The 57,671-nt window shown below is 40.2% G+C and carries 40 protein-coding genes and 1 tRNA gene (1 of these 41 only partly in view); 23 read left to right on the forward strand and 18 right to left on the reverse strand.

The annotated features are described in order from the left end of the window. A protein-coding gene (locus AC27JP_RS11990) for a sigma-54-dependent transcriptional regulator (RefSeq protein ID WP_487115366.1) crosses the window boundary here: on the reverse strand, nt 1–700 show its beginning. The gene continues 782 nt to the left of window position 1, outside the view; 700 of the gene's 1,482 nt are visible here — the first part of the coding sequence; its start codon is at nt 698–700; its stop codon lies off the left edge, out of view. 196 nt (nt 701–896) lie between these two features. Between AC27JP_RS11990 and AC27JP_RS11995 the strand changes: the two genes are divergently transcribed. From AC27JP_RS11995 to AC27JP_RS12005, 3 genes are read left to right on the forward strand one after another with little or no spacing between them, the layout of a single operon-like run. Next, the gene (locus tag AC27JP_RS11995; protein WP_487115368.1) at nt 897–2,234 is read left to right on the forward strand and encodes an efflux RND transporter periplasmic adaptor subunit; all 1,338 of its coding nucleotides are present in this window, start codon (nt 897–899) and stop codon (nt 2,232–2,234) included. 54 nt (nt 2,235–2,288) lie between these two features. Beyond that, entirely contained in the window at nt 2,289–2,969 is a 681-nt protein-coding gene (locus AC27JP_RS12000; RefSeq protein WP_487115370.1) for an ABC transporter ATP-binding protein, read from the forward strand. Between the two features lie 32 nt (nt 2,970–3,001). Next, a complete protein-coding gene (locus tag AC27JP_RS12005; RefSeq protein ID WP_487115372.1) occupies nt 3,002–5,518 on the forward strand; it encodes an ABC transporter permease in 2,517 nt (838 codons plus the stop codon). 84 nt (nt 5,519–5,602) lie between these two features. On the opposite strand, the gene AC27JP_RS12010 is transcribed toward AC27JP_RS12005, so the two are convergent. Next, nucleotides 5,603–6,952, reverse strand: coding sequence for a Na+/H+ antiporter NhaC family protein (locus AC27JP_RS12010; protein WP_487115374.1), 1,350 nt, complete (start codon nt 6,950–6,952; stop codon nt 5,603–5,605). 339 nt (nt 6,953–7,291) lie between these two features. On the opposite strand from AC27JP_RS12010, the gene AC27JP_RS12015 reads away from it, so the two are divergent. The 9 genes from AC27JP_RS12015 (at nt 7,292) to greA (ending at nt 17,215) form a co-directional block, all read left to right on the forward strand. Further along, nucleotides 7,292–7,732 carry a disulfide bond formation protein B gene (locus AC27JP_RS12015; protein WP_487115376.1) on the forward strand — a complete coding sequence of 147 codons (441 nt, stop codon included), beginning with the start codon at nt 7,292–7,294 and terminating at the stop codon, nt 7,730–7,732. Between the two features lie 7 nt (nt 7,733–7,739). Further along, entirely contained in the window at nt 7,740–8,390 is a 651-nt protein-coding gene (locus AC27JP_RS12020; RefSeq protein ID WP_487115378.1) for a DsbA family protein, read from the forward strand. Between the two features lie 423 nt (nt 8,391–8,813). After that, nucleotides 8,814–9,806 carry a ketopantoate reductase family protein gene (locus AC27JP_RS12025; protein WP_487115380.1) on the forward strand — a complete coding sequence of 331 codons (993 nt, stop codon included), beginning with the start codon at nt 8,814–8,816 and terminating at the stop codon, nt 9,804–9,806. Between the two features lie 151 nt (nt 9,807–9,957). Further along, entirely contained in the window at nt 9,958–10,581 is a 624-nt protein-coding gene (bamJ, locus tag AC27JP_RS12030) for a BamJ family beta-barrel-assembly machinery protein (RefSeq protein WP_487115382.1), read from the forward strand. Nucleotides 10,582–10,669: 88 nt separating this feature from the next. Further along, the gene (locus tag AC27JP_RS12035) at nt 10,670–11,092 is read left to right on the forward strand and encodes a hypothetical protein (protein ID WP_487115384.1); all 423 of its coding nucleotides are present in this window, start codon (nt 10,670–10,672) and stop codon (nt 11,090–11,092) included. Between the two features lie 12 nt (nt 11,093–11,104). Beyond that, nucleotides 11,105–11,911, forward strand: a complete 807-nt coding sequence (dapB, locus tag AC27JP_RS12040; RefSeq protein WP_487115386.1) for a 4-hydroxy-tetrahydrodipicolinate reductase — start codon at nt 11,105–11,107, stop codon at nt 11,909–11,911. Between the two features lie 299 nt (nt 11,912–12,210). Further along, on the forward strand, nt 12,211–13,344 hold the full coding sequence (carA, locus tag AC27JP_RS12045; protein WP_487115388.1) for a glutamine-hydrolyzing carbamoyl-phosphate synthase small subunit: 1,134 nt from the start codon (nt 12,211–12,213) through the stop codon (nt 13,342–13,344). A gap of 29 nt (nt 13,345–13,373) precedes the next feature. After that, the gene (carB, locus tag AC27JP_RS12050) at nt 13,374–16,592 is read left to right on the forward strand and encodes a carbamoyl-phosphate synthase large subunit (RefSeq protein ID WP_487115390.1); all 3,219 of its coding nucleotides are present in this window, start codon (nt 13,374–13,376) and stop codon (nt 16,590–16,592) included. Between the two features lie 146 nt (nt 16,593–16,738). Next, complete coding sequence (gene greA, locus AC27JP_RS12055; RefSeq protein WP_487115392.1) at nt 16,739–17,215, forward strand: transcription elongation factor GreA; 477 nt, start codon at nt 16,739–16,741, stop codon at nt 17,213–17,215. A 65-nt stretch (nt 17,216–17,280) separates the two neighbouring features. Here greA and AC27JP_RS12060 read toward each other — a convergent pair whose 3' ends face one another. Continuing rightward, the gene (locus tag AC27JP_RS12060) at nt 17,281–17,625 is read right to left on the reverse strand and encodes a rhodanese-like domain-containing protein (RefSeq protein ID WP_487115394.1); all 345 of its coding nucleotides are present in this window, start codon (nt 17,623–17,625) and stop codon (nt 17,281–17,283) included. 167 nt (nt 17,626–17,792) lie between these two features. After that, nucleotides 17,793–18,089 carry a ribosome assembly RNA-binding protein YhbY gene (gene yhbY / locus AC27JP_RS12065; protein ID WP_487115396.1) on the reverse strand — a complete coding sequence of 99 codons (297 nt, stop codon included), beginning with the start codon at nt 18,087–18,089 and terminating at the stop codon, nt 17,793–17,795. Between the two features lie 214 nt (nt 18,090–18,303). On the opposite strand from yhbY, the gene rlmE reads away from it, so the two are divergent. From rlmE to AC27JP_RS12100, 7 genes are all read left to right on the forward strand, one after another. Continuing rightward, nucleotides 18,304–18,933 (forward strand): 23S rRNA (uridine(2552)-2'-O)-methyltransferase RlmE, encoded by a 630-nt coding sequence (rlmE, locus tag AC27JP_RS12070; RefSeq protein ID WP_487115398.1) that lies wholly within the window; start codon nt 18,304–18,306, stop codon nt 18,931–18,933. Nucleotides 18,934–18,991: 58 nt separating this feature from the next. Beyond that, the gene (gene ftsH, locus AC27JP_RS12075) at nt 18,992–20,953 is read left to right on the forward strand and encodes an ATP-dependent zinc metalloprotease FtsH (protein WP_487115400.1); all 1,962 of its coding nucleotides are present in this window, start codon (nt 18,992–18,994) and stop codon (nt 20,951–20,953) included. 227 nt (nt 20,954–21,180) lie between these two features. Next, nucleotides 21,181–21,960, forward strand: coding sequence for a dihydropteroate synthase (folP, locus tag AC27JP_RS12080; RefSeq protein ID WP_487115968.1), 780 nt, complete (start codon nt 21,181–21,183; stop codon nt 21,958–21,960). Between the two features lie 68 nt (nt 21,961–22,028). Further along, nucleotides 22,029–23,366, forward strand: a complete 1,338-nt coding sequence (glmM, locus tag AC27JP_RS12085) for a phosphoglucosamine mutase (RefSeq protein ID WP_487115402.1) — start codon at nt 22,029–22,031, stop codon at nt 23,364–23,366. A 127-nt stretch (nt 23,367–23,493) separates the two neighbouring features. Next, a complete protein-coding gene (gene tpiA, locus AC27JP_RS12090) occupies nt 23,494–24,261 on the forward strand; it encodes a triose-phosphate isomerase (protein WP_487115404.1) in 768 nt (255 codons plus the stop codon). Between the two features lie 4 nt (nt 24,262–24,265). After that, nucleotides 24,266–24,661 (forward strand): preprotein translocase subunit SecG, encoded by a 396-nt coding sequence (gene secG, locus AC27JP_RS12095; RefSeq protein WP_487115406.1) that lies wholly within the window; start codon nt 24,266–24,268, stop codon nt 24,659–24,661. Between the two features lie 12 nt (nt 24,662–24,673). Beyond that, nucleotides 24,674–24,758: transfer RNA gene (locus AC27JP_RS12100), tRNA-Leu, on the forward strand. A gap of 320 nt (nt 24,759–25,078) precedes the next feature. On the opposite strand, the gene AC27JP_RS12105 is transcribed toward AC27JP_RS12100, so the two are convergent. From AC27JP_RS12105 to AC27JP_RS12135, 7 genes are all read right to left on the reverse strand, one after another. After that, the gene (locus AC27JP_RS12105; protein ID WP_487115408.1) at nt 25,079–25,966 is read right to left on the reverse strand and encodes a thioredoxin fold domain-containing protein; all 888 of its coding nucleotides are present in this window, start codon (nt 25,964–25,966) and stop codon (nt 25,079–25,081) included. Then, nucleotides 25,966–26,379, reverse strand: coding sequence for a hypothetical protein (locus tag AC27JP_RS12110; protein ID WP_487115410.1), 414 nt, complete (start codon nt 26,377–26,379; stop codon nt 25,966–25,968). Before AC27JP_RS12110 ends, AC27JP_RS12105 begins: the two co-directional genes overlap by 1 nt. 77 nt (nt 26,380–26,456) lie before the next feature. Further along, entirely contained in the window at nt 26,457–36,848 is a 10,392-nt protein-coding gene (locus AC27JP_RS12115) for an Ig-like domain-containing protein (RefSeq protein ID WP_487115412.1), read from the reverse strand. Between the two features lie 18 nt (nt 36,849–36,866). Next, entirely contained in the window at nt 36,867–37,328 is a 462-nt protein-coding gene (locus AC27JP_RS12120) for a DUF3592 domain-containing protein (RefSeq protein WP_487115414.1), read from the reverse strand. Nucleotides 37,329–37,371: 43 nt separating this feature from the next. Continuing rightward, entirely contained in the window at nt 37,372–38,553 is a 1,182-nt protein-coding gene (locus AC27JP_RS12125; RefSeq protein WP_487115416.1) for a hypothetical protein, read from the reverse strand. Between the two features lie 78 nt (nt 38,554–38,631). Further along, nucleotides 38,632–42,108: a carboxypeptidase-like regulatory domain-containing protein gene (locus AC27JP_RS12130; protein WP_487115418.1), complete on the reverse strand. Its 3,477-nt coding sequence runs from the start codon at nt 42,106–42,108 to the stop codon at nt 38,632–38,634. 100 nt (nt 42,109–42,208) lie between these two features. Further along, nucleotides 42,209–42,868 carry a PEP-CTERM sorting domain-containing protein gene (locus AC27JP_RS12135; RefSeq protein WP_487115420.1) on the reverse strand — a complete coding sequence of 220 codons (660 nt, stop codon included), beginning with the start codon at nt 42,866–42,868 and terminating at the stop codon, nt 42,209–42,211. A 619-nt stretch (nt 42,869–43,487) separates the two neighbouring features. Between AC27JP_RS12135 and AC27JP_RS12140 the strand changes: the two genes are divergently transcribed. Then, a complete protein-coding gene (locus AC27JP_RS12140) occupies nt 43,488–47,246 on the forward strand; it encodes a CRTAC1 family protein (RefSeq protein ID WP_487115422.1) in 3,759 nt (1,252 codons plus the stop codon). Continuing rightward, nucleotides 47,243–49,261 carry a multiheme c-type cytochrome gene (locus AC27JP_RS12145; protein WP_487115424.1) on the forward strand — a complete coding sequence of 673 codons (2,019 nt, stop codon included), beginning with the start codon at nt 47,243–47,245 and terminating at the stop codon, nt 49,259–49,261. Before AC27JP_RS12140 ends, AC27JP_RS12145 begins: the two co-directional genes overlap by 4 nt. Nucleotides 49,262–49,409: 148 nt before the next feature. Here the strand turns inward: AC27JP_RS12145 and AC27JP_RS12150 are convergent, their stop codons facing one another. From AC27JP_RS12150 to AC27JP_RS12165, 4 genes are all read right to left on the reverse strand, one after another. Next, nucleotides 49,410–49,751: a YdbL family probable chaperone protein gene (locus AC27JP_RS12150; RefSeq protein ID WP_487115425.1), complete on the reverse strand. Its 342-nt coding sequence runs from the start codon at nt 49,749–49,751 to the stop codon at nt 49,410–49,412. A gap of 9 nt (nt 49,752–49,760) precedes the next feature. Next, complete coding sequence (locus AC27JP_RS12155; protein WP_487115427.1) at nt 49,761–49,943, reverse strand: YnbE family lipoprotein; 183 nt, start codon at nt 49,941–49,943, stop codon at nt 49,761–49,763. A gap of 9 nt (nt 49,944–49,952) precedes the next feature. Continuing rightward, nucleotides 49,953–52,643 carry an intermembrane phospholipid transport YdbH family protein gene (locus AC27JP_RS12160; protein WP_487115429.1) on the reverse strand — a complete coding sequence of 897 codons (2,691 nt, stop codon included), beginning with the start codon at nt 52,641–52,643 and terminating at the stop codon, nt 49,953–49,955. Between the two features lie 80 nt (nt 52,644–52,723). Next, nucleotides 52,724–53,872, reverse strand: a complete 1,149-nt coding sequence (locus AC27JP_RS12165) for a c-type cytochrome (protein WP_487115430.1) — start codon at nt 53,870–53,872, stop codon at nt 52,724–52,726. A 204-nt stretch (nt 53,873–54,076) separates the two neighbouring features. On the opposite strand from AC27JP_RS12165, the gene AC27JP_RS12170 reads away from it, so the two are divergent. Both AC27JP_RS12170 and AC27JP_RS12175 read left to right on the forward strand, forming a co-directional pair. Further along, a complete protein-coding gene (locus AC27JP_RS12170) occupies nt 54,077–54,754 on the forward strand; it encodes an alpha/beta hydrolase (protein ID WP_487115432.1) in 678 nt (225 codons plus the stop codon). A 23-nt stretch (nt 54,755–54,777) separates the two neighbouring features. Further along, complete coding sequence (locus tag AC27JP_RS12175; protein ID WP_487115434.1) at nt 54,778–54,951, forward strand: hypothetical protein; 174 nt, start codon at nt 54,778–54,780, stop codon at nt 54,949–54,951. Between the two features lie 94 nt (nt 54,952–55,045). Here the strand turns inward: AC27JP_RS12175 and AC27JP_RS12180 are convergent, their stop codons facing one another. From AC27JP_RS12180 to AC27JP_RS12190, 3 genes are all read right to left on the reverse strand, one after another. Continuing rightward, on the reverse strand, nt 55,046–55,639 hold the full coding sequence (locus AC27JP_RS12180; protein WP_487115436.1) for a DUF938 domain-containing protein: 594 nt from the start codon (nt 55,637–55,639) through the stop codon (nt 55,046–55,048). A gap of 31 nt (nt 55,640–55,670) precedes the next feature. Beyond that, the gene (locus AC27JP_RS12185; RefSeq protein ID WP_487115438.1) at nt 55,671–56,831 is read right to left on the reverse strand and encodes a GNAT family N-acetyltransferase; all 1,161 of its coding nucleotides are present in this window, start codon (nt 56,829–56,831) and stop codon (nt 55,671–55,673) included. Between the two features lie 179 nt (nt 56,832–57,010). Then, entirely contained in the window at nt 57,011–57,670 is a 660-nt protein-coding gene (locus AC27JP_RS12190) for a PEP-CTERM sorting domain-containing protein (RefSeq protein ID WP_487115440.1), read from the reverse strand. Nucleotide 57,671: the final 1 nt, after the last annotated feature.

Below are 57,671 nucleotides of genomic sequence, written 5' to 3' on the forward strand. Positions count from 1 at the left end.
ATAGCTCACTCTCAAACAAGGTTTCGGATAATGCTCCGAGATCAACCGACATAAAAACCTGGTTTGCCCGTAAGCTTTGTTGATGAATTTCTCTTGCGACTAGTTCTTTGCCAGTGCCATTTTCACCTAAAATCAATACATTGGCATCGGTTGGAGCCGAGCGAGAGATCAGAGAATGAACCGCTTGCATAGAGGTGGAATGACCAATAAGACTCTGTTGATGATCTAAGTTATTTACCTGCACCAAAGCGTCATTTTTAGCTTGTAATGTTTTTGCATGTGTTTGTGATTGTGCCAACTTAACCGCGGTTGTTACCGTGGCAATAACCTTTTCATTGTGCCACGGCTTAGCAATAAAGTCGGTTGCGCCAAGCTTCATCGCGTCAACTGCGATATCAACACCGCCATGTGCGGTGATCATAATAATGATGCTTTGTGGGGCAATTTTGCGAATTTTCTGTAACCAATAAAAACCTTGAGCACCAGAGCTTTCACCTGGGCCAAAATTCATATCAAGCAGAACGACATCAAAATGCTGTTTTTCAAAAAAGGTTGGAATATGCTCAGGCTGATTACAGGTGCTGACATCGCTAAATTTGCGTTTTAATAATAATTTACCGGCCACCAAAATGTCGTTGTCGTCATCAACAATCAATATTTTTCCTGGTGTTTTCATTGCCGTCGAACCTGTACTCGTCACTTGTTATTACCTTACTAAGCAAAGTTTAAATATTTAAAAGTGTTCAATAACGTACAGTAAGTGTTCATAAACGTACAGTTCTTTAAGGTGCAAATTATGAAAATGAATATAAAGCCTTAAATAACAATGGGTTAATTGTTGGAATGATTATTGTAATAAGTTTTGATAATTGAATAAGTAGATACAGGATAACGTAATGCCAAGTCAGTCGAAGTATACACAAGTGAGTCAAATGACTGAAGAAAGTAAAAAAGCAACTGCAGCACCGGTTAGTTCGATCGTTTCAGGTGCAGGCATGGATCGAGAAATAGCTCATTCGGCAAAATCAACACGTAAATGGTTGTTGATGGTCGTTATTGGAATTTTGTTGTTGGTGACAATGTACTTTATCACTGAGAAATCATCAGGTAATAGCCTAGTGGTTGAACAAAATCGTATTGCGATTTCGACAGTAACTTCCGGCATTTTTGAAGACTTTATTCCGTTACGAGGCCGAGTAACCCCGGCTAAAACGGTATTTTTAGATGCTGTTGAAGGTGGGCGAATAGAGCGAATTTTAGTGGAAGACGGTACCAATCTAACCGCGGGAGACTTAATTGTTGAACTGTCTAACACCTCATTGCAATTGAGTGTCTTAGGTAATGAAACTCGTGTTGCTGAACAGCTTAATAATATGCGTTCAATAGAGCTAAGCCTTGAACAAAATAAGTTACAACATAAGCGCAATATTGTTGATATAGAACACGAAATTAAGTTGCTGACTCGACAAGTTGCGCGCCAAAAGGCCTTGGTTGCAAGTGGCGCAATAAGTCAATCTTTAGCGGATGATACTTCTGATACCTTAACTTGGTATAAAAATCGATTACAACTGACCAAAGAAAGCCAAGCTTCAGACGCGCGTATGCAAGGGGAGCAACTAAGTTACCTGAAAGCAACGGCTACCCGCTTGGAAAGTAACTTAGACATATCACGACAAAACCTTGAAAAGCTTAATGTGCAAGCGCCGGTAGCAGGAAAATTATCGGGCTTTAATGTTGAAGTGGGGCAAAGTATCGCCAGAGGAGAAAGGTTAGGACAAATAGATACCCCAGATGATTTTAAGTTAACCGCCTTTATTGATGAGTTCTATTTAGGCCGAGTCGATATTGGTCAAAGTGCCCGCTATAAAGATTATCAATTGCGTATCGCTAAAATATACCCACAAGTTCAAAACGGGCAATTTGAAGTCGATTTTGCCTTTATTGAGCAACAACCCAGTGGTATTCGTCGTGGCCAAACTATCCAAATTAAGTTGACCTTAGGTGATGCCAGTGAGGCACTGTTAATTCCTAATGGTGCGTTTTTTCAAGATACCGGTGGGAGTTGGATCTTTGTTGTTACCGAAAGCGGCAGTGAAGCGGTTAAGCGTACGGTGCGTTTAGGACGAAGAAATAGCCGTTATATCGAAGTCATTGAAGGTCTTGAAGTTGGCGAGCAAGTCGTTACTAGCCCTTATAGCAGTTATCAAGACATGCAACGTCTTAAGTTTAACTAGCCATAATCCTTAATACTAATTAAAAAATACTGAATATCAGAAGGAAATAATCATATGTTGAAATTGCACAATTTAACCAGAGTTTATCAATCAGATAATATTGAAACATTGGCATTAAATAACGTTAATATTGAAATTGCGAAAGGTGAGTTTGTTGCCATTATGGGACCTTCAGGCTGCGGTAAATCTACCTTATTGAATACCATCGGCATGCTAGATAGCCCAAGCAGTGGTGACTATATTTTCGCGGATGAAAATGTCGCTGGTTATTCTGAAAAACAATTGTCGGTCATTCGTAAAAAGAATATTGGTTTTATTTTTCAAAACTTCAATTTAATTGATGAATTAACCGTTCAAGAAAACATTGAATTAGCACTTATTTATCACAAAATACCGGCAGCAGAAAGAAAGCAGCGTGTGGAAAAAGTGATGGATAAGGTTGGTATTGCTCACCGTGCGAAACATTTACCCAATCAATTATCTGGTGGCCAACAGCAACGCGTTGCCGTTGCTCGGGCAGTGGTCGGTGATCAAAAAATGATTTTAGCTGATGAACCAACTGGTAATTTAGATAGTGCGCATGGCCAAGAGGTGATGGAAATGTTGCAGCAATTAAATGCCGAGGGAACAACCATAGTGATGGTGACTCATAGCCCTGCACATGCCGATTATGCTCGACGTACCATACATTTATTTGATGGCCATGTTGTTAATGAAAATGTCCGTGCAGCTTGATCTGTCTCTGATTTTATAACAAGGATATTCTAATGTTTCGTAATTATTTGATCACCGCATGGCGCAATATTATCAAAAATGGCATTTTCTCAGTGATTAATATTTTTGGTCTCGCTGTTGGTTTAATGAGCTGTATTTTGATCATGCTATTTGTTCGTCAAGAAACTGGCTTCGATAGTTGGTTAAAAGATAGTGACCGTTTGGTGCGTATGCATACCTCTTACACTTCGCCTAATCGAGCGGTCTTTGAAACCGTGCGCTCTGCCGGAAGCATGATGCCAGCGATTCGAGATTATGCCAAAAACGAAGTAGAAGCTGGCGTACGCTTTATTCAGTTCGGTATTACTGTACGCAAAGATGAAGATGCTTTTGCCGAACAAGCGACTATGGTTGATGGCAGTTTCTTTTCTATTTTTGACTTACCTTTTGCTCATGGTTCGAAAGAAACATCTTTTAATAAGCCAATGGATTTAATCATTACTGAGCGTTTAGCATTAAAGTATTTTGGCCGTACAGAGGTTATTGGTGAAACCTTAACAATTTGTTGTGTCAATAATAATACCTCGCAAGTTGCGATCACTGGTGTGATCAAAGACTTACCTCAGGCAACACATTTAAATACTGAGCTGATTGTTCGTTTACAGCCGCTGCTTTTCGGTGAGAATGATGGTGTTTTGCATACATGGACAAGTGTTAATGTTTATACCTACTTTAAGCTTGCAGCGAATACCAGTATTGAGCAGTTTCAACAGCGCATTAATTATTGGATGGATAACGAAAGCCCGTTAATTGAAATGTTTTCTAATGCAATCGGTGACGAGTCAGAAGGTCGAAAAGTTACTGATTTTGTTCAGCAACGACTGATGACTGTGCCTGAGCTACACCTAAATGCCAAACGCCATGCTGGTAATATGGGCGACTTAACGCCTATGGGGGACAGCAATATGATCCGTACCTTTGTAGTGGTTGCCGGCTTAGTATTGCTCATCGCTTGCATCAATTTCATGAATCTTTCAACGGCAAAAGCGGGTAAGCGGGCAAGAGAAGTGGCGATGCGTAAGGTTTTGGGAGCGAGTCGTAGCCAAGTTGCTTTGCAGTTTTTAGGTGAAGCGATTGCTATTGTTATTCTGTCATTACTATTTGCTTTAGCCGCTGTGGAGATTTTCTTACCTTTATATAATGAGTTGTTAGGAAAAACGCTTGAATTGCATTTATTCTCTGATCCTACCTTGATGTTATCATTGCTATTGGTTGCGATTGTGGTTGGACTCGGTTCAGGCCTCTACCCAGCCTTGTATCTATCAAAATTCTTACCGGGTCAAATATTAAAATCCACCAAAAGTGTAGAATCAAAAAATTCGACAAAATTACGTAGTTTATTGGTGATTTTTCAATTTTCCATTTCGGTAATTTTAGTGATTTCTACCTTAGTGGTTTATGGGCAAACCGTTTTTTCAAATAACATTGATGTTGGTTATCAAAGTGACAATAAGTTGGTGTTGAACATTCGCCCTGCTCGCGAAAATCTCGCCAGTTTAAAGCAAGAGTTACTGACGCTACCTGAAATTAGTTCAGTGGTTTATTCTTCTGAATCACCAACGCAAGACAATGAAAATAACAACTACTTTACGTTATTAGAAGCTCACAGTGATGGCGTTGCAAACGACCGAGCTTTATTCAATTATCATAATATGGGTTATGGCTTTTTTGAAGCTTATCAAGTTCAGCCACTTGCAGGGCGATTATTTGATGAAAATTATGGTAGTGATGAAATTAACTTAGTCCCTGAAGATAGCACAGAGCCAGGTAAAGCCAGTGTAATATTAAATGAAACAGCACTGAAAAAGCTCGGTTTTACCAGCGCAGAGCAGGCCATTGGTAAAACACTTGCCACCGAAGTGCGTGGTAAGCAGCACTTAACTATTATTGGCGTTATTCCAGATATTTATTTTCGTTCGATTAAGTTTGGTGTCAGGGCTTCGGTTTATACCCTAAACCCGTCACGGTTAGGTGTTGCGAGTTTAACCTTCAAAACTAATAACGTATCTTCTTTACTTAATAAAATTGAAAGCATTTGGAAAAACAATGTGCCGATGCAACCTATTGAACTAGAGTTTCTTAGTGAGATGATGAAAGCGCAATATAATGATGAAGTTACCACGGCACAGTTATTTTTAGTGTTCTCTGTGTTAGCTATTATTATCGCGTGTTTAGGTTTATATGGCTTATCGGCTTTTACTGTTGAGCGTCGTACCAAAGAAATCGGTTTGAGAAAAGTGATGGGTGCTAGTGTTAAAGATATTGTGAGTTTATTGATTTGGCAATTCTCAAAACCAGTTGCCATTGCCAATATCTTAGCGTGGCCAATTGCTGCCTACCTAATGTTAAGCTGGTTAGAAAACTTTCCTTATCGATTGAGTGAGTGGTGGTTGCTCCCCATTTGTCTTGCGGTCGGTTTACTGTCACTGTTGATCGCATGGAGTACCGTTGGTGGAAATGCCGCGAAGGTAGCGCGAAAGAACCCTATTAAGGCACTGCGCTATGAATAGTGGGATATAGTGAATTAGTTATATACTAAGGCAATAAAAAACGGCGAGGTAATTCGCCGTTTTTTTATGTTTTTGAAGACGAGGTTATTTTTTTGTCAATCGCCAAAAGGCAAAGCTAGCCACAACCAATAAAATCATAGGGTAGTAGGCGTTGGCGGCCACCTCTAATGGTGATATTTTTAAAGTCGCACCAAGTAATAATGCTTGTGCGCCATAAGGTAATAAGCCTTGGTTTATACAGGCGAAAATATCTAATAAACTTGCCGAGTGGGCAGGGCTTAGTTCGCCATCTTGTGCTAAGTCTTTTGCCGTTTCACCGGTGACAATAATTGATACGGTATTGTTAGCAGTAAAGAAATTACAACTAAATGCTAATGAAGCAATACCAATACCGGCAGCGCGTTTTTTATTATTCGGGCTTAGCTTACGGGTCAAACGTTCAATACTTGTTGTTAGTGCAGCTAAGCCGCCTTGGCGTTTGATCAATTCACTTAAACCACCGATAAATAAAGACAGAATAAATATGTCTTGCATGCCAGCAAAGCCCTTGTTGATATCACTAATCCAACTCGCCAGTTGATAACCATTGTTCAACATGCCAATTGCCGCCGCTAGAATAATGCCGATAATCAAGACCATAAACACGTTCATACCAGAAAGTGCCAACGCTAAAATAACGATATAAGGTAAGAAGCCAATAACGTCGAGCTCTTGGCTAACTTGGTGATTTAAAGTAACACCATTGGCGGCGAAAATAGCCAAACAAATTAAGGCGGCGGGAACAGCAAATTTAAAATTAACTCGAAATTTGTCTTTCATATGCGCACCTTGGCTGCGGGTCGATGCGATAGTGGTGTCAGAAATAATCGATAAATTGTCGCCAAAAATAGCGCCAGAGATAATGCAGCCGGCAATTACGCTTGGGTCGATATCAGAAGATTCAATGAAGCCTAACGCAATAGGCGCAATAGCGGCAATAGTGCCCATTGAAGTACCCATAGCGGTAGCAAGAAAGGCAGCCACTAAAAATAATCCGGGCAATAACAGGTAGTCAGGAAATATGGATAAGCCAAGTTGGACACTGGCATCAACACTACCTGTGGCTTTTGCTACAGTGGCAAAGGCGCCCGCCAACAGGTAAATAATACACATGGTAATAATATTTTGATGGCCAGCGCCTTGAATAAATTGGCCTATTTTTTCATTAACGGTTTCTCGCCCCATGGCGATTGCCAGCAAGATTGCAGGAATGATGGCAATACTGGCGGGTAATTGATAAAACGCGAACTCGACACCTTGTAAAGTTAATACAATACCTGTGCCGAGAAATAGCCCGAGAAATACACCGAACGGAAGCAGGCTTTTTAAGCTTTGTTCAGCATTACTTGTTGGTGGTGATGCGGGAGAAAGTTTGTCAGATAATTCTGTTGTCATGGCTGGGGTCTTTTTAGTTATTATTATTTATCTAAATCAAACAATAACGAATTTTTGTGGAATGTCTATGAAGGAATGCATTATATGGAGTTAACTTCGTTTGTCAATCTAGACGTCTAGAGGTTTGTTTTGCTGATAATTCTTTTAGTTGAATGAATTTTCTTGGGTTAGCCCTGCGTCTAACATTACTGATGAGTAGTGCTCAGTATAATACTTGGCTTTATTGATGCTTATTAAAGTTTGAATTGAGAACGTTTTAATAACAGCGTTCACTATATTATAATCGGACTACTCTGCCATCAAGGTGATACCAATTGACGTTATATAAATTGAGGTTATATGAAAAATACCAGCCCTAGTGAGGGAACTTCTCCAGCTTGGCTAATGGTTTTTGCTTGTTGGTTAATAGCAACAATCGCGACATTGGCGAGTCTATTTTTTAGCGAGATAGTAAAATTGCCAGTATGTGTTTTATGCTGGTATCAACGTATTGCCATGTACCCTTTAGTGCTAATGCTTCCTTTAGCATTATTCCCTTTTGACGGAAAAATCATTCGATATGCTGGCGTGCTGACATTATTTGGCGGTTTAGTTGCCTTATTTCATGTATTACTGGTTGCTGGCGCTATTCCTGAAAGCGCGCAGCCTTGTGTCGCTGACATTCCTTGCTCAGAAACACACTTAAATATTTTTGGCTGGCTCAATATGCCAATGATGTCTTTATTAACGTTTGCCGTTATTGGCATACTTTTATTTTTCGCTAACACTAAAACTAAATGAGGTTACTTTGAATAAGAAAATACTATTTATTAGCACTGTGGTTATATTGTTTTTGGCTTTCTTGGCTGCGACATCAATATTTCAATCACAACAAGAAAACAAAGAAAATGAACTAGCGAGCAATAATGTCAATGCAGTAAGTCGTGCCGACTCGCCCAGCAAAGGTGCTGCAGATGCCAAGGTGACTATTGTTGAGTTTTTTGATCCCGCCTGTGAAACCTGTGCGCAATTTTATCCGTTAGTGAATAATATCGTTAAAAAATATTCGGGAAAAGTAAAAGTAGAAATGCGTTATACGCCTTTTCACAAGGGGGCTGACAAAGTTGTCGCTATGCTTGAAGCCGCGCATTTACAAGGTGAGTTTTGGCCGGCACTAGAATTATTATTTGCTAATCAACAAGGGTGGACACGTCACCATACTGCGCAACCAGAACTAGCATTGCAGTTGTTATCAAGGTTAAGTTTGAATCAACAGCAATTACAAACAGATATGATGAGTGAAAAAGTCATGGAAGTTATTGCTCAAGATGTTGTTGATGCTAAAACGCTTGGCGTTCGTGCGACACCGCAGTTTTTTGTTAATGGAAAACCATTAACTCAATTCGGCTATCGAGAGCTAATAAAAATGGTTGAAGATGCCATAATCGTTGCTTATTAGAACGCCTACTCAGTTGCCTGCCGGTTTAAGTTAACGATAAGCATAGCAAAAAATTTGCAAGCAATTCATACATTATATGATGATATATCGAGCCACAATTGATGTGTCATCATGTTTTTATAGTGAAGCTTAAATAGTTTAGTTACATTGCTTTAACCCTTAACCTCCACATCACCTATAACACCTTTCCGTTAATATCTCACTCAGGCTTATCGCGCCCTTATTTTCTTGCTATTTAAAAGCAGTGACAAGCAATGGCTATTATGCGAATAGTTAAATGAGTTATTTTAACCGCTGTTTTAATCGCCTTTTCTTGCTGAGTAAATTGTAAATTTATTTCCTTTGCTTGTTTCAAGCATTGGAGTATTTTACTTTTCTGCGTGATAAACTTCCGCGCAATAGAAATACAGTAAAGGAAGTAATATGCATTTTGTTATCGTAGGTTGTGGAGCCGTTGGTGGTTATTTTGGCGGCCGTTTAGCGCAGCATGATGAAAATGTTACCTTTGTAGCACGAGGACAACAATTAAATGCAATGCAAACATCAGGCTTAACCATTAAGAGTATTGAAGGTAATGTGCACTTAGCTAAGGTTAATGTTGTTGACGCTGAAAATTTAACTTCTGATAGTTTAACCACATCGGCAGATGTTATTTTCCTCTGCGTAAAGTCTTATCATTTAGCTGGCGCTATTGAGCAAATCAAACCATTAATTCAACCACAAACTCGTATTATCCCATTGTTAAATGGTGTTAATGCTGCTGAATTGATACAAGAGCAAGGTATTGATAAAGAGAATATCATCGGTGGTTTAGCAAAAATTATTGCCGAGAAAACCGCCGATGGTGTTATACATCATACCGGAGCTAAGTCTCATATCACTTTAGGTGCTTTTACTGATAAAGATGTTGACGATGTAACTAGTAAACAAGTACTTGCAAGAAAAAATGCTGAAACAGAGCAACTAAGTGCCATTGCTAAGTGTTTAAAATTAGCCGGTATTAGCGTTGGCGTAACCAGCGATATCAAATTAGCCTTGTGGCGTAAGTATATTTTTGTTGCAGCATGGGGCGCATTGGCGTCAGCAAGAAAACTTAATTTAGGTGAAATTCGTTCGCAAAGTCATATTGAGTTTTTGCTTGAGCGCATTGTTAATGAATACGCTGATATTGCTCGTAACTTAGCGGTTAATTTGAGTGATAAACATATTAGGGAAACCTTAGCGTTTCTTTCGCGCTTACCTGATTCGAGTGAAACATCAATGCAGCGTGATATTGCGGCAGGAAAAAAATCAGAATTTGACATTTTAGTCGCATATCCCATGACACAAGTTGACGAGCTTAACTTGTCGGCACCGGTGTTAACGCAATGCTATCAAAAGTTAGTGACTAACCTAGATGTACAAGCATTGAATTAAATATGGTTGCGGCTGTTGTTATATACGCTACGGAAAAAGTAAAAAATTATAATAAATAACAAAATTCGCTGCGCTAACACTACAGACCGAGCTAACTTTATGCTATTCTTGCGCGAATTTTTATCGTATCAATTAATGTGAAGATTAAATAATGTCTGAAAATAAAATCGAAACTATCGAACAACGCGTAAGTTACGGTGTAGGTCGTCAATTAGGTGACCAATTACGTAACAATCCTTTTAAAGATTTTGATGTATCTGCTGTTCAAGCAGGTTTAGCTGATGCGATTGCAAATGCAGCTAGCCAAGTATCTGACGAAGACTTAAACGAAGCTTTTGGTGTTGTATCTAAAAAGATGCAAGAACTAGAACAAGCTGAAGCAAAAGAAAAATCAGCTGAAGGCGAAGCTTTCTTAGCTGAAAATGCTAAGCGTGATGAAGTAACAGTTACTGAGTCAGGTTTACAGTACGAAGTATTAGCAACAGGTGAAGGCGAAAAACCAACAGCTGCTAGCACAGTACGTACGCATTACCACGGTACTTTCATCAATGGTGATATCTTTGATAGCTCTGTTGACCGTGGTCAACCTGCTGAGTTCCCAGTTGGCGGTGTTATCGCTGGTTGGACTGAAGCATTACAGTTAATGACTGAAGGTTCAAAATGGCGTTTATACGTACCATATAACTTAGCATATGGTGAGCGTGGCTCTCAAGGCGCTATTCCTCCATACGCAACCTTAGTGTTTGACGTAGAGTTATTAGCCATTGTTAGCTAATTAACGTATTTTTTAAAAGCCCTCAGTTGAGGGCTTTTTTATAGGCTTTATTTACTCATATGAGTAAGGTAATAGTTAGACCGGTTAAATGAATACATTAATTATCGAAACGTTATTCCGTCAGTATGTTGCCGCATTTACGCAGCAAGATATTGCCGCAACACTATCTTGTTATCAATTGCCGTGTACATTACATACGCCAGATAAAGCGGTACTGATCAGTGATGAAAATGATTTTGAACGCGAATTTTCTGATATCTTTGCAGTTTTATCGCATGCAGGTATCAATAAATTTAATGGCACAAAAGCCAGTTATAGTGACGTGAGTTCAGATTTGATTTTAGCCTGTATCGATTGGCAGTTTTTTTCTCAAGACGGAGACTTGTTTACTGACTTTTCAGCCTTTTACCATATCGCTTTAGTTAAAGGTTTATGGAAAATTGTTAGTGTTGTTTCGCAAGAGCTTAATCAATCGATAGAGTTAAGTACCCCTTTTAATATTAGTGAGTAGGAAGCAGTTGTCATGAAAGTAAAAGTCGCCATTTTAGGTTGTAGCGGACGTATGGGACGCAATTTAATCGAAGCTGCAATCGAACATAAGTCGGTTGAATTGGTTGGTGGTAGCGTTCGTCAGGGGTCATCGTTTGAAAACTTTGATCTTGGTGAGCTCGCAGGTATCGGTGTAATTGGTCAAAAAACGACGATAGATTATCAAACTTTATTAGCAGCAGACGTATTAATTGACTTTACCTCAATAGAATCGACACTCGAGCATATCCAGTGGTGTAAGCAACATAATAAAGCGTTGGTGATTGGTACCACTGGCTTTTCAGATCTACAAGTAGAAACCATTAAAGCTGCTGGCGAATATATTCCGCTAGTTTTGGCGCCAAATACCAGTGTTGGCGTAAACCTGTTATTTAAGTTACTTGAAATTACCGCTAAAGCCATTGGCGACTATACTGATATAGAAATTTTTGAAGCGCACCACAGATTCAAAAAAGATGCGCCGTCTGGTACTGCGGTGAAAATGGGGCAAGTCATTGCTGATACCTTAGGTAGAGACTTAAATAAAGTGGCTGTTTACGGCCGAGAAGGGATCACTGCTGAAAGAGATTCAAGCACCATCGGCTTTGCGACCGTACGTGCTGGTGACATTGTTGGTGAACACACGGCATTCTTTGCTGATATTGGTGAACGACTAGAATTGACCCATAAGGCCAGCTCAAGAATGACTTTTGCTTTAGGTGCAATGCGCGCGGCATTTTGGTTAAGTGAAGCACCTGCTGGTTATTACGACATGCAAGATGTTTTAGGATTAAAAGATTAACTGCACCATTTAAATAATAAAAACCTGACTAAACGGTTAGTATTTTCAAGTATTTCTTATAGATAAGTATTGTTTTTGGCGTCTTTGTATCAATTTCGTTAAAAATAGAGAGTTTTTACAATTATTGCTAGACGGAAGAAGCTTTCAAGCGTAAAATAAGTGGATTTTGTCAAAAATTTACTGTTCATGAAGAACTGGTTTGAGTTTTTGGCATTTTTTGTGCGTATCGCTTTTGTAATTAATGGTGAAGTTATTAGTTGTTTCACCCTTAATATTCTTTCTTCTTAACGGAGGTTAAATTGACTAAATCTGCCATTTTAGTGCTTGAAGACGGCACTGTATTTAAGGGCACCGCTATCGGTGCAGAAGGGGCGGCTGTTGGTGAGGTAGTATTCAATACTTCAATGACCGGCTACCAAGAAATTCTTACTGACCCTTCCTATGCAGAGCAAATTGTTACCCTTACATATCCACATATAGGTAACACAGGTACCAATAGCGAAGATGAAGAATCTAGCACTATTTGGGCGAAAGGTTTAGTTATTCGTGACTTACCGCTATTAGCGAGTAATTTTCGAAACGAACAAAGTTTAAGTGATTACCTAAAAGCTAAAAATATTTTAGGTATTGCGGATATCGATACCCGTAAATTAACCCGTATTTTACGCGAAAAGGGTGCTCAAAACGGCTGTATTCTTGCAGGGGATAACCTAGAAGAGGCAACAGCTTTAGCGCAAGCAAAAGCATTTCCTGGCCTTAAAGGTATGGACTTGGCAAAAGTTGTTTCGACAAAAGAAGCATACCAATGGACAGAAGGTAGCTGGGAGCTAGGCAAAGGACACATTACACCTGAAAAGTCTGAGTTTCACGTGGTTGCTTACGATTTCGGAGCTAAACGCAATATTCTACGTATGTTGGTTGACCGTGGTTGTAAACTTACGGTTGTGCCAGCACAAACTTCAGCGGAAGAAGTTTTAGCGTTAAACCCTGACGGTATTTTCTTATCAAACGGCCCTGGTGACCCTGAGCCATGTGACTATGCGATCGCCGCAATTAAAACATTTTTAACAACAGATATTCCAGTATTTGGTATTTGTTTAGGCCATCAGTTGCTTGGTTTAGCCAGTGGCGCTAAAACCATCAAAATGAAATTTGGTCATCATGGTGGCAACCATCCAGTTAAAGACTTCGATCGCAATGTTGTCATGATCACGGCGCAAAACCATGGTTTTGCGGTAGATGAAGAGAATATGCCTGCGCACTTAACGGTGACACACAAATCATTATTCGATGGTTCAATTCAAGGTATCCATCGCACAGACAAACCAGCATTTAGTTTTCAAGGTCACCCAGAAGCGAGCCCTGGTCCTGCCGATGCAGCACCATTGTTCGATCATTTCATTGACCTAATCGTTGCAGCTAAAAAAGCTTAGTTCCTAGACAAGAGAAGAGAGATTATAAAATGGCAAAACGTACTGATTTAAAAAGTATCTTGATCTTAGGCGCAGGCCCAATTGTTATTGGTCAAGCATGTGAGTTTGATTACTCTGGCGCACAAGCATGTAAAGCATTACGCGAAGAAGGTTACCGAGTTATTCTAGTTAACTCGAACCCTGCAACTATCATGACTGACCCTGAAATGGCCGATGCAACTTACATCGAACCAATTCACTGGGAAGTTGTTCGTAAAATTATTGAAAAAGAACGTCCTTGTGCAGTATTACCGACTATGGGCGGTCAAACAGCATTAAACTGTGCACTAGAGCTTGAAGCTAAAGGTGTACTAGAAGAATTTAACGTAGAAATGATTGGCGCAACGGCTGATGCCATCGATAAAGCGGAAGACCGTAGTCGATTCGACAAAGCAATGAAAGCGATTGGCCTTGAAACGCCACGTGCTGAAATTGTTCACACTATTGCTGAAGCACATGATACTTCTACACGCATCGGTTTCCCTTGTATTATTCGTCCATCGTTTACTATGGGTGGCACAGGTGGTGGTATTGCTTATAACCGTGAAGAGTTTGACGAAATTTGTACTCGTGGTTTAGACCTTTCTCCAACATCTGAGTTATTAATTGATGAATCATTAATTGGTTGGAAAGAGTATGAAATGGAAGTGGTTCGTGACAAAAATGATAACTGTATCATTATTTGTTCAATCGAAAACTTTGACCCTATGGGCATTCATACCGGTGACTCAATCACAGTAGCGCCTGCACAAACGCTTACCGATAAAGAATATCAAATCATGCGTAATGCCTCGATTGCGGTGTTACGTGAAATTGGTGTTGAAACGGGTGGTTCAAACGTTCAGTTTGGTATTTGTCCTGATACTGGCCGTATGGTTATTATTGAAATGAACCCACGTGTATCACGCTCATCAGCACTTGCTTCAAAAGCAACAGGTTTCCCAATTGCGAAAATTGCTGCAAAACTTGCAGTAGGGTACACCTTAGATGAATTAACTAACGATATTACTGGCGGTGCAACACCAGCATCATTCGAACCAACGATTGATTATGTTGTTACTAAAATCCCTCGTTTTAACTTCGAAAAGTTTGCTGGCTCTGAAGACCGTTTAACCACACAAATGAAATCAGTTGGCGAAGTGATGTCAATTGGCCGTAACCAACAAGAATCATTACAAAAAGCACTGCGTGGCTTAGAAGTAGGTGTAAGCGGTTTTGATCCTATGGTTGATGTGACTCAACCGGGCGCAAAAACTAAAATCATGCATGAACTACAAGAAGCGGGTGCAGATCGTATTTGGTACGTAGCTGATGCTTTCCGCTTAGGCTTAAGTGTTGATGATATTTTCCGCTTAACTAAAATTGACCGTTGGTTCTTAGTTCAAATTGAAGACATTATTTTAGAAGAAGCGAAAGTTGCTGAAGGTGGTTTAAAAGTATTAACTCCAGAATACTTACGTAAACTAAAACGTAAAGGTTTTGCTGATTCACGCTTAGCAGCACTAATTGGCGTTGCTGAAGCTGAAGTGCGTAAAAAACGTCACAACGCTGATATCTTCCCTGTATACAAACGTGTTGATACTTGTGCGGCAGAGTTTAGCTCAGATACGGCGTACATGTACTCAACTTACGATGAAGAGTGTGAAGCCAACCCAACAGACAATGATAAAATCATGATCTTAGGTGGTGGCCCTAACCGTATCGGTCAAGGTATTGAATTCGATTACTGTTGTGTACATGCCGCCTTAGCATTACGTGAAGACGGTTACGAAACCATTATGGTTAACTGTAACCCTGAAACGGTTTCAACTGATTACGATACCTCTGATCGCTTATATTTCGAATCAATCACTTTTGAAGATGTTCTTGAAATTGTTCGTATCGAAAAACCAAAAGGCGTTATCGTGCAATACGGTGGTCAAACACCGCTTAAATTAGCTCGTGCCTTAGAAGCTGCTGGTGTGCCAATTATTGGTACTTCACCAGATGCCATCGACCGTGCAGAAGACCGTGAACGTTTCCAACAAGCGGTTGACCGTTTAGGTTTATTACAACCTGAAAATGCGACCGTCACTTCACTAGATGAAGCCATGGCGAAAGCAGAAGCGATTGGTTTCCCATTAGTGGTTCGCCCATCTTATGTTTTAGGTGGGCGTGCAATGGAAATCGTTTATGACATGGATGATTTGCGTCGTTATATGACGGAAGCGGTAAGTGTTTCTAATGATTCACCAGTATTACTTGATCACTTTCTTGATGATGCCATTGAAGTTGATATTGATGTGGTGTGTGACGGTACTGATGTGGTTGTTGGCGGTATTATGCAACATATCGAACAGGCTGGTGTTCACTCGGGTGACTCAGCCTGTTCACTTCCGGCCTACAGCTTAAGCCAAGAAGTACAAGATGTGATGCGTAAACAAGTGACAGATCTTGCATTTGAGCTCGGTGTTAACGGCTTAATGAATACGCAAATGGCGGTTAAAGACGGTAAAGTTTATTTAATTGAAGTAAACCCACGTGCTGCGCGTACCATTCCATTTGTTTCAAAAGCAACGGCTGTGCCTTTAGCTAAAGTTGGCGCTCGAGTCATGGCTGGTAAGTCACTGAAAGAGCAAGGTATTGTAAAAGAAACTATTCCACCGTACTTTTCTGTTAAAGAAGTGGTTATTCCATTTAACAAGTTCCACGGTAGTGACCCATTAGTTGGCCCAGAAATGCGTTCAACAGGTGAAGTCATGGGCGTAGGAGATACCTTTGAAGAAGCTTACGCTAAAGCTAACTTAGGTGCTGGCGTTTCAGTACCAAAAGACGGCCGCGCATTAATTTCTGTTCGTAACAGTGATAAAGAGCGAGTTGTTGAATTGGCTAAACAAATGGTTGCATTAGGTTATGAAGTTGATGCGACGCATGGTACTGCCATTATTCTTGGTGAAGCAAACATTCCTTGTCGTTTAGTGAATAAAGTACATGAAGGTCGCCCACATATTCTTGATAGAATCAAAAATGGCGAGTATAACTACATCATTAACACCACAGAAGGTCGTAAAGCGATTGAAGATTCTAAAGTGTTACGTGGTGGTGCTTTACGATACAAAGTCGCATATACTACAACATTGAACGCTGCATTTGCTGCTTGTCAGGCGCACGCCGCAGATGACCGTAATATTGTAACCTCGATTCAAGAGTTACATAAACGTTGTAAATAATGTTATTTGAATAATGAATTTGTTAGGATGACAAAACAGCAAATTCATTTTTAAATTTCATTTAAGCGAATTATTTTATAAAGGTGGTTACCTTCTATTAATAGAAATAGGTAAGCCGCCTTTCTTGTTATAGAAAGAAGAGTAAAATGACAAAATATCCGATGACACTTCTTGGTGCTGAGCAGTTAAAAGAAGAATTAAAATTTTTAAAAACAGAAAAACGTCCACGTATTGTCAAAGACATAGCTGATGCCCGTGAACATGGCGACTTAAAAGAAAATGCCGAATACCATGCTGCGAAAGAAGAGCAAGGGTTTTGTGAAGGGCGTATTCAAGATATCGAAGGTCGTTTATGTAATGCACAAGTGATTGACGTGACGAAAATACCGAACACTGGTAAAGTGATCTTCGGTGCTACAGTTACCTTGTTAAACATTGATACTGAAGTTGAAGTGACTTATAAAATTGTCGGTGATGATGAAGCTGACTTCAAAACCGGCCGAATTTCACTTAACTCGCCTATCGCTCGCGGTTTAATTGGTAAAGAAGTTGATACTGAAATAGAAATTACCACCCCAGGTGGCATTGTTGAGTATGAAATTGTTTCTGTAGAGCATATTTAGTTATTTGTTACTGCAAAGGGGAAATTCCTTTGCAGTATTAATTTAAAAACCAGTAGTAAAATAAGCTACTGGTTTTTTTGTGCCTGACATACGTCGTCATGCTTGCAGCTTATAGCCTTAACATTTTTATAGCCTATGCGCAGGAGTTGTTCGGCGGCTAGGGCTGCGCGACCACCGGAAGCACAATGGAGATAAATTTCCATATCCGCATTTGGACAATGTTTGGCAATATTCATCTCTAAGACACCGCGTGGAATTTGAATTGAATTATCAATAGCAGAAGCTGAACACTCTGCGGGCTCTCTGACATCAATAAATATCGCGCTTTTATTTTTAAATGCTTGCTCTGCGCTAATACACTGCACCGACTTTTTCGCCAGTGCAACTAATTCTGGTACTGATAAAATCATAACTGAACCTTTTGATAATTTATATTATGCTGAGCATTCTATGCCAAGGGAAATTTATTGTATATTAGTTTTTTCTAATGTAGCGATTTTAAATAGCTCCGACATAAATTAGACACACAAAAAAAGGGCCTTAGCCCTTTTCTTAAATCAAAAAAATTTAGCATGAATTAAATTTTTGGAATGCGAATTTTCTTTTCTTCAGTTTGACGGAAGATAATTAAGGTTTTACCAATCACTTGTACTTTTGTTGACTGTGTTTCGCGACAAATCGCTTCAACAATAAGGGCTTTGGTTTCACGATCATCCGTTGGAATCTTAACTTTGATTAATTCGTGATGATTTAAAGCGAAATCTATTTCCGCAACTACTGCTTCGGTTAGGCCGTTATTGCCAAGTAAAACAACAGGTTTAAGGCTATGTGCTAAGCCTTTTAAATATTGAATTTGTTTTTTATTTAGAGTCATTAACAATTTTCGTTACATGTTAGCTTGAATTATCACTATTTTACCTCCATCTAGTTTGTAATACTAATATTGTTTACAAAGTGATACCTTTTTAATGTTCTATTATTGGTCATTTAAGTTAAGATGCAGGCGTTTATCTTAATGAATAACAATAGATTAGGTATGGAACTAGGTTTATAAAGCCTTAAACAGCACGATTATATAAGTGGTATAAATGAGTAAAAAGAAGGTCAGTGTCAGCAGTGCTCGATGGTTACAAGAGCATTTTGATGATGAATACGTTAAAAAAGCGCAAAAATTAGGGCTTCGCTCGCGTGCTGTTTTTAAACTTGAAGAGATAAATAAAAAAGACAAACTCATTAAACCTGGCATGAAGGTAGTAGATTTAGGTGCTGCGCCAGGTGGTTGGTCAGAATATGCAAAAAAGGCGGTTGGTGATAAAGGCCAAGTGGTCGCCTGTGATATTTTATCAATGGATCCAATTGCCGGCGTTGATTTCCTACAAGGCGATTTTCGTGAAGAGGCAGTATTGGATGCATTGTTGAGTCGAATTAATGGTAAAAATATTGATGTTGTGATGTCAGATATGGCAGCAAATTTTACCGGTAATGATGCTGCAGACGCGGCGCGAAGCATGTATTTAGTGGAGTTAGCGCTAGATATGTGTAATCAAGTACTAAAGAAAAATGGCGCTTTTGTTGTGAAAGTGTTCCAAGGAGAAGGCTTTGAGCAATTTATGAAAGATGCTCGAGCCGCATTTAAAACCGTTAAAACTCGCAAGCCAGAATCGTCACGTGCTCGTTCTCGTGAAGTTTATCTTGTGGCTACCGGCTTTAAATTGTAGTAAATTAGATGGAATTATTTCATCGCACCATTTTGAACATTAGCAAGAGGTCATTAAGTTGAGCGATATGGCAAAAAATCTTATTTTATGGTTAGTTATTGCAGTTGTATTAATGTCTGTTTTCCAGAGCTTTACCCCTGGCAGCGACAATGAACAACAAGTAGATTACACGAAATTTATCCAAGACGTACGTCAAGGACAAATTCGCGAAGTTGACGTTGATAGAAATGGCGTTATCAATGGTATTAAACGTAGTGGTGAAAACTTTGTTACGGTTATCCCTGGCGGTTATGATCGTGATTTAATCAACGATTTAGTTAAGCAAGGTGTTAACGCTTCTGGTGAATTACCAGAAGAGCCAAGCCTGCTTACCTCGATATTTATTTCGTGGTTCCCGATGATACTGCTAATTGGTGTATGGATATTCTTCATGCGTCAAATGCAAGGTGGTGGCGGTAAGGGCGCGATGAGCTTTGGTAAATCAAAAGCGCGTTTATTAAGTGAAGACCAAATTAAAACGACTTTTGCTGACGTTGCCGGTTGTGATGAAGCAAAAGAAGAAGTTTCAGAATTAGTTGATTATCTAAAAGACCCATCACGCTTTCAAAAACTCGGTGGACGTATTCCATCGGGTGTTTTAATGGTTGGTCAACCTGGTACAGGTAAAACGTTATTAGCTAAAGCCATTGCTGGTGAAGCTAAGGTACCTTTCTTTACTATTTCCGGTTCAGACTTTGTTGAAATGTTTGTTGGTGTTGGTGCATCGCGTGTACGAGATATGTTCGAACAAGCGAAAAAATCTGCACCTTGTATTATCTTTATTGATGAAATCGATGCCGTAGGTCGCCAACGTGGCGCAGGTATGGGCGGTGGCCATGATGAGCGTGAACAAACCCTTAACCAAATGCTAGTTGAAATGGATGGTTTTGAAGGTAATGAAGGTGTTATTGTTATTGCCGCAACTAACCGTCCTGATGTGTTAGACCCAGCGTTATTACGTCCAGGTCGTTTTGACCGTCAAGTAACCGTAGGTTTACCTGATATTCGTGGTCGTGAACAAATTCTTAAAGTACACATGCGTAAAGTGCCGTTAGGAGATGATGTTAAACCATCAGTTATTGCTCGTGGTACACCAGGCTTTTCAGGCGCTGATTTAGCTAACTTAGTTAACGAAGCTGCACTTTTCGCTGCGCGTTCAGCACGTCGTGTTGTCGGCATGGCTGAATTTGAAAAAGCTAAAGATAAAATTATGATGGGCTCAGAACGTCGTTCAATGGTGATGGATGAAGCTGAGAAAGAAATGACTGCTTATCATGAAGCAGGTCACGCCATTGTTGGTCGTTTAGTACCAGATCATGACCCAGTGTATAAGGTGAGTATTATGCCTCGTGGTCGTGCTTTGGGTGTTACTATGTATTTGCCAGAGCAAGACCGATTCAGCCATAGTAAACAACATTTAGAAAGTAACATTTCATCACTTTACGGTGGTCGTATTGCTGAAGAAATGATTTACGGCTTCGAAAAAGTGTCAACGGGTGCTTCAAACGATATTGAGCGTGCGACACAACTTGCCCGTAAAATGGTCACGCAATGGGGTTTCTCTGAAAAAATGGGCCCTATGTTATTCGCTGAGGAAGAAGGTGAAGTTTTCTTAGGTCGTACTTCTTCTAAATCGTTAAATATGTCAGACGATACTGCACATGCTATTGATGAAGAAATTAGAGCCTTTGTTAACCGCAACTATGAGCGTGCCGCTAAAATATTAAAAGAGAATGAAGATATTTTACACGCCATGAAAGATGCTTTAATGGAATATGAAACCATTGATGCATTGCAAGTTGATGACTTAATGAATCGCACTAAGGTTCGTCCACCTGCTGATTTTGGTGCAGCCGGCTCTGATGACAGTTCAGACAATAATGCCGATTCAAGTAAGCCATCATCAAAAGTTGATAGTGAAAAGAAGGAATCTTCTGAGCCATCAAGCTCAAATGATACTTCAGATATTCCAGCTAAGTAATTAGTTCAGTAAAATCTAAAGCCTCAATGGTCTAAGTCAATTGATTTAACACCTTGGGGCTTTATATTATTTAACATTTATGAGTTTAACTAAGCTTGTAAACGTTAAATAATAGCGCTCTAGCTTATATAGATTCGAGTTTATAAGCGTAAGTTAATAATGAGAATATTGTGGTTAAACAGCTTAACTTTCCCAACTCAACATTAGATTTATCATCACCACAAGTGATGGGGATCCTTAATGTCACACCTGATTCTTTCTCTGATGGTGGTAAATTTACCCATTTGCAAACTGCGCTTAGCCAAGCTGAAGATATGATAGCCGCTGGAGCGACAATTATTGATATTGGCGGTGAGTCGACTCGTCCAGGCGCTGAAGAAGTTAGCGAAGCCGATGAGCTTGAACGTGTTATTCCGGTATTAAAAGCCATTAAGCAGAAATTTGATGTTTTGGTGTCAATTGATACCAGTAAAGCTGTAGTGATGAAAGCCGCTATCGAAAATGGTGCTGATCTGATTAACGATGTGCGAGCACTGCAAAATAAAGATTGTTTAGCCATATTAGCAAACTCTGATGTTCCAATTTGTTTAATGCATATGCAAGGTTTACCTCGAACCATGCAAAATGAGCCGAGTTACGATAACGTTATTGATGATATTGTTTTATTCTTTGAACAACGTATACAAGCTTGTATCGATGCGGGGATTGCTCGCGAACGATTAATACTCGATCCCGGTTTTGGTTTTGGAAAAACTTTAGAGCAAAACTTTCATTTACTAGCGAACCTATCCGCGTTTGCTAAATTAAAGTGTCCAATACTTGCCGGCATCTCACGTAAATCTATGATAGGTAACTTATTAAATCGAGACGTTAAGCAACGTCTCGCAGGTAGCTTAAGTGCAGCAATTATCGCCGCACAGCAAGGTGCACAAATTATTCGCGTTCACGATGTTGAAGAAACCGTGGACGCATTAACCATATTAAAAGCCGTCGCTGATAATCAATAATCAGTTAGGCAAAAGTTATATACATTAAAAATGCCAATGGCAAAGCGCATAGCGCAATGGAGATAATAATGTCAGAAAGAAGATATTTCGGTACCGATGGAGTACGTGGTTTAGTCGGGCAATACCCAATTACCCCACAATTTGTCATGAAGTTAGGTTATGCCGCAGGACGTGTTTTAGCGGCACAAGGCACTAAAAAAGTATTAATTGGCAAAGATACTCGAATTTCTGGTTATATGCTGGAATCAGCATTAGAAGCCGGTTTTTCGGCAGCAGGTATTGATATTGGTTTGTTAGGACCTATGCCAACTCCCGGTATTGCTTACTTAACGAAAACTTTTCGTGCCGAAGCGGGCATTGTCATCAGCGCTTCACATAACCCTTTCTACGATAATGGTATTAAATTTTTCTCGCAAGATGGTCAGAAGTTGCCCGATGAGGTTGAGTTAGCGATTGAAGCAGAATTGGATAAAGAGATGGGCTGTGTTGAGTCAGCTCATTTAGGAAAAGCTAATCGTATTGATGATGCAGCGGGTCGTTATATCGAGTTTTGTAAAAGTAACTTTCCAAGCCAGTATTCATTAAAGGGCATGAAAATGGTGGTGGATTGTGCACATGGCGCGACTTATCATATTGCCCCTAATGTTTTTCGGGAATTAGGTGCTGAAGTCATTGAAATTGGCACTTCGCCTAATGGTACTAATATTAACCATGAATGTGGCGCTACCTCAATGGCCGCTATTAGTGCCGCAGTGCTTGAGCATAATGCTGATTTTGGTATTGCACTTGACGGTGATGGTGATCGCTTAATGATGGTTGATCACTCTGGGTATATTCTGGACGGTGATGAATGTGTTTATGTTATTGCTTGCAACGATTTACAAAGCGGCAGTATTCGTGGCGGTGTTGTCGGCACATTAATGAGTAACATGGGCTTAGAGCTTGCACTTGCTGATATGGGCGTACCTTTTGCGCGCAGTAAAGTAGGGGACCGATATGTCATGGAAATGCTGAAGCAAAAGGGCTGGCAGCTAGGTGCAGAAAACTCAGGCCATGTGATTAACTTAAAGCATACCTCAACAGGTGATGGCATTATTGCCGCGCTGAATGTCTTAACTGCTGTATGTAATACCGGTAAAACCTTATTTGAATTACGACAAGGCATGAAAAAATTACCTCAAGTTCTGGTAAATGTGCGCTTTACCGGTGATAGTGACCCGCTTGTAAATCAAGCAGTGGTATCTGCTGTTCATCAAGTCAACGAAAAGCTTACTGGTCGCGGTCGTGTACTTTTAAGAAAATCGGGCACAGAGCCGCTTATTCGTGTCATGGTTGAAGGGCCAGAACATGATGAAGTTACCGCATTAGCCAATGAAATTGCTGATGCTGTTAAGCTAGCGTGTTGATAACAATAATTTGACTGATTTATGTTGTCGGACGAATATTAGGCAATTGAACGAGATATTGCTTGAAAAACTTGTATCTTGCCTACAGGTTAGTTAATATCTCGCCGCTTTGATTTAGGAATGAAAAATGAATAGACGCGCAATTGTTGCAGCAAACTGGAAAATGAATGGCAGTTTAGCATTAGTCAACTCAATGGTTTCAGAATTAAATAACGTTACGTTAAATGAAAATGTTGAAGTCGTAGTTTGTCCTAGTTTTCCTTACTTAGCGGCATTTAGCTTAGCAAGTGCCAATGCAAGCTTAGCTAAAGCATTTAGCTTAGGTGCTCAAAATTTAAATGAGCATGCTAAAGGCGCATTTACTGGTGAAGTTTCAACATCAATGTTACAGGAAGTTGGTGTTAACTACGTAATACTAGGGCATTCAGAACGTCGTAGCATTTACAAAGAATCAAGCACACTGGTAGCGCATAAAGTGAAAACTGCTTTAGAGGCTGGCCTTAAACCTATATTATGTATAGGTGAAAGTGAAGACGAGCGAGTTGCAGAGCAAACTGAAATCGTTTTAGCGGCACAATTACAGCCGGTAATCGACGAAATTGGTATTGAGAAATTTGCAGATGTTGTTGTTGCGTATGAGCCCGTTTGGGCAATAGGTACAGGAAAAACAGCATCGCCAGAAATGGCGCAAGAAACCCATCAATTTATTCGTGAATTTATCGCGAAAGTTGATGAAAATGTCGCAGTTAAGGTGCCGTTATTGTATGGTGGCAGTGTCAATGCGACAAACTGTGAAGAATTATTTGCACAAGCTGATATCGATGGTGGATTAATCGGCGGTGCTAGTTTAAAAGCCGATGAATTTAAAGTAATTTGTTCGGCAGCAAAGGGATAATAAAATGTTGTATCAAGTGTTAATTGTAGTGTATTTGATCGTTGCCTTATGTTTAATTGGCTTAGTGCTAATTCAACAAGGTAAAGGTGCAGATATGGGCGCATCATTCGGTGCTGGTTCATCAGCCACTATTTTTGGTTCAAGTGGTTCTGGTAACTTCTTAACTAAATCTACCACTTATTTAGCGATTGCATTCTTTGTTATCAGCTTAGTGTTAGGTAACTTAACGGCTAACCGTGTTAAAGCAACGGATGAGTGGAATAATATTGACGCTCCAGCAGGTCAAGTTGCACCAGCAACCGATGCAATTCCTAGCGAAAGTATTGAACCTAAAGCTGATAATGCTGACGTTCCTGCTAGCGACGCACCAGTTGAAAAAGACAGCGACGTACCAAACTAGTTTAAAAAATTTGCAGATGTGGCGGAATTGGTAGACGCGCCACCTTGAGGGGGTGGTGCCTTAGGGCGTGAGAGTTCGAGTCTCTCCATCTGCACCAAAACAAGACTTTAAGAGAGTCAATAAAGACCCGAAAGCCTAATAAAAACAAGGCTCTCGGGTTTTTTTATGTCTAAAGCTATCCAGTAGCGTTCTTTGCAATCCACGTTTTTTAGTAGCACCGTAAGTAGTATCAGTTAAAATTAACACCTAGTGGTACTACTAAAATGGCTGGAAAGATGACACCGCTAACTAATGCTTAAGTCAAACAAATAAGTCTAGTAGATTAGTTGTGTAACTTTCTGATGGTGATGGTTTGCAATTATGGGTTAAACCAAACGGCTCTAGAATAAGTTGACCGTTACTGTTTTTAGGAAATTGTTAAATAGTTTTTATTTCCCCTAAGTTATTAACGACTAAAACTTTATTTTTGGGTAGGGCATCTGCAAAAATAAGTTTGAATTCTTCGACTCTATGGTTATAAAGCGTGGTTCGTTTTTTAATGCAGTCATTGTCAGCAGTTTGACAACCTAAATTTTCATGAAGTTTCGTAATTAGTCCACTGTCCAAGAACAGAAACTCAGGCTTATTTTCTTTAATCAGTTGCTGAACATTTTCGCTATATTTTTCGGGAACAATAAGTGCGATGGACTTAGTTTGCTGTCTTTGGTGTACCTTCATTAGCGCATATCTTTTCCAATTAACTGCCACGCCGTTTATACGTGGGTGCTTCAACTTTTGGTTGGCTAAATAAGCCAATGAAACCCTTTGACCCTGAAAGAAATAAGAAGGGACTGCGTTAATTTTGTAATTATCGACAACATGCTGATTTAGCTGCTGCATTTCTTTATTTATTTCGCCAGCACACTCAGGCGAATAGCGATATTTAACCGCTTGAAGTATATTTGCAGATATGGGTCGTTCACATTGAAAAATTTCGTTGACACGATTAATGCTTCGCTGTCCTAGGATAGGTGACCAAAAAACAAAAACATTGTATTCGTTTAATGCTTGCAGTTTAGGAATTGCTCTTATGCAATAGGGGCAAAAAGGATCTTTGAATACCAAAACACTCGGTTTATTGGCTCGCCAATCCTTTAACAAAAACTGATGGTAAACTTGTTCTGTGGGGATAAATTTTGCATCTTTTTCAGTGGCAAACGCTTGTTGGCCAACTGATATTTCAGTCGTTAGTACTAAGAGCAGCGTCAGCAGTAGATTAAGTAATTTATCGGTAAATAAGTGACGCCACCAAGAACTAACTGTCATTAGCCGTTACGCTTTTTCATTTCTTGCATCATAATTGGCAAAATTAACTCGTTATATTCTTCTTTCAACAAATTAATTTTTGCCTTTACAATGGCTCTAGTATTTGGGTCGGTAAGAGCCCGGTCAAGCTCTAACACTAAGTCTTCAATTTCGGTTTGCTTAATAGCCGCTTGACGTTTCAGCTCAGTCAATTCATTAGCAGACAAGGTTTCAGAGACCGGCGCTTGACGTCCAACATAAACGTTATTAGTTGCTTTATTCAATGCTCGGGTATCAATTAATGTTGTACTTTCAGCTGGATTGACAGGCTCAGAAGACAATACGGTTGGCGAAACAACCTTATTGTCTTGCGTTGACCACAATATCCCTCCAGCAATAACTAAAATTGCTAAGACAACTATTGTTATTTTCATCTAAAACCTCATCACTGTGTGAATTATATTATTATAGCCTACGCTACTTTTTGTGATTAAATTCTGTACATTAAATATTAGGGCCCCGGATCGGGCATGGTTGTGAAATAGCGATAACCGCTATTACGACGATAGCCTGCTAAGTCAAACACAGTATTAACTAAATTAATGCGGTAAGCGGTGCCATATAACAAATTATTTGTTGGGTTGAACGTTACCGTATTACCATTGACGAAATAGCTACCACTCACCACAGTTCCTGTCGCATTCTCCGTTACTGGCGGCATAGTTCGCAAATCTATCTCTTCATCATAAGTGATCACTATGGCACTGATGACATCAACATCAGTAGGACCATTCGCGACACTTGAGCCTGTTGTCGGAACAATTGTCTGCCAAATTGGGCCCGAGGTGTCATTAGTGGTATTAGCATTGGTGGTAAAATTGACCAAAGAGGCCGATAGTTCATTACCTGAGTAATCACATAGGCTATCAATGTTTAATTCATAGCTAGTTGAAGTATCCCAACCACCACTTTTTGTTACGGTAAGGGTGCTTCTATCACTGGCCAACGTAACAGAAATAGGCACATTTCCACCGGCATCAGTGGCGCTTATCCCAGTCCAGTAAGGGCAGGTATCGCTTAATGGGTCGCTTGTACTAAATTGTACACGACCATTAATTGGCATTGCTGTACTGTCATTTGCAATATTAATAGCAGAAACTGTTGGTGCTAATACATCACTACTTACCCCCGTTGTGAAGTATCGATTAGTCGCGAATATATTATTACCAGACATATCTGACAGCCCAATACCATAACCGACATAGAGGTAGTGGCGGCGGTTTGGTAATAATGGTGCATCAGGCGTAAATGTTAGTATTTTGCCGGTAGCATCAATACTTCTGCTACCTGGTAATACCAAATTAGCTGTTTGATCCCAGAGATAAAAAGATGATGCGACTACTGATGTAGGGTCAATACGTTCAGATAATGTGACTTGATGGACCGCATTTAATGGCACGTTTTGGGTATTGTTTACCGGAATACTCCAAGTAGCCACACTACCTCTGGTTACATCCATGGTATCTCCAGTGGTGAAACTGACACTAAAGTCTGTTGCCTGTTCGTTGTTGCTCAAATCGAGCATGCCAGAAACACTTAATGTATAAGTGGTGAAAGGCTTCAATAATTGTTTAGGTATAACATTAATTCGTTGACGGCCATCATCGTGACTAATATTGATTGCAATATTATTAGCTGCCGCATCAACAAGCGTAATGCCATGAGTAACTAGAGGTAACAGTAATTCATCAAATCTCACTCTTAAACGTGCATTTAGCGGCACGCCTGTTTGCCCTGGCAATACACTACTATTGACTACGGCTGGCGCAGCAACATCTTCGACCGTACTGGTTGTGAAGTAACGACTATGACTCCCTAAGGTATTGCCATTGAGATCTCGCATATTGTACGCATAGTGGTAAACCCGTTCACCAGTAGGTAATAATTGGCTCGGTACATGAGTTAGTCGTAATCCATCGGCAGACAATTCATAAGTTGACGGAATAACCCCTGTGGTCGCGTTCCAAACATAAATGCTACTGCTATTTAAACTTACCGGATCAATAGGCTCACTAAATGTCCAAACGAAAGTTGGATTGCGTGGAACATTTTGTTGGTTATTGAACAAACCAGTATCAGTTACAGTAGGGCGGGTAAAGTCTGGACCAGCCATAGTGGTGAAACTACTGCTGTCTGCTACAACTGTATTGCCTGCGATATCTAAGACACCAGAAATATTTTCAACTTCTGTGTCACTTGGTGGTAAGGTCCATAAGCGGCTATAACGCACGACTTCGTTATTTTCACTAAACTGATAGCTAATCCTGTCAGGGACACCTGTGCTAAAGGATACGTGATTGATTGGTTCATCAAAACGTACGCTATAGCTTGGATTGATACCGACGTTACTAGCACCATCTGGCGGACTCATGGCTAGTATCATTGGCGACTGATCATCTTCTACTGAAGTGGCACCGGTATAGAAATAGAATGCAGAGTTGGTGTTATAGTTATCACCATCGGTATCTAGCAGACCCGTTCCCCACCACATATAATAACGCTGATCTAACTCAAGCAGGGCGTCAGGAACAACATGCATGACGCTATCATCGCGCGGATCTATTGTTGCGGTAGTTGATATTACCGGCCACGGGTTACCTTCCACTTTATACAGAATCACATTTGCAGAGGTAAATGAAGCCGGATCCATAGCCTCATTAAAGCGGATTGCTATTTGAGGGTTGAGTGGCACATTGGTCATATTAGCAAAGGGTGCATAGGTTGATAATGTAGGGCGAATGCCGACTCTACCTCCGGACTCTCCCGTACTAAATTGTGCATTATAGGCATTAAGTGGGTTGCCATTGAGGTCAGTGATGGTTGATGCTAAGAAGTACTGAACCAATGCGTTGTCTGAAAATGGCGTGTCTTTGGTGATTTTCAGAGTTCTATTATTACCTAATAAGGTAAGATTGACTTGATCGTCAATTGAAACACCATTTTCTAAAACATGCAGCCCATCAACCAAGCTTGATGAATCAAGCGGTTCATTAACATATAGTAATACCTCAGTTAAGCCTAACCAACCTGAAGAACCATTAGTTGGCAATACTTGACTAATACTTGGACGAGTGCCGTCATTACTATATACCCCGGTGGTAAATGAATAGGTAAATGGCGTTAAATTATTACCTGCTAAATCGGTTACGCCATCAGATAACGCGACTGAAACTATAGATGCATGAGGTAAGTTTGATGACAAGGTTAGCTGCTTACCATCAGCACTTCGCAATATACTTGGTTGTATAACTCCACCGTTAGCATAAAGGGCAATATTACTGCTGTTTAGTGAACCAATAGCCATAGGCTCACTAAAGTTGACGACCACAGAATTTAATGGCGAGACATCAACAGAATTAGCTGCTGGCGATAACGCGACTATAGTCGGTACTGTGCTATCGATCGCTGACTCAGTGGTAAATCTTTGATTACCATTATTGCGTGTTTGACCGCTCATATTGAAAATTTGATTTACAAGGTTGACGGTAAACTGAGTATTGCTTTGCAGCAATTCTGAGGTTTTGAATGTTAGGATATTACCGTTAATTTGGTAACTTCCGGTGACTGTGATACCGCCACCAGTTACTGGTGGTGCGCTTCTGATATCAATATTATCATCAAAAACCATGACAATATCGGTATTAACGGCGACATCAGTTGTATTATGGGCAGGCGTAATACTTTGCAAAATAGGGCCAGTAGTATCACTGACAGCCGTTGTGGTGAAGGTAAGTAAGTCACCAGTAATTACATTGCCAGCATAGTCACAAATATTAGTTAGTGTAACGGTATAATTGCTTGAGGCAGAAAAGCCATTAATTGCTGTGATCACCAGCTGACGGCGATTGCTGCTCAGGGTTACATTTATGTCGACGGCCACGCCATTGCTAACCTGCACGCCGCTGGCAACAGGGCAGGAATCACTGAGTGGTTCATCAAAATCTAGCACAATGCGTCCGTTTACCGGCATGGCATCAAAACCGGTTTCAAAGTTACTCGCCGCCAAAATTGGCATAGTAGTGTCTTCGCTAAAACTAGTGGTATGGTAACGGTTAGCAAGGTTTATTTTATTACCCGACATATCTTTAAGGCCTTCGCCATAACCTACATAGAGGTAGTGGCGACGATTAGGCTCTACAGGTGCGTCCGGAGTAAAACGCAATACAGTGCCACTTGCATCGAGTGTTCTGGTACCGGCAACATTTCTGTTGCTGACTGAATCCCACAAGTAAATTGAGCCACCATTTATGCTCGATGGGTCAATGCGTTCATTTATCTGAACTTCATGCACGGCATTAAGTGGTACATTTTGGGTGTTGTTAACCGGTATACTCCAGCGAATAACACTGCCACGCGTGACATCCATCACTTCACCGGTTGTGATGTTGACTCTATGGATTCCGACTTGTTCGTTGCCAGCTAAATCAATTGCACCAGCTACTTCAAAGGTATAATTAGCTAAAGGTTCTAATAGTCTAAGCGGAGTTATAGTTATACGTGTTCTACCGGTATTAAGTGAAATATTAGCCGGTACTGACTGTCCACCACTATCAAGCAAACGCATTTGTACTGTGGTCAAAGGTTGTAGCGGTTCATTAAAGTTAACGCTAAATTGACTATTAACAGGTAAATCGGTTTGTCCTTCAAATACACTACTCGCCACTACTGTTGGTTCGACAGTGTCTTGGTCAAAGCCGGTAGTAAAGTAACGGCTGTGGCTGCCTAAAGTATTACCGCTAATGTCTCTCATGCTATAGGCATAGTGATAGTATCTTCGACCCGGTAACAGGGTTTGTGAAGCTACATGCACTAATTGTCTACCATCTGATGACAGTTCATAGGTTGATGGGATAACAACATTAGAGACACTGTCCCAAAGGTAAACACCACTGCTACTAACGCTCACAGGATCAATCGGCTCATTGAAATTCCAGATGAATGTTGGATTTAATGGCACATTTTGTTGATTATTAGACAAACCCGTGTCTCTAACCACAGGTCTGACAAAGTCCGGTCCATTCATGGTATTAAAGGTTGTGCTCATCGGTTGAGCAACATTGGCCGCTAAATCTTCTACACCTGAAATGGTTTCGGTAATTTCTGCACTAGGCTCTAACGTCCATTGTCTGCTATAGCGGATGACATTATTGTTTTCACTAAATTGAATATTATTTCTATTACCATCACTAGCAAAACTGACGTGATTGATTGGCTCGTCAAAACGGGTGCTAAAGTTTGGATTAATACCGACGTTTTCCTCACCGTTTGGCGGGTTAATAGTCGTTAGCATTGGTGCTCGATTATCTTCTACAGAGTTTACACCAGTGTAAAAGTAGAATGCAGAATTGGTGTTATAGTTATCACCATCGGTATCCATTAAGCCTGTTCCCCACCACATATAGTAGCGTTGGTCAGTATCTAAAGGAGCATCGGCTACAACATGCATAACCGTAGGGTCTGATGGATGAATCGTCGCTGTTGTTGCTATTACCGGCCATGGGTTACCTTCAACTTTGTACAAGATAACATTTGAAGAGGTAAATGAAGTCGAATCCATCGCTTCATTAAAGCGAATGGCGATTCTTGGATTTAGTGGTACATTGGTCATATTAGCAAATGGCGCATAGGTAACAAGGCGTGGTCTTACGCCGATACCTTCAGAGCTCGTACCCATAGTAAAGTAACCATTGTAACTGTTAAGCGGGTTACCAGAAATATCGGTCATGTCGCCATCAAGATAGAACTGTACTAATGCACCCTCAGTAAATGGTGTGTCTTTAATGATTTTTATGGTACGACCATCACCAACCGTGCTGATGGTAATTTCGGCATCGATGAGTACACCATTCTCTGCGACATGAAGGCCATCAACTAAACTTGCCTCGTCTATCGTCTCAGATGCATAAAGATTAATTTCACTAATATCAAGCCAGCCAGACGAGCCGTTACCCGGTAATTGGCTGTTAATTCTAGGTCGACCACCGTCATTAACATATACACCTGTGGTAAATGTCGAAATAAATGGTGCAAGTGCATTGCCCGATAAGTCAGTAACTTTGTCAGAGATAGCGTAAGAAATTACACTAGCATGAGGTAAGTTTGCGGTTAGGGTGACTTGGCGACCATCGGCACTTCTAAATACTGATGGCGCAATAACAGCCCCATTACTGTACAGTGAGATATTACTGTTATTCAGGGTACCTATATTCATAGGTTCATCAAAATTGATGACAATACTGGTCAATGGACTAACATCGATAGCGTCGGCACTAGGCGATGTCGCTAACACTGATGGTGTTGTGGTATCGCTGATTGATTCGGTGGTAAATCTTTGATTGCCGTTATTGCGTGTGCGACCGGTTAAATCTCGTATTGTGTTGGCTAACCCCATGGTATATTGGGTGTTACCTAATAGTTGTATAGACGGTGTAAAGGTAATGGTACTTCCAGTGACATCGTAATTACCTGGCACAGTAATTCCTGCGCCAGTTAATGCTGGTCTTGACGATTCTTCCACCGCTTCGTCAAATTGCATCACTATTTGTAGGTCACTAGTACCATTGGTCACTGTGCCAACTGAGACATTGACGGAATTGTGGCTTGGAGTGATGCTTTGTAATATCGGCCCAGCATTATCGTCATTGGCATTAGCCGATGTGGTAAAGCTTAAAACATTACTTGCCGTTAGGGTATTGCCAGCGTAATCACATAATCCTGTAATATCTATGGTGTAATTAGTTGAGGTATTAAAGCCACCATTTGCGGTAATCGTTAAACTTTGGCGGTTTGAACTAAGTACGACGGTGATATCAATCATGACACCGTTATCTAATACTTGCACACCATTTGATACCGGACAGGTATCACTTAGTTGGTTATCAAAATTTATTACAATTCGACCATTGACTGGCATAGTATTCGTGCCTTCGTCAATGCTAAAAGAGCTGATTGATGGCTCTGTGCTATCTTCAGAAAATCCGGTTGTGAAATAGCGATTACGCAATTGCACTTTATTTCCAGCTAGATCTAATAAGCCATCTCCATACCCAACATAGAGGTAATGACGACGATTGGCTTCCATTGGTTGGTCGGGGATAAAGCGGACGATTTTGCCTGTGAGGTCTATGGTTCGACTGCCTGATAAGTTACGGTTTGCTACGCTATCCCATAGATAAAGTGAACCGCTATTAATACTCGCTGCATCAATACGCTCGTTCAATTCCACTTCATGGATGGCATTTAGTGGCACATTCTGAGTATTATTTACTGGAATACTCCATCGTGCGGTATCACCGCGTGTGCCATCAACATCACTACCCGTAGTGAAGTTGACGAGTCGTGAGTTAGCCAATAAATTACCGCTTAAGTCTTGTACACCGTCAACCAAAAACTGGTAACTCGTGTCTGCTGTTAACGGGGCTAGCGGTGATAAGGTAACCATAGCTCTGTCAGCACTTAAACTGCGACTCACTGGAACATCGCCACCAGCATCATTTAATAGTCTTATACCTGAAACATTTAGGGCGTTGATACCTTCGTTAAAGCGCACTCTTAACTTAGTATTTACAGGAGCACCGCTAAACCCATCGGTAAAAGAGGTGGCCAAAATACTTGGTCCATCACCGTCGGTATCAAAAGAGACGGTAAAATAACGTATAGTGTTATTTAAGCTATTGCCAAATAAATCTTTTATTGCACTGGTAAAATAGATGTAATGCTGACGACCCACCAAGAAGGGGACGTCAGAAACAAAAGTAATGGAGCGCATATCATCAGTGACACTGACAATCCCGTTTACTCTTAAATTAGTTGACCTATCAACTACATAAACTGAATCTGTTGTTACGGTGTTAGGGTCTATAGGCTCATTGATGATGGCAGTATAGCGACTGTTGATCGGTACGGCAGTCGCATTAGCAACAGGGCTAGTGTCTATGATCACAGGTTTATCTAAATCGATACAGTTACCGGTGTCAAAACTTGCAACAAATTCAGCCGCGAGTGGATTACCCGCATCATCTTTTACGTTGCTAATGCGTACTGTATAACTGCTGTTATCAGTTAATAAATTTGTCGGATCAAATAATAATTCAGTATTACTGGAAACCAAATTTAGTATGCCTGCTACTTCGGTAACATCATCTTTTAATAAGGAGAAATTTATTTCATTTAAAGCGCTACGGCGTATTGCTTCGCTCATAGAAACAGCAATAGTTTGGTTTTCACAAATATCCACTGAGCCATCGAGTGGCTCAATGCTACTTACGGTAGGCGGGGTTATATCTGGGTTTAATGGGTCAGTATCATTACTGACTTCATCACCGTCATTAATACCATCGTCATCACTATCCATATCATTTGGATCTGTACCACGGTCTATTTCTTCGCCGTCTTTTAAGCCGTCATCATCACTGTCAGCATCACTAGGATCGGTTCCCCACGTGCTGACTTCTTCTGTGTCACCTAAGCCATCAAGGTCAGCATCAGGTTCAACGGTCAAGGTAATAGAATGGCTGGCACTGTTGCTGCCTAAATCTACCGCTTGTGCCGTTACTTCTATGCTATCTGCACCACCAGGAACAGTTACTGGCACTTCATAAGGTCTAGTGGTATCAGCTAAGACTAAATTTCCGTCAATTGAAAAATTAATCAGCCCAACCGCAATATCATCTGTCGCTTCAGCGCGCACAAGTACTCTGCTATTTTCTACAACAACTTCACCATTAACCGGATCAATAATATTAACCGTTGGAGGTATCGCCAAGTTGTCATTTAGCATGCGATATTGTGAAATATAGAGATGGTTTGAGCCAGTAGAATAAACAAAACCAGCATCAAGTGATAAACCAACTGCGTCTCGGTCACCAAATTGTCTGATATCTATGACGCCACCAAAAACGGGTTCTTCTGGGTCAAATATATTGACAAACGGCACGGCATTAACAAATAGAATATCACTGAAGAAGGCCAAGCCATTAGTCAACTCTACATCGGAAGGGTAGAAGCCAGTTTGTCCGCCGGTAATAACCGGCAATTGTGGGTTAGAAATATTCAAGACTTTATAACCACAGGTATAACAGGCGACATAAGCATAATCACCATCCATTACCACAGCTCGGACATTACCAATATTTATGCTTCCTAGGCGCATTGGTGAATTAAGGTCACTGATATCAATAACTATGATGGATGAGCTGGTCGCAACAACCGCTCGGTCTGATTGCGCATCAATACCGATCACGCTGCCTAATCCTTCTAAGGTAGAAACACTAAAGGGCATATTGCTGGTTTCGACATTAACAATTTCCATACCACCTGCGCTATTGGCAACAAAGACATGACCAAGTTGCACAGCTAAATCAACGGCAGTTCCGGCTGTATCAAAATTAGTAATGAGTGCTGGCGCTGTTGGGTCGGTGATATCAATAATATCAAGTCCGCTACTACCAACGGCAACATAAGCAACGTTACCAACCACATGAACATCGTTTGCGGCAGCCGTTGTGGCCTGAGTTGCAACCACTACTGGGGATTCTTTTACTGAGGCATCAACAATATGCATACCGACAGAGCTTGCAATATAAACGAAGTCTCCTTGCACCGCGGTATCTTTACCTGTACCACTAAAGGTTAGGTGGCCGACACCGGCTGGTTGGAACGCTTCCACAGTAACAGAAATCTCAACTTCTAAATCAAATAGCCCGACGGTGACAATCGAGGTGCCGACTTGTCCGCCAAAAATTTCACCATCGGTAACGCCAAAGCTAACCACAGTTAAATCTGAAGAAGAATAAGTGGTACCATTAGATTTATCTGTGGCATCAAAGGTTGTACCGTCTAACAATTGCGCGGTCACGGTAAGCTGGGTACTGACCTCGTTATCTATTAAGTTGAACGTCATGACAATTGAATTAGGGATAACACTGATGCCAATTACCGCATCTTCAAAATTGGCGTCATTACTGTCAGTAGGTGATGAACCAACGGTGATTTCTACGGAGTCTGATAAACCATCGCCATCGGAGTCTGATAATAATGGGTTGGTGATAAAGCCGTCTACGCCTGCGATGAGTTCTTCACCATCTTTAATACCGTCGTTGTCGGTGTCGTCATCAAATGGATTCGTACCAGCATTGTATTCGTCTAGCGCGCTTAAACCATCTTTATCGTGATCTTCAAAAGCGTCAATAGGGTCATTAGGGTTCAAGCCATTGGTTACTTCGTATTCATCGGGCAAGCCATCGCCATCTAAGTCGCCACCTGTGGTGACTAATACATCTCTGGTCGCTAGAACACCATCCTTGCGAGCCACTATCAGTGCTCGTCCGTTACCACGGGAAGTAACTAAACCATCACCAGAGATAGTGATGACATTAGGATTAGTAGAGGTAAAGTTTGTGCCAAAAAAGACACTGGTCGCATCGGTTGCGGAGCCATCTGCGTATGTGGCGGTTAACACTAATTGAAAGTTTGCATCCAATGCATCCATTTCAATAGTATCAGTGCTAATAAAATCTAAAGATACCGGATCGTTAGAGGCTTCTTCAAAAATAAAATCACCCACGCGGGTAATGCCGTTATCAACGACTCGAAAATAATCTGTCTGTCCAGAGGTTGTATTGCCATCATCATCAACACAGGTGATTCTGGCCCGCACATTGCCCTGTGTAGAAGGGATATTAGGAAGTGACCAGCCCCCATCAGGATTTACGCTAACCGTTCGATTTAATACGTTCACAATACAGTTATCGTCTATCGTCGTTTGCGCCGTGGCGTCTATTGTCAACGTTAATAAAAACGCAACAATTGTCACCCCACTATATTTCCATTTGAAATTTCTCATTGAATAAACCCAATCTAATTAAGAGTTTAAATGGCCATAGAACCCCGCAATGCTAACAACAACCCCTACAACTAAAACCACAAAACTCATTATAATTTCACCGTACTTCTTTTCGTCTCGACCACCTGGGACTAATATTGATTCAGATGGTACCTCTGTTCTGTAATAAACAAGAACCGATGAACCGGTTTTAAATTGAGCTTGAAAACCTACTGCTTCTTCTTCATCGATAATTGTGTATAACGTTGTCCTATTACCTCTATATTCTTTGCCTTCAACTTCGTAATCGTAATTAACTAAGAAGTCTCGTCTGCTATTGGTGGCCGATGGCCTTACTACTTCGCTGTATACTATTTTTCCTGTTACACTCGGCCAGTTTTTACTCTCTTCAAATTCATGAAACGACTTTATTGCATGCTTCAATAAATATGCTGCCAGTAACACTAAAAATATTCCGCCCCAAAAAGCTCCATTTGTCATACTACTGATATACCCTTTATTTAAAAAACGACTTAACTACAGCCTACGCAGCATTTCGCACTCTTAGTGCTTCTAGTAATAAATCATTGGATAATATAGCGCCTAACCAATCGGTTCTAACGCCTAGCTCAAGTGTTTTCTTGTTGCCTTTTGCATATTCAAAAACGGTAACGGAACCACTACGCAATTTGTTTTTATCTTTTTCTGATGCGGCTTTATACCAAGGCTGGATAAACAAAAAACCTCTATCCTTTAGGTCTAAACTGCCGATTAATTCAACTTTTTGCCAACTTGATACCATATTGATAAGTTGTTCTTTATAAACCAAACGCTTTGAAGATTGGATCCCTTTCTTCTGGTTCACAGAACGTTTGAAATAGCCGTAACGATTACTGTCTAGCGGAGTATTTGCTTCTTCGTCAGCAAAAATCATGGCACGCGCAATTAATACATTTAACGTTTGCGCGAGTAATTGCGAATTACTCGCTTTTTTTGCAACCTTATCTGGATTTTCAGGCACTTGAACAAAAATATTCTTCTGCTTTTCCAACATGGTTTCTAGTCTATTAAGTTGCAGTGTCCAAACTAAGTTATTAGCCTTTAACTTGTTAGCTGACTTGCTATAAATAGGTAAGGAAAAAGGGTCACTCCATACTAAGTCAAAAGACAAGTCCTTAGTATTAAGTGGCTTTTTAAATGTTTTAGCCTGATTTTGTTGATATAAAAAATAGCTGAGTTCAAAAAACTGATCTTTGGGTGTTGTTAGCAATTTGCATGACTCATTACCAGGGCAATAAAAATCGCTACGCCACGGTATACGTTGTTTAGGGAATTTGTATACAACATCTAATAACACTTCATCTCCCCATTGCCAAATAGAGTTAAATTCGACACTATCGGCCTCCACAGGTAATAAAGCTGGAGTTCGCTTTAAGTTCAGTGTTTTTATATCTGTTCTTATCTGTGCTTGTTTTACTTGCTTAGTATCTTTCATCTCAACCAGAGTACGAGTACTTCTTACCGCATTTTGGATGGCTTTGTCGTTAGGTAATTTTGCCCCTCGCCATACCTTTGCAGACAGTGATAAACCTGTGTTATTGATGCCATCTATTAGGACAAAATTTTGTCTTTCCACAGCAAACACTTGCACCATAAAAGTGACTAATACTAAGCTACAGCAAGCCAATGCTTTGAGCCACTTGATAAAATATATGTATATATTCATATACGTCCCTAATCCTCAATACCGTTTCTGGTTAACTACAATAGGCAAATGCCTGCTAAGACCGATGGCGTTAGCTAACTATTTGCAACTTAATTCTTTACCGCTCCACAGTGGAACTTCTAGTTCCCAATTTATGTATTCACTCAAATTTAAGGTAAGTGATTCACGATCTAAAAGTTGTAATGTGCCGCCTTTAAATGTGAAAACCAACTTACCGTCACCTAGCGTTAATTTACAATTAAGAGAATCACAACCTGTCGCAGAGCCAATACCGGCAGAAACAGCGCCTGAAATGGTGCCAACCGATAAACCGCCGGTAATTTCTGAGCCACTGATCTCAGCAATATCTAAATCACCAAAACTGCCAAATTTAACTTCAGCTTCCGCTTTGCGGATTTTAGCTATAATGCCGCCAAATACAGGGAAAGCTAACTTAGCTTCTCCACTGACACAGCCTTCTTCACAGGTAAGGTTATATTTGCCAGATGCTTCAATGCTAAATGAAGGCTTAAAGGTTATACCAACCGTAGCTTCCCCTTTAATTTCGACTTGAATACCATAACCAAAGGCTGTAATAGGCCAATTAATATCTAGTGGTGGGGCTTTTTTACCAATGACACAATCACTACTGATTTCACCACCACCACCTACTTGATGATAACGGCTACCTTCTTTGACAAAATTGTTACAATCTTGACAACATTCGTCGCCATTTTTATAAAAACCTTTAATGGCTACTGTGGGGATGTCACATTTTACAGGCAGTAACGCCAATGCTTTATTAACGGCTGAAACGATCTTACCTAACCCTGGAACTTGTGTCGGGTCAATTTCAGTTCCTATTGCCAAAGAGACAAGTTCCCCTTTAGCCATACATTCAGGGTGCTGACAGTTTCCATCTTTACACTCTAAGCAGGCTTGTTCTGAAGAGCCATCGCCACACTTGAGGGTATCCTTAGCGGGATCTTTTACTACGTCACCATTTTCACATTTTTTACATTTAACATCATCGTCAGAAATATCGGCATCATCATCTACGTCTTTTGGTGTACCATTTTCACAGCCTGGCATTTTACAGTCGCCTTTAACATCGCTGGTATCTGGGATGTCACTGTCATCATTGACCTGTACAGCGCTGCCATTTTGACATTCCGATTTTTTACAATCCCCAACTGAATTAAGCGGCGCCAATCGTGGATCTCCCGATACTGGAACACAATTACAATCGCCGTCACAGTCCTGACAAATAGGGCAATTATGAGTGCAACCCGCACCACCAGGTTGAGAGCCACAATGCCAGCCGGCTTTAATGACGCCAACTCCGGGATCGGATGTTACTACGCTGCCATTTTCACTCACTGTTCCTAAACCGATAGTGACAAATTCTTCCAAATCATGATCATAAGAGTACATCTCTACTTGAGCACCAGGGGCATGACCGTCAACATTAGGTAGGCTTAACTGGGCCGGAGGATCAAATAAGGCTCCAGTAGGCTGCACTGTAACTATAAATTGTGGCTGCATACCATTAGGTGGCGCCATAGGTACTTTTGAGGCATTAACAGCTGTAACCGAAATCAAACCTTCTCGCGAGCCATCAGGAAATGTGACTGAGTCTTTGAGGATACTGAGCTTAAAGCCGGGAAATTCGGGTAAAGTCAAATCCACATCTTCATTACCCGCAAATACAGAGCTGTCGGTATCTAATTTGACCATGTAAATAGGCGCTGATAACGGGTTATCTACACCAGAAATAGTGACTAGGTTATAACTTAGAGAAGGAAATTCGCCGGGTAAAGTTGCGGTAGAGCCATCGGCAATTAAATGAATGGGCCCGACTGGAGACTCGGTAATAATAAAAATGCCGTTGTCATTAGTGATGCTTTGTCTATTGGTTCCTTCAACACGTACGGTAACTCCTGGAATTGGCGTATCTTGATTATCCAATACAACACCACTGACTGTGGTATCAGCACCTTCTACAGGTAATAACGCACTGGCGGTAAAGCCAGCTGTTATGATTTGTCCAACAGGGGCATCAAGTAACGTTGCAATGATGCGTTGAGCATCTAGTCCTTCTAGGTCACCTAAAATAAATTCGGTTGTTGCTCTGCCGTCGCTATCTGTTAGTGCTTCTATACTTTGCAATTCATTGGCACTAAACTTTCCGCCACCTTTGGTAACATCGAAGCGAATACGCGCGTCTTTAACCACATTTGCCCCTTCATCGGTTACTACAACCACCAAAGGCTCAGGCAAAACTTGCCCGACGGCTCCACGCTGATTATTTCCTGAATTGACGCTTAATTTATTACCTATTTGACCTGTGGCAGAGGCATTAAAAACTACTTCACCGTCAAAGCCAACCACAGCCGCATTTACTTTGTGATTAGCGGTGCCAACACGAGCACCTAGTTTAAATTCAGTTTGCGCTTTACCTTCAGTGTCTGTTTCCACAACGACCGCTCGTCCTTCCTCTTCTGTTCCTACAGCAACGGCGCCAGAGCCATCTTTAACCCTAAAGATTACCGCGGCATTATCGACGGGCGCATCGTTGTCGTCTAGCACTCGAACGACTAATGGCTCCGTGAGCAATTCATTAATCATTGCGGTTTGACCTTGGCCACTGAAAAGCTCGAGCCGTTTGCCAATGACTTCCTCACGATTGAGATTAATAGTAATTTGAGCGGTATTACCCACTTGATCTGAGCCGGCAATAGTAATTAAATTTTGTCCTACTGCTATTGGTAAGTCACGTACGGCATAACTTCGATTGGCAATTTCTGCTGCTACACCATTAACGGTAACATTGGCTTCCGACTGTTCAATAGTGCCACGTACGATGTCGTTGACTAAACCGGTAATAGTGACGGTTTCAGTGAAAACTGTATCATTGTCCTTATGAGAATCTATGGTTAATTGTGGAGGAGTGAGATCTAAGGAAATCGAAATACTGTCAGTGCGTATAACACCATTTTTACTTGCTCTAGCCTCAATGCTGTTTTTGCCTTCCTCTAATGCGACATTGCCACTAAAATCACCCATATTGTTGGTGATTTCTACGCCGTTTAAGGTGATTTTTGCATCAACAGGGGAGATAGTACCTGTTACTGCAACAGGCGAAACACCCAAAGTGGTTAAAGATTGTGGAGAGGTAATTTGAACACTAACAGTCGCAGGCGGGGGAGGCTGTACATCAGTAAAGGAAAATTCATAACTGATAGAGTTCCCAGTCGGCACACGACGATCTTGGCGAATTGAAAAAGTATCGCTACTAAGTGTAGACTCACCTTCGGCTAAGTTTTCAAAAGTCAATTCACTATCGATAATGACAGTCGAACTTTTTGAACTAGTGACTATTGCCGTAATATCTTTTTTGTCACCGCCCACATTTGAGATATTTAGCTTATAGGTATATTCATATTGAGTACGAGTAACTCGTTTTTGACTCACTAATTCTGGCAAGCCAGCAATTATTTCTGCTAGAACAGTCGTACTAAAACTTACCAAAATAAATAGTATTATAAATTTATTAAACCATTTTGCGACTCGCATTTTCTTACCCTTTCAGATAAATGAAATCGAATGCAAATTATTATCTAGGTACCACTACTGTTACTTCTACACCCGCACCAGGTAGTAACGTGCTGTTCATTTATAGCATGACTTTACGTTTGTGTATTAACAGTCCCAATAGCGCCATTAATAACAAGATAATAGTGCTCGGCTCAGGAACTGGGCTTGCGTTGATTACGGAATTGACATTGGTACTACCAACACCACCAGCGACCGGGTCAAAAAAACTAGCACCGGTATCGTAAAACTCGAAATCTTGTCGAAATAAGTCGGCAGTAATTGCGTCACTACCGTAATAATGAGCAACAGCACCAAACACACCAATACTTGAATCTAAACTTGGCGCAGATGGTAAAGCAACTAACCCTGCTAAGTTTAACCAATCAGCCAAGCCATCTGCTTCAAAACCTATGGTGAGATCCGAATCGAAGTTCAGCCCATCCCAATCAAGGTCAGGCGAAGACATAATAGCGACCGTATCGAACTTTAAATAATCAAAAGAGACTAAAAAATTATCAAATGAAAATATCTCAGCAGCGTCACTATTATTGGTTATTCTATATTCAAATAAGTAATTGTTGCTGCCGATATGCGTGACATCAACATCAACATCTATAATCAATGTGGCATTAGCCATGCCAGATGAAAGGATGAACACCAGAGATAACCATAGAGTTTTTAATTTAATAAGAGGAAACCATTTGTTTAGTAATCTTGATCTTACTTGTAACTTCGACATACAAATCCCTTCTTTACGGGTTAAGCCATCACAGAGAACGTAAGTTGAAATACTATAAAAAGGGTAACGCTTAATTTACGACGTTTTGCTACTACCTATTCCCATTAGTCCAAGCATTCAAACATCTCTTTAGAGCGGTTTATTAGATTTTTTTGAGTTTCAAACTTAGGTTTAGTCCATTGCCAAATATATTTCAAGAAATTAACAAAATTATTTCAAAAAACTTAGGATTATACATGCGGCGTTTAAGTTTTTGTTTTTAAAGTGGTTTATCGGTTACTTTAGAAGAAGGACATATTCATTTATTAGCCAAGCTTAACTTTTATGCAACATTTTATCTATATGGTTATTACTTAAAATAATTAAGGTTATTAAAATATTACCGCGGTAATAATGAGCCGCTACTAAGGGTAATCACCGATATTACAGTCGAACAAGTTGGCAATTTTTGTTTACAGTTGCGTGTGGCAAAATACTTTCTGACTAGCGTCAAACATTTATCACAAGGGCTACCTAGCTGCTAAGTATTTATTACTCGTAAATAAGGTAATTCATTGACTTAATTTTTTTTTATTTTTTACGCTATGCTTTAGGTTAAGTTCATCAATTACAACAAATAATGAATATAAAACTTACATTACGACATTCTTTGCAATTGTTAATCGTGCTATTGCTTGCTTTGTTTGTGGTTTTATTATCGTTACCTAATTCATTGCTTTTTTCTGTGCTGAATAAGTTTGCTATGAATAGTGAGCCTTTTCCCGTGGGAGTGTCTTTTAAGCAACAATCTCAGACTACACCGGTGCAGTTTCGAGAAGTAACCTTTTTGGCAGGAATACGACATAGCCACCTGCAACATACCGGAAAAATTTCTGATATAAAAGACAGTTTTTCCGGCGGCGCTTGTGCTGCTGATTTTGATAATGATGGCTGGGTCGATTTGCTTTTTGCAACCGGAGGTGGTCAAACGCGATTTTATGGTGAAAAGGCTTGGTGGCACAAACATCAGCCGGTGGTTTTATATCGAAATATTGATGGACAATTTAATGAGCAGACCGTAAATAGCGGTATAAATATATCGGGCTCTACCACAGGTTGTGCTGTTGTTGATGTCAATAAAGACAATTTACCCGATGTGATCATTTCTAGCACAAATGGCAGCTATTTGTATCGAAATATGGGCTTATTTCACTTTAAAGCGATTGCTGAATTTACAGATATCGCAAGCAAAGGTTGGAGCAATCATATAAGTGTTGCTGACTTTAACAATGATGACCTGCCCGATGTCTATTTTAGTCAGTTTTTGACCTACAGTAAAAATATCAAAAAATTGGAAAATGCAACTGGCTTTAGCGAGCAGCACGGACGTCAGTTTGACGCAGCAGCCTTTGACGGCAGCGCCAATCAACTTTTATTAAACCAAGGTGATTTTACTTTTCGAGATGCGACCAAAGAGTTCGGTTTAGGACTTTTAAACGAGCGCAGTGTCTCTGCGCTTCCTATAGATATCAATAACGATGCAAGACAAGATTTGTTGTTGTTTAACTTATCAAACCAGCCCATTAGAAATTTAATACAACAAAAAGAGGGGGGATTTACTGAAAACCCAGACTGGAAAACGTCACTTTCTAGTCAAAACAGTTATTTTGCCACTATCGGTCAGGAGATATTTAATAAAGAGCCTTTACTTGTTATTAATCGTGGCCAAGGAGAAGCTAAAATTGCTCTACATAACTGGCATCAACCGGCCAACTTGAAGGATGTCAGTTGGGAGTTAGGGATAAATAGCAATCAGCAATTATTTCAAACGGTTTGGTCGAGCAATCAATCGGACTTTAATAATGATGGCTTTGCCGACTTGGTTTTTGCTACGGGCAAAATTGTGCCCGATAACTTTGCAAAAAAAATGACTGGAGCGCAAAAAAATCAATGCCTTATTGCTAACGGAGAGCAAACTGGCATTTATCAAAGAGCCCCTTGTACAAAAGCTGTTGCTACTTCGTCACGTAGCGTCATTAATCTTGATTTTAATAACGATGGCTTACAAGACATATTATTCGTCAATAATAATGACTTTCCGCAGCTATTACAAAATGTCAGCGAGAAAAATAACCATTGGTTGTCGCTAACCATTCCGTCTAGGTTGGTATTCACTGGCCATACGGTTGAGCTTAGCGCGGGGAGCAACACTGTCAGTCGACCGGTCGGCCATCAGCAAGCCTTATTTGGCAATAACGACCCACGTTGGCATTTTGGCTTAGGTCAGCTTGCAGAAGTCAGAGTAAATATACGGTCACCATCAGGTGATATACTTGCTCAACAAAAACTGACTAGTAATAATTTTTATCAGTTTGTTGATCAATCATGGCAACCTTTATCATTGCCAACAAACCGAGAAGTATCGTTAACAGATAGCAAAGAACATCGTCAATATCAGGAAATAAGAAGTGTTGATACGTTGGTTAAGTATTTTGCAACTCATGCTTACGGTATTGATGAGCATCGCCATTTACTCAGTGTTTTTGCTAATATCTCTGAGCCTGAGCGCAAACTGTTAGCACATATAATTACCACGTCACCACACGCTAAGCTCCTGCCTTTTTACCTCTTTTTGTTGGAACAGTCATCTACTGTATTACAACAAGCCGCTTTTCACGCCATCACTGAGCTTGAACAGGAACAAAGTAGTCAACACTTGCTGACGCTGCTGGCTAATAACACACTTTTAGCGTGTGACGTCGCACAAGTTTTTTTAACTTGGTTTGATGAAGAAGAGGCCGTATTGAGATCAAAATATCGAGCAATTCCTCATTTACTGCGGATATTAGAATCTGTCGATTTCATTGAGCATCGTGCTCATAGCACTAATTCCGTTAGCGCACAAAAACAAGCTACGCTGATTGAGCAAAGCCTTGAACATAAAACCCGCAACGCTATTTGTGCAGCCCAGTCGCTGGCAGCTTCAGAGCATCCTAATGCTGCGTTGGCATTATTAGCGTTACTAGAGAAAAAAAATAATGCTAGATCATTAAAGGGCAGAGCGGCAACTTATTCATCTCCTACAACCGATGATGAACTGACACCTGCTTTGCTCAACGCCTTAGGGAAAATAAGACAAGGCAGTGCGATATTACCTATCAGGCAATTATTACAAAATAGCGATGAGGTAACGATTATTCAACAAAGCATTATTGCATTGTTGAGACTTAATGATGCGAACCTCGATAGCTTAATAACATCTCAAATAGAGGATAAAGCCCGAGGTAAACTAATTTTTGCTAGCTTGCTTACCTTAAACGAAGCGAATGACGCCATTGTTGCTTCGGCAGGGCAACTGTTAAAGTGGCAACAACTGGCGGCAGAAAATATTGTTATCAAAAATATCGAAAATATCGAAAATATCGAAAATATCGATAGTAAGATTATGCAGCTTGCCTACCTAAACGCACAGCAAAAAAAGTTGCTCGCTAATGTCCCTGTTTGGCGATGGCTATTTAGTCATGATGAGCAGATAAAGAACTTGGCCATTAGTTTAATATCAAAACTTAATAGTAAAACGATTAGTAAACACCGTAGTGAGTTGGAGCAATTATATTGGAGCCCAAACCTAACGAAGTTTTCCAGTAACTGGCTCTTCGAGACTATTGATTACCCTGAACAACGCATCTTAACTATCTTAGATAAATTATCACATCAAGAGTTATTGAACCTTTTGCCTTATTTTCCCCGTACGTCTGACAATTATCAAAAACGTATGATGCAACGATTAGTTAATTTGCCAATGGAGTTGAGTTTAACTTTTGAACAAGAAATGAATTTATTTCAACATTGTTTAGGTTCTTTTGCCGATAAGTTCGATGGCTTGGAAATACCAGATCTCAATAATAATATCCGACTATCACTTAAAACCTGCCAGCTTATTTCATTGGTCAATAATAGCACTATCAAAGCGATAAAAACGAGCTTTAAAAAGCAATATGCAGTGGAGTCTGTCGCGGAACAGCAGCACATTACTGAGAAGTTAGCATCAGTGGTGGCAACAGATTTACTTACGCCAACTAAATGGAAGCTTATATCTGCGGTATTTTTTACCTCAAAACAGTTTTCAGACTCGATAGCAACGTATTGGGCTTATCGAAATTTTCAACGGGATGTTTATAGCACCAATTGGCTAGTCAATCTGATAAAAAAAGGTCAGCCAGGTATTGTTAGGCAATGGTTAACGCAGGGTGGTTATGGGTACTTAAGCCAGCAAGTAGATATTGATAAACTGATAAACTCAGCAAATATCAATCTTGATGAGCAACAGTTACTGACTCATTTCTTAGCCGAAGATACGTTGAAAAGCCAAGCTTTAATTACGAGTGTACAACCATGAGAATTTCAGGGCGTCCAGAGTCTGCTATTGGCCACTGGCTACACAGCTTTTTATTGGTGCTGATCGGCACAGGTTTTAGCCATTACTTTTTTGCAGCTCACAGTAGCCTATGGCAAATAGTCAATTTACTGCATATTTTATTCGGCGTCTTACTGTTTCTCACGCTCTTTCCTTATCTATTTTTTCATGTCATGCATACGCACGGGGTTCGGCGTTTAGGCATGTTCTTAACCGGAATACCTTTGTTAGCGGCGTTAGCGACATCTGTTTACACCGGCTTGCAAATGATGTGGCAGGGACAATTAGAGAGCCAACTAGCTCGTCAATCTCTACACCTGAATGCCGCAATAATTGTCACTTTATTTGTTGTCATGCACATATTACTGCACCGTTTTTCGTTACCTAAACATCGAAAAAATAAGCCAGACGGTTACTATAAAACGTTAACTAAGCTCCCGGCAGCATTCACTGTTACCATTGTCGGGGCACTAAGTTTTACCGCTATATTATATTTTACCGATTTATATACTAACCAAGCCTACAGCGAATTACCGGCAGTTGAAGATTATCAATACAGCTACGGCCCACACCCTTTTAAGCCCAGCCTAACCACGACCGAGCAGCAAAAGTTCATTGATATAAAAGCACTTAATAATTCTGACAAGTGTGCAATCTGTCACGCTGATATCGCGATGCAGTGGCAAGCCTCAGCCCATCGTCAGGCTGCGTCTGATAAAAGCTATGAAACCAATGTGACGCTGCTGGCACAAAAGAAAGGAATAGCGGCTACTCGTTACTGTGAAGGTTGTCATGCTCCGTTAGCTTTGTTAAGCGGTGAGCTTTCTGAAGGAGGTACTCATGGTGGCGTTGATGACAGTATTGCCAATAGAGAAGGAGTAAACTGTCAGTCATGTCATGGCATTAGTGACATTGTTAATACTAAAGGGGTTGCCAGCTATCATATGTCAATTCCTAGTCCTTACCTGTTTGAAACATCTGATAATCTACTATTGAAACAATTGAATTTATATTTGATACGTTTGTCTCCTCAGCAGCATAGAAAAGACATGAACGCGCCGATAATTTCTGATTCAAGTTATTGTGCCAGCTGTCATGCGCAATTTATTGATCGTGACGTCAATGATTGGGGTTGGATTCAAATGCAGGACGAATACTCAGCTTGGCTTGGCAGCCCATTCTCTGGTGGTGACGACCCCAAATTTGCTGCAAGTAAGAAACAGCGTTGCCAAGATTGTCACATGCCTTTAGTACCGGCTGATGATCCTTCGGCAAATTCTGAGAGTATGGTGCGTGATCACCGTTTTATTGCCGCAAATACTATGCTACCGACGCTAAATGGTGATAAAAAACATTTACAACTGACGAAGGATTTTTTGCAAGCCAATAAAGTACAGATCACTATCGATCCACCCGCCCGAAAGAAGGCGACAGAAAGTGCCATGCGATTGAATGAAAGCTTGCGCGCCATATCGATACAGCCACATTATTATTATCGGGGAGAAACTGCCCAGCTTAAAGTCATCGTTTCCAATACCGGAGTAGGCCACAATTTTCCCGGAGGCACGGTTGATATTAACCAAGTATGGATTGAACTGAGCGTTGTTGATGCTGAGGGAATTGAAATATATAGCAATGGTAATGTTAATAAACAAGGTATTCTCGACCATGACGCCTATCAATATCGTTCTATTCCTGTCGATCGAAAAGGTAACCATGTTTGGCAACATGATTTGTTTAATATGGTTGGAAAAAGCTCAATGAATGTTATTAAAGCCGGGGAATCCGACGTGGTTGATTATCAATTTGTACTACCTTATTGGGTGAAAGGCCCGATTTCCGTATCGGCAGTAGTCAAATACCGAAAGTTTAATACTCGATACGCTAAGTGGGCGTTGCAAGAAGAATATCAAGCGTTACCAATAGTTGATATGGCTAGAGCATTTTTAACGATTCCGGTGAGAACACAAATAGAAGCTACAGATAATTATCAATAATAGCGAGTGTCGGCTAAGTATTGTAATGGTAGGGTAAAATGAGAGTTACTTTTCTTGTTTCAAATTAAGCTTTATAACTTAATCTAAACGCGTAACTCTCATTTTTCATACTTAGTTAGTAAGTGCTAGTTTTAGCAAAAAAATGAAATTATTTTTTAACCCATTGACCGGCAGCATTTTGGATAAAATGGCCTGATTGGGTTTTAGCTAAGGCTTTCTCACCCGCTAAAGCGGTAACTTGCTGCATGGTGATTTTGTTCTTGCGCGCCAAGTTCATATAAATGCTTTTGCGCTTTTTATTAACACTGGCCACTAAGCTTTTTGCTTCCACACTTTCAACCACTACCCCTAAATAGCCGTTGGGCATTTCACCCACGAGTCCTTGTGTTTTTGCATCGCTAAGTGAGATAGCCCAAGCTGAAAAAGCCAGTGTTGACACTAAAAGTGCGAAGGTTAGTTTTTTTACAAATCTGTTCGTTAAGTTATTCATCATAGCTCCCTAAAATACGTCGCTTTCGTCACTAAATATGTCATCGAGTTCTTTATCTACTTTTACTTTTATTTCATGATCAATTTTTAAGTTTAAATTAATCGTGATCGGCTCTTTTGCACTCACTTCTACTTTATGTGTACAGCCGGTTATTATAAAAATAGCTAACACTGTGGTTAGTATTTTACCCATACTTACTCCTTAGTTTTTTTGTAAACCTTTAATAATATTTTCTTCAAAACGTTGGGTTATTGACAAAGACTCAAGCAAACCAAGCAAGTCATAACTTAATTTCAAATTCAGATTAACATCGTTATCGATATCGGGATTACGGCCTTTTATTACCGTCTCTAAAAGCATGTATCCGTCGTCTGCCATAGAAACCGCAGAAGACAATTGATGATAGTGCAAGTTTTGCAGCGCATCAAACGCTAGTTGCAATTGCGTATTACTGGCTTTTAACTCAGCCACTGCTGGGTTATCAATTACCTGTATTAGGCCATTGCTAATGTTGTGTAGCTCACCATTATCAATAGTATATTTTTCACCATCAAATGTAACGGGAAGTTGTCCTGAGATGTCACCAGTCACCACAATACCTTGCTTTTTGTCTAATGCTAGTACTTGTTCTAAGTCTATACTTTCAAGCTGAACGTCAACTGAATGGCCATGTTCAAAAGGCCATTGAATTTTTGGAATGGAAAAACTACCGCCTAAAACATCTGCTTTAAGTTTGCTGGCTGAAAATGCAAAGCTTTTATTAAAAGTCCAATTAGTGTTAATTGAAAGTTTTGATATTGGCGTTGGGGTTTCAATTAGCTCAACGGTTAAGTTCTCTTCGCTATTCGGCTTAGTGGCAATTTTACCGGCAAGTACGGTGAAATGTTGCTGCCAATTTAATTCTTGCAGCCAAATGCCATCGATATCACCACTGGCTGATGTGACAGCGACAGAGACGTTAAAAGGTGTGCTTTCAATATTATTTAAGTCAGTTAATTGACCCGATACACTGTAATCCAGCAAGCCGTCGATAAGCTCAATTTTAGTGGGGAGTTGTATATTCAATGACAATAAGTCGGTTAGTTGTAAAGCGTTTGCTGCGACTTGTAGCTTAGGTGCAAGGGCAGGGCCTGAAATAATAATACTGCCAAGATTAATGCCGTCAGCACTTGTGGTGGCATTCATTTGAATGTCATCGAGATCACCTTTAATTTCACTAATAAGATCAAATGAATTTATTTGCAGTGTTTTTGGCATATGTAGCTGTGCAGCCTGGCTGTGGGTTTTCAAATTCAGGCTAAGCGTATTGTCTGGCTGCAGTTGAATATTGCCGTGTAACATTGTCCGTAGCGTATTTAAACTTAATAACGCTTGTCTCTTTGTTTTCCCTGCTTTTGTCGAAATTACTTTTTTCCCGTTTTTCCCCCCACGGCTATTTTGCTTTGTCAGTAATATCTTACTGGCAGTGATTGCAGAATTTTCTGTTAAATTGAGGGTTGTATGTTTGCTAACTCTTGCTAATGAACCTGCTAAATGCAAGGTAACAGGTGCTGTGGTCAATTTGCTTAACTCTGCCAATTTAACTTGGCTATCAAGCACAAAATGGTCAATGTTTAAGGTATCGCCTAATTGATTGGCAGAATTTTTTGTTTTTGAATGACTGGTGGCTAAAGCAAGGCTAACGGTATTAAGTTCTGCCTGATGAACTCGCTGATCGCCACTGGCAATAATTTCAATATTACTAAGATTGAGCTGCTCATTGTTAAAAGCAAAGCGTGTATTGTTCGGTAATTCGACGTTTAGCAAGGTTAGTGGGTTATCTTTTATTAGCGATATCACTGTTGGAGAGATTTTGCTTTTTTCTAACATAGTAATCAGCTGAGCCTGACTATATTCCAGCGACAGGACATTTTTTTCAATAAATGTTAACGCTAATTCGGCATCTTTTTCATCACTTGTTTTCGTTTTATTGGTACTGATAATATCCTTAGGCAATAACGGCAATTGGCTTTTGAAATTTAATGTGCCTTGCAGGGTAAAGGCACCACTATCGCCGATGCCATCTTCAGAAGTTAGTAGAAGATCTGTTATTTTAGTTTTGACATTGACTGAGTCAGCTTGGTATTCAATTAAGGTGTTTATACCGCCGGATATGTCAATAGCACGCAAAGTGTTTTGCAACTCAGCAGTAACAGGAAGTTGATGAACATTGGCGAAGTGTTGCAATTGCTGCATTTTACTTGAAAAGGCGATAGAGAAAGCTTGTTGGTTTCTGCTTTTACTTAATTTAGCGGTAATAAATTCTATGGCTTCGCTGTCCCGTAACGAAAATGAAAAAACGTTATCTAATGCTGAGAAACGTGCGGTATAAGTGACTGTCTGCTGGTCTGAACCGCTAGACGTTTCCGCTTGAGCTTTAGCTGTAAAAGGTACATAAAAAATCTCAGCAATATTGATTTTTATCGGCAGCTGAAACTGTTTAATTTGTTGAATTAATGGCCTTAGCGTACTGGACAATACTTGGCTAACAGTTTTATTGTTGTTTTGCTTATTTTTAGGTTGATTATTGTTATGCGCAAATAAAGGCGCAGTCCCGAAAACCTTAACTTGGCTAATATCAATATCTGTTAGGTTAATTCCTGATGAATATTGCCACATTACGGCCATATCAAGGATTTCAATATTGGCTTTAGGGCTTTTAAAACAGAGTTTATCAACAAGAACGCTCATGTTACTTGTTAGGCTAATATCTAAACAATTAATTTCAATATCGAGAGACTTCAGTTGTTCACTGGCAAAGCTATTTATAACTGAAATACGGGCACTATATGTGATGGCCATAATAGTGAAAATGGCGATAACTAGCATTGAAAGAAATTTAATAAAACGCACTTAGGCTCCCTTGCCAAATAGCCCTTGCCCGTTAGGCAAGGGTAAAGCTTATGCTGATTAGGATAAAATACTCAGATAAATTAGTTGGCGACCCCTTCAATATCGCCGCGCATGACAGGGTAACCTAAATTCATCCAGCCGAATATACCTTCCCATAAAACAGCGGTGCGCGTATAGCCACGTCTTCTCAATTTTTTTATGGTGTAATCAGCAGCGGCTCGGGGGCAAGAACAGTAGGCAATAATTTGGACATCTTTTGGAATACCGGCAACGGTTTCGTCAAGGTCAGCATAATAAGGAAATGGAATTGAGCCTTCAATATGAGCAGTTTGCCAAACTGACGGTACGCGGGTATCGAGTAGCACCATTCTTTTCTTTGCTTGCAATGCTTGATGTAAATGTGCTGATGAAACGTACATGCCGTCTTGCAGCGTAAAGTTTGGGTCTTGGCCGCCTTTATTGATAACGTACTGCTCAGGTGTCGGCAGTTCCTTAAGTATAGTTCGTTCTTCTTTCCAGCCTAGTGACTTACTACGTAAAAAGGCGGTAATGCTGTTTATTTCATCTTGAGATAAAATATCTTTGAAAGCTTTCATTGGTGTGTCTTGTCGGCCATTTTCTATGGCATGACGAATAAATTCATCAGTATTATGTGCTAATGCCGACTGATTCGCTAAAGCTGGGGCGGAAACGCCTTGGCCTTTTTCTCCATGACATGAGCTACAGTGTTGCTGATAAACTTTTTCTCCTTGTTTAATGTCACCTTGCACTGGTTTGGTAGAAAACTTCAACCGCTCAACACCTGACATTTCAAATAGCCAATAGGTTAGGTCCCAAGTTTCATCTAACGTCATTGGCCCTCCAACTTCATCTAAGTAGCCACCCATAGCCGTACCTTTTCTACCGTATGACATTGGGCGCAATATTTGATGGGCGACGCCAGACTCCATTAAACTTTTACTGCGCAATGATGGTGCATGATCATTAGCGTGGCCTTCGCGGTTTTCGCCATGGCAAAGTGAGCAGTATTTTTGGTAATTGGCGGCGGCAACTTTAGACTGTTCGGCCGTTAATTTTCGTGGCGGTGGGATGGTGCTACGATCGTGATCTTGTGCAATAGACAAGTTAGGTAGCAGTAAAACCAAAAACAAGCTTACTATTCCCGATTTCTTTACGCTGATAAATTGTTGTTTATACATATGCTTTGTCGTTTTTAGCGGGATGTTCATGACACCATATTGGGCTTAATGATTATCGTCAATCTTTAATAGGTAATTGAAAAGACTAGTAACAATTAAATACTTAACGGAAGTTTTTTTCATTTAATTTTTTACGATGCATAAGAGATGATTATTGATAAATCGGCTTGTATCAGGATTGTGTGAAACGTTATGATAGCGACCATTTGAAAACCTTAAACTTAAGAGGGACGCATGTCTACTGCTCCACTAGATCGTATTACCATTGAACCTAACGTACCCGCAACAGCCTGTGTGATTTGGCTTCATGGTTTGGGTGACTCAGGTGATGGTTTCGCACCGATAGTACCAGAACTTAATTTACCCAAAAATCATCCAGTAAAATTTATCTTTCCACACGCGCCACAGCAAGCGGTTACGATTAACCAAGGCTATGTGATGCGTTCATGGTATGACATTAAAAGTATGGACTTACATAACCGTGCTGATATGGCTGGTGTATTAGAATCTGAAGTTAAAGTGAAAGCTTTGATCAAAGAGCAAATTGACAGTGGTATTGCTGCCAGTAATATCGTTTTAGCAGGCTTTAGCCAAGGCGGCGTAGTGGCCATGTTTACTGGCTTACGTTACCCTGAAAAGCTAGCTGGTATTATGGCCTTGTCTTGCTACTTACCTAATGCCGATGCACTGCCTGAGCAGTTAAGTGCCGCCAATAGTCAAACCGCTATTTTACAACAACATGGCGATAATGATGATGTTGTGCCGTTAAGCGCAGGTAAAATGGCTAACAAATTATTGAAAGCTGAAAACTATCCGGTTAAATGGCAAACTTACCCGATGGCGCACAATGTTCACCCAACTCAGGTTCGTGATATTGCCACTTGGTTAGTTGCGCAATTAAAGCTGGCGTAAACAAATTCTTTGGGGGCAAGTTAATGTCAGAAGTGAAAGTTAAATTAATTTTCGAAAAAGAAAATAAAAACAGTATTCGATTTAAAGAATCACCTGAGCCTGGAAAAGCCGAAGTATTAGGCAGCGTCTATTTACAGAAGTGGGTAGCTGGCAGTGCTAAAGCTATTGAGGTGTCAGTAAAAGTTATTGACGAGTAATTTAGTTCGTTTGAGTTTAAGTGCAGCCGAATATATTACCTGAAAATGCGCTAGTTTATCGACTAGCGCATTTTTCTATTTTATGACTCAGCGCTTAGTTAAGTTTTTTGAATACCAACAGGCGGTTATTAGCCGGCATCTCATGATCAGTTTCTAACGATAATCCCGCTTTTTCTGCCAATTCTAGTATCGCCTCAATATCGCGAATACCGCTGTCACTATCGCGCTCTTTTAACCATAAATCGAAACTTGCGTTACTTTCACTGGTAAATTTTCCCTGATAATTAAATGGTCCGTAAATACAACATTTACCGCCAGTGGCTAAGTGTTGAGATACACCCTGAAAAAACGCTTGTACTAACGGCCAACTGACAATGTGTAAGGTATTGGCGGTATAAATAGCATCAACTTGTGTCATTGGCCAAGGGTTATTTAAATCAAGCACGATGGGAGCAATTAGGTTACTTGCAGGAGATGCATTTAGCCATTGGCTAATACCCTGGTGATTTTCAATAACGTCACTGGTTTGCCAAGACAACCATGGCATATTCTCAGCAAAATGTACCGCATGTTGTCCGGTGCCCGAGCCAATTTCTAGTACGGTTTTATTACTTTGAAAACTGTGCGCTAGAATAGACAAAATAAAGGTTTTATTATTTTCGCAGGCCTGTGAATAGGGTTTGTTCATGTTAGGTTGCTCTTTTTTTTGATTTATCAGATTAATTTGCTTGGGGTAATTTAAAAGGCAAAAGTTGCTGACACTGCTGTTGATAATTTTGCATTTGTTGTTGCTCTTGTAGACAAAAGGCTTTAATCGCAGGTCTAAATTCTGCATGTTTGATCCAATGATACGACGTGGTTAACTTAGGTTCAAAGCCGCGCTGTATTTTATGTTCGCCTTGTGTGCCCGGGTGAAATAAACGTAAGTTATTTTCAATACAAAATTCTATGCCTTGGTAATAACATAATTCAAAATGTAGATTGTTATAAGATTGAGTGCAACCCCAATATCGACCATATAAACTATTGTTATCATAGAAAAACCAGGCACAGGCTACGTCTTCATCATTACAGCTGGCGATGATCAAGAGTACATTCTCTGGCAACTGCTTAATGACGGATTGAAAGAATTGAAATGTTAGGTGTGGCGTGTGGCCACGCTTCAAATAAGTGAGTTGGTAGGTTAAGTAAAAAAATTCCAATTCTTTTTCACTAATATCACCACCTTTAACATGCCTAATTTTAATGCCTTGCTGAGCAATAGTAAGGCGTTCTTTACGGGTGTTTTTTCTTTTTCTGGCAGTAAAACGTGATAAAAAGTCATCAAAGTCTCGGTAATTATAATTAAGCCAGTGAAACTGCACGGTATTACGTTGATAGACATTTTCAGCGATGTGATGTGATGATTGCTGTGCGGCGTCATTTGAAGCCTGACAATACAGTAAATGCCAACTATTTAGTGCCGATTGCTGGCAATGCTGATTTAAATAAGGAAACAAGTCACTAAGCGATATTTTTTGGGATAATAACTTATTAGTTGTTACGGGAGTGAAAGGGACGGTAGCTACGAGTTTAGGATAGTAGGGAACATTGTGATGTTGAAATGCATCAGCCCAGGCCCAATCAAAAACATATTCTCCCCAAGAGTGAGATTTAATATACATTGGCAGTATAGCGTCAACCTCATCTGCATTTTTATCATTATTACAGCTACTTAATTGCAAGTGATGAGGTTGCCAACCTTGTTGGGCCGATACCGAGCCACTACTTTCTAAACATTGGAAAAATTGATGATTTGAAAACAAAGATGATTGACTATTGAGCCGTTGCCAGTCTTTCTTTTGAATTTTGCTAATGCTATCTACAATGTCAATTTTCAATGGTGATTTTGTTACTTTCGGTGATATTAGTTGCAGCTTAACAGAAGTTTATGGTTTTTGAGTATTAATTAACACTGCTAATATTTCATCGTTAATTATTGCGCTACCAATAAAAAACAGTAGGTACTGCGCAATGTACAATATCTACTGAAGGCTGGGAACTGAAGCTGTTTATACTTTTAAGCCGCTCTTGCTCTTAAGGCTAAGCCTACTAACGCAATGCCGAATAGCGCAATTGATGTTGGCTCTGGTACTTGGCTTTGTGCTGAAAATGATGATTGCATATCAATCGTACGCGGTGAATTATTGCTTGTTAAAAGAGCATTTGCAGCCAATGGTTGGTCAAATGACAAGAAGGTAATTCCGTTAGCTAAACCTGATAAATTGCTGAAACTGATATCAATATCAAAGTTTTGCATATCAAATAATTGATAGATCATGCCGTCGTTTTTAGCCGAATTCCAGCGCCAGTTAATTCCATTTGCTAATAATCTGTCATTTGGATCATCCATAAATAGAATGTTGCCATGCTCATGCATGTTGTTAAAGTTCATTTTAGCGCGGCCACCATCACCTTCTCCGGGTTTATCAAGTAAGGTAAATAATGCCAAGTTATTATTATGCTCTGCAAAAAACATCACAATACCGTCATTTATTTCTAAGCCAGTATTTGAAGACCAACGATGACACATACTGTCGTAATCATAGAATTCAGTGAAATTTTCATCTAATGATAAAGGTTGAACTTGAGTGTTATTGTTAAGTGTTATCAAATTACCACTCGCCGTTGTTGTCAAAGTTAGTAATACCAATGCGATTGTTTTATTAAAGTATTTCATC

Source organism: Colwellia sp. SU-HH01172 (assembly GCF_057553355.1).

Excerpts from the sequence above, each read along its gene's own strand:
- AC27JP_RS12000 (WP_487115370.1), top strand. The coding sequence starts at position 2,289 with ATGTTGAAATTGCACAATTTAACCAGAGTTTATCAATCAGATAATATT.
- yhbY (WP_487115396.1), bottom strand. The coding sequence starts at position 18,089 with ATGACTCTAAATAAAAAACAAATTCAATATTTAAAAGGCTTAGCACAT.
- tpiA (WP_487115404.1), top strand. The coding sequence starts at position 23,494 with ATGAATAGACGCGCAATTGTTGCAGCAAACTGGAAAATGAATGGCAGT.
- AC27JP_RS12165 (WP_487115430.1), bottom strand. The coding sequence starts at position 53,872 with ATGAACATCCCGCTAAAAACGACAAAGCATATGTATAAACAACAATTT.
- AC27JP_RS12005 (WP_487115372.1), top strand. The coding sequence starts at position 3,002 with ATGTTTCGTAATTATTTGATCACCGCATGGCGCAATATTATCAAAAAT.
- AC27JP_RS12105 (WP_487115408.1), bottom strand. The coding sequence starts at position 25,966 with ATGACAGTTAGTTCTTGGTGGCGTCACTTATTTACCGATAAATTACTT.
- AC27JP_RS12140 (WP_487115422.1), top strand. The coding sequence starts at position 43,488 with ATGAATATAAAACTTACATTACGACATTCTTTGCAATTGTTAATCGTG.
- AC27JP_RS12155 (WP_487115427.1), bottom strand. The coding sequence starts at position 49,943 with ATGGGTAAAATACTAACCACAGTGTTAGCTATTTTTATAATAACCGGC.
- rlmE (WP_487115398.1), top strand. The coding sequence starts at position 18,304 with ATGAGTAAAAAGAAGGTCAGTGTCAGCAGTGCTCGATGGTTACAAGAG.
- AC27JP_RS11995 (WP_487115368.1), top strand. The coding sequence starts at position 897 with ATGCCAAGTCAGTCGAAGTATACACAAGTGAGTCAAATGACTGAAGAA.
- AC27JP_RS12150 (WP_487115425.1), bottom strand. The coding sequence starts at position 49,751 with ATGAATAACTTAACGAACAGATTTGTAAAAAAACTAACCTTCGCACTT.
- AC27JP_RS12035 (WP_487115384.1), top strand. The coding sequence starts at position 10,670 with ATGAATACATTAATTATCGAAACGTTATTCCGTCAGTATGTTGCCGCA.
- AC27JP_RS12130 (WP_487115418.1), bottom strand. The coding sequence starts at position 42,108 with ATGCGAGTCGCAAAATGGTTTAATAAATTTATAATACTATTTATTTTG.
- carB (WP_487115390.1), top strand. The coding sequence starts at position 13,374 with ATGGCAAAACGTACTGATTTAAAAAGTATCTTGATCTTAGGCGCAGGC.
- AC27JP_RS12060 (WP_487115394.1), bottom strand. The coding sequence starts at position 17,625 with ATGATTTTATCAGTACCAGAATTAGTTGCACTGGCGAAAAAGTCGGTG.
- AC27JP_RS12025 (WP_487115380.1), top strand. The coding sequence starts at position 8,814 with ATGCATTTTGTTATCGTAGGTTGTGGAGCCGTTGGTGGTTATTTTGGC.
- AC27JP_RS12175 (WP_487115434.1), top strand. The coding sequence starts at position 54,778 with ATGTCAGAAGTGAAAGTTAAATTAATTTTCGAAAAAGAAAATAAAAAC.
- folP (WP_487115968.1), top strand. The coding sequence starts at position 21,181 with ATGGGGATCCTTAATGTCACACCTGATTCTTTCTCTGATGGTGGTAAA.
- glmM (WP_487115402.1), top strand. The coding sequence starts at position 22,029 with ATGTCAGAAAGAAGATATTTCGGTACCGATGGAGTACGTGGTTTAGTC.
- secG (WP_487115406.1), top strand. The coding sequence starts at position 24,266 with ATGTTGTATCAAGTGTTAATTGTAGTGTATTTGATCGTTGCCTTATGT.
- AC27JP_RS12180 (WP_487115436.1), bottom strand. The coding sequence starts at position 55,639 with ATGAACAAACCCTATTCACAGGCCTGCGAAAATAATAAAACCTTTATT.
- AC27JP_RS12110 (WP_487115410.1), bottom strand. The coding sequence starts at position 26,379 with ATGAAAATAACAATAGTTGTCTTAGCAATTTTAGTTATTGCTGGAGGG.
- AC27JP_RS12145 (WP_487115424.1), top strand. The coding sequence starts at position 47,243 with ATGAGAATTTCAGGGCGTCCAGAGTCTGCTATTGGCCACTGGCTACAC.
- AC27JP_RS12125 (WP_487115416.1), bottom strand. The coding sequence starts at position 38,553 with ATGAATATATACATATATTTTATCAAGTGGCTCAAAGCATTGGCTTGC.
- AC27JP_RS12010 (WP_487115374.1), bottom strand. The coding sequence starts at position 6,952 with ATGACAACAGAATTATCTGACAAACTTTCTCCCGCATCACCACCAACA.
- AC27JP_RS12190 (WP_487115440.1), bottom strand. The coding sequence starts at position 57,670 with ATGAAATACTTTAATAAAACAATCGCATTGGTATTACTAACTTTGACA.
- dapB (WP_487115386.1), top strand. The coding sequence starts at position 11,105 with ATGAAAGTAAAAGTCGCCATTTTAGGTTGTAGCGGACGTATGGGACGC.
- AC27JP_RS12115 (WP_487115412.1), bottom strand. The coding sequence starts at position 36,848 with ATGAGAAATTTCAAATGGAAATATAGTGGGGTGACAATTGTTGCGTTT.
- AC27JP_RS12135 (WP_487115420.1), bottom strand. The coding sequence starts at position 42,868 with ATGTCGAAGTTACAAGTAAGATCAAGATTACTAAACAAATGGTTTCCT.
- bamJ (WP_487115382.1), top strand. The coding sequence starts at position 9,958 with ATGTCTGAAAATAAAATCGAAACTATCGAACAACGCGTAAGTTACGGT.
- AC27JP_RS12015 (WP_487115376.1), top strand. The coding sequence starts at position 7,292 with ATGAAAAATACCAGCCCTAGTGAGGGAACTTCTCCAGCTTGGCTAATG.
- greA (WP_487115392.1), top strand. The coding sequence starts at position 16,739 with ATGACAAAATATCCGATGACACTTCTTGGTGCTGAGCAGTTAAAAGAA.
- AC27JP_RS12120 (WP_487115414.1), bottom strand. The coding sequence starts at position 37,328 with ATGACAAATGGAGCTTTTTGGGGCGGAATATTTTTAGTGTTACTGGCA.
- AC27JP_RS12170 (WP_487115432.1), top strand. The coding sequence starts at position 54,077 with ATGTCTACTGCTCCACTAGATCGTATTACCATTGAACCTAACGTACCC.